Raw genomic sequence first — 57671 nt, 5'->3', positions numbered from 1 at the left:
CTACAAAGCTTCGGCAAGCCCAGCACAAACGGCCTAATACTTCATGGGGACCGGATCAAGAACGAGATTGAGGGAGCTTCAACCGTGTAGACAGCTGAAGCTCTTTCATCTTATTGCATATTATTTGGAGCCGATCCCAGTAGGCTGGTCGCACGTCAGGCGATGATGCTGCAGGCCAAGTAGAGCATGGCAAGATCGTTATCGCCCGTTGTTCCCAATGGATCAAATTACGGCTGAACAGATTATTAATCAGGCCCGTAAATACCCTCCTGGTATTTCGGGCCGCCGCCCAGGCCCGGTACACGCCCGGCCTGGGCTCACGCGGCTTGTCGCCGCGCCGGGGCATCCCTGCCCCGGATTAACCCGGCCAATATTTATAGGCCGGGTTAATAAGCCGGCTATGGGCGCGCCTCCCGACCCACCGTTCCGCTCCCACAACTCATCCGGAATTCCCGCCAGCCATCATCCTTTATTACCAGCCTCACTGATTCCTCTTCACCAACTTTTTGGCATGAGAGGTCACTCGTCAGGCTGCTCTTCCCACCGAGACACGCTCCTTACTGACCCGTTTTGGCGCCGTTCTTACATGTGTGGAATACAAAGTCAGTCCGGTGAACGCGAGCCCGCCAACCAGATTTCCCACAACGGTCGGAATCTCATTCCAGATAAGGTAATCCATGATCGAAAACTTTCCGCCCATGATCAGACCTGACGGAAACAAAAACATATTGACGATCGAATGCTCGAAGGTCATTGCAAAGAAGAGCATGATCGGCATCCACATGGCGATCACCTTACCGCTCACCGACGTGGAAATCATCGCGCCGACAACGCCGGTAGAGACCATCCAGTTGCAAAGCATGCCTCTGATAAAGAGCGTCAGCATGCCTGCCGCTCCATACTTTGCATAACCTAGCGTACGCGCTTCCCCGATACCGGCAATTTTTTGACCTACTTCATTGGGTTCTGTCGAGAAACCGAAGGTGAAAACGATCGACATCATCACCGCCACGGTAAACGCCCCCATGAAATTGCCGATAAAGACCAACGCCCAGTTCCTTAAGATACCGCCAATTGTCACCCCCGGGCGTTTATCGAGCCATGCAAGCGGCGTCAAAACAAATACCCCGGTCAGTAGATCGAAGCCCAACAAATACAGCATGGAAAAACCGACGGGGAACAACATGGCGCCAATGAGCGGAGAGCCCGTCTGTACGGTCATCGCAACCGCAAACACCGCAGCCAATGCCAGGATGGCGCCGGCCATATACGCTCTGATCACCGTATCCCTGGTTGACATGAATACTTTCGATTCACCTGCATCCACCATCTTGGTGACAAATTCTGACGGGACTAAATAAGACATAATTTTCTCCTTTAGCTCGATTATTGGTATCGGTCATGCAATGAAGAACCAGTGAGGCAAAAAAAAAGCGCCATAACCCTAAAGGGGTTAAAGCGCCGTTGCTTAATAAACCTCAGCTCGATATAAGCGTATTTTGTGCCAAGTTTCGTTAATCTTGATAAGTTATTGATAACTAATGGCAATTACGTAGTTTTGTGCGGCTTTGAATGGAATAAAAGATATCGCTTGAACTAACATGGTGCACAGCGGAACAGGGGTGCATACGGGGTCTGCTCTCAGGAATTTTGCCTGACCATCCTCGACAGCCTTGTTTTTTCGAGGCTCACCGCTTGAACGCGGGTGCATATAGGGTCTGTTCCACATGCCAACATGCCCTGGAGCCGAATGGGAGCTTGCGGCTGCTGGCCTCGGTTATATAAGGAGGTGGCCTACGCGGCAGCCGGCGGGGTCGGGAAGGGAAAGGGAAAGGGAAAGGGAAGCGGCTCGCTGATCCGCCGCTTTCCTTTTGCGCGGGTCCTCAACCTCCGGCTTTTCCGTTCCCATCCATCTGGGAACGAGCCAAAAGGCCATTCGGCAACGACATCGCGTTGCGCTCCGTGCGGACTACTCACCGCCCTCGCAGCGTCCGGCGTGGCGGTTCCTCAGCGTGACCCATTTCATCAACTGTGATCGCACTCCGCCAGGAAGGTGAGCAACTGCTCGCGCAATTCGTAGTAGTTCGGGTGTTCGAGCAGCATGGTGCGGGTACGGGGGCGGGGCAGGTCGATCTCGAGGATCTTGCCGACTTTCGCGTTCGGCCCGTTGGTCATCATCACCACGCGGTCGGCGAGCAGAATGGCCTCGTCCACGTCGTGAGTCACCATGATGGCGGTCAGTTTGGTGCGGGTCCACACCTCCATCAGAACTTCCTGCAAGTCCCATCGGGTGAGTGAATCGAGCATGCCGAACGGCTCGTCCAGCAGCAGCAGCTTGGGGGATAGCGCGAATGCCCGGGCGATGCCCACCCGCTGTTTCATGCCGTTGGACAGCTCGCTGGCTTTCTTGTCCCTGGCGTCGGTCAGGCCGACCCGGCTGAGATAGTGCTCGACGATGGCTATGCGCTCTTTCTTACTGGCGTGGGGATAGACCTGTTCCACCCCCAGACAGACGTTCTCGTACGCCGTGAGCCAGGGCACCAGGCTGGGCGCCTGGAATACGATGCCGCGGTCCGGGCCGGCGGTGACCACTTCCCGGCCGTCGAGGACGATGCCGCCCTCGCTGATGTCGTTGAGACCCGCCACCATGGACAGCACCGTCGATTTGCCGCAGCCGGAGTGGCCGATGATGGAAATGAATTCGCCCTTGCGGATCTTGAGATCGAAGCCGTCGACGACCTTGATGGGACCCTTGCGGCTCGGATAGATCTTGGAGACGCGGGAGAATTCCACGTAGCGCTCCAAACCGGCTTTTGCCGGAACCGGCTTGATGTCGGGAGCCTGGTGTTCGCGTGCGGTGTTGGGAAGGACCGTCGGCAAGCTGATGATGTTGTCGGAAGTCGCAACTTCCCGCTCATGGCTGATTTGCATGAGATATTGAGTTACCTCGCGCCGGATGCGCTTGAACTCCGGGGAATGGTTGATGGCCTGGCGGTCGCGCGGACGGGGCAGGGCGACCTCGAATTCCGGTCCCAGGGTTGCGTTCGGGCCGGGCTTCAGCGGAATGATGCGGTCCGCCATGATGATGCCCTCGTCCACGTCGTTGGTGATGAGCACGACGGTCTTCTTTTCCTGGCGCCAGATGCGGATGATTTCGTCCTGGAGCTTGGAACGAGTCAACGCATCCAGAGCGCTCAGGGGTTCGTCGAGCAGCAGGATGTCGGGCGAAGCCGCCAGCGCGCGCGCCACCGAAACCCGCTGTCTCATGCCGCCGGAAAGTTCGGCGGGACGCTTGTCCATGGCGGGGGTGAGATTCACCATGGCAATGTATTTCTCGACCCACGCTGCTCTCTCCGCCTTGGGCGCATCCTTGAACACCTGGTCGACCGCCAGCGCCACGTTCTGGCGCACGGTCATCCAGGGCATCAGCGAATAGTTCTGGAACACCACGCCCCGGTCGGGTCCCGGACCCTCGATGGTCTTGCCATTGCACAGCAGTTCGCCGGCGTCGGCCTCGATGAGACCCGCCATGAGGGAGATGAGGGTGGTCTTGCCACTGCCGGAGAAACCGACGATGGCGACGAACTCCCCCTCCACGATACGGAGGTTGATGTCGTTCAGCACCTCGGTCCGCCGGGCGCCGGTGCCGTAGCCTTTGCCGACGCCTTTCAGTTCCAGCGCCACGGTCCGCGGCGCCGGCTCTTCGGGCGGCTGGCTGTCGAAATCGTCGGTGTAGATGCGTTGTAGGCTTAACATATTGGACTCCTTAGCTTGAACGCTCGCCGAAGCTGACCAGTTGCTGCAAGGTCTGCATGATGCGGTCCAGCAGAAAGCCGACGAAGCCGATGGTGAATACGGCCACCATGATGCGCCCTAGCGACTGCGAACTGCCGTTCTGGAATTCGTCCCACACGAATTTTCCGAGGCCGGGGTTCTGGGCCAGCATCTCCGCCGCGATCAGCACCATCCAGCCCACACCCAGGGACAGGCGGAGCCCCGTGAAGATGAGCTTGAGCGAGGACGGAATGACGATCTTCATCACCTTGGTGCGGGTGGAAAGCCGCAGCACCTTGGACACGTTGATGAGGTCCTTGTCGATGGAGGCAACCCCGACGGCCGTATTGATCAGGGTCGGCCAGAGCGAGCACAGGGTCACGGTGATAGCCGAGATGATGAAGGATTTCTCGAACATGGGCGTGCCGCTCGTCACGTATACCGCACTCACCACCAGGGTGACGATGGGCAGCCAGGCCAGAGGCGACACCGGCCGAAAGATCTGGATCAGCGGATTGATCGCGTTCTGGAAGGATTTGCTCAGGCCGCACAGGATTCCCAGCGGCACGGCGACCAAGGTCGCCATGGTGAATCCGGCGAACACCGTGTAAAGACTGGTAAAGATCTGGTCCAGGTAGGTCGGCTTGCCGGTGTACGGCAGCGGGGTGAATTCCTTGCCCGGATTTTCCGCCAAGAACCGCTCCTTGCGCTTTTCCTGACGTTCGTAGAACGCGGCCTCGCGTTCCCGTTCCGCGATGTGTTCCTGGTACAGGTTCTGGGTTTGTTCCCACACCGCCGCAGGACCCGGCAGTTCCCCGAGCGAGGTTTTGACTCCGGCGGCTCCCACGTGCCAGAGCACCAGAAAGAGGGCGATGCCGAATAGGGGCGGCCAGTTGCTGTGGAAGATGGCCGCCAGTTTCGAATCTCCGTTGGCGTTGGCCTGTGTCAGAGTGCCCAATCGTTGCAATAATGTTTGTGCCGTCATGTTGATCCTCCCTGTCGGAGAGCCCGCGCAGCGCAAGGGCCTTCGACGTGACTGAATGAAGATGGTTTCACTGGTTACCCAAAGCGTTTTCCGGTTTGGCGTAGCTCCCGAAGTAGGTCGGCAATCCATTCCCGATCGCAAACGGTCGCTTTAGTCGCGACCCTTCCGACACACGCCGTCGGCAAGGGACTCGGTTGGCAAAGGATTGCCGACCTGCGCATTTCCGATGCTCAGCCAAACCGCGGTAAAAAAACGCGCTACAAAAGGCAGCGGGCTTTTCTCGTGCATCGAAGCGGTCAACTGCCGTTTCCAGGGTTACGGCTTTTCGTTGCCCTTGAGGCCGATCTTGAACTGCTTCAGGTAATCGTTGGGTTTACGCCCGTCGTAGACGGTGCCGTCGATGAAACCTTTTTGCGGGCCCTTGAATCCGGTCTCCTTGTCGAAATCGGGGAAGTCCTGAGCGCTAAGCTTGCCTTCGGCAATCAACTCTTTGGCCGCGGCGGCGTAAATGTCCGGACGATAGACTTTCTTCGCCGTCTCCATGTACCAGGAATCGGGCTTGGCCTCGGGAATCTGGCCCCAGCGGCGCATCTGGGTGAGGTACCAGATGGCATCGGAGTAGTAGGGGTAGGTGGCGTGATAACGGAAGAACACGTTGAAATCGGGTGCCTCGCGCTTGTCGCCCTTTTCGTATTCGAAGGTGCCGGTCATGCTGTTCGCGATCACCGCTTCGTCCGCACCCACGTAGTTCGGTTTCGAGATGATTTTCACAGCCTCGGCGCGGTTCTTGTTGTTCTCTGCATCCAGCCAGTACCCGGCGCGGATCAGCGCCTTCACCACGCGGATATGGGTGTTGGGATTGGCGTCCGCCCAGGCTTTGGTGACGCCGAACACCTTCTCCGGATTGTTCACCTGGACCTCGTAGTCGGTGGCCACCGGCACGCCGATCCCCTTGAACACGGCCTGCTGGTTCCAGGGCTCGCCTACGCAATAGCCGTCGATGGTGCCCGCTTCCATGGTGGCCGGCATCTGCGGCGGCGGCGTCACCGATATCAGCACATCGGCCTTGAGCGTGCCGCTGATGTCGCCCTTGGTGGGCGCGTAATAGCCCGGATTCATGCCGCCTGCCGCCAGCCAGTAACGCAATTCATAATTGTGGGTGGATACCGGGAACACCACGCCCATGTTGAAGGGCTTGCCCTTTTTCTTGTAACCGTCGACGACCGTCTTGAGGTATTTGGGGTCGATGGGATGCACCGGCTTGCCGTCCTTCATCGGCAGCTTCTTCTTCAATTCCTCCCAAACGGCGTTGGAAACGGTGATGCCGTTGCCGTTGAGGTCCATGCTGAAGGCGGTGATGACGTCGGCCTGGGTGCCGAAGCCGATCGTTGCTCCTATGGGTTGCCCGGCCAGCATGTGGGCGCCGTCGAGTTCGCCCGAGATCACCCGATCGAGCAGCACTTTCCAGTTGGCCTGGGCTTCCAGCGTGACGGACAGCCCCTCGTCCTCGAAATAGCCGTTCTCGTAGGCGATCGCCAGCGGCACCATATCGGTCAGCTTGATGAAGCCGAACTTGAGCGAAACTTTTTCCGGTGGCCCCACCTCCGCTTGCGCCTCGTGGGGACCCGCCGCCATCATCGCGCAAAGCGCAACCGCCATGGCCATGCCGGCCGCCTGCCGCATGAACCGGCGCCGACCGACGCCGGCCCTTTGGACCCCCGCTCCCCGTACAGCCTTTTCGTCTCCCATTTTTGTGCTCCAGTGTTTATCGTCGGGCAAAAAAAAGCGCCTGGCTGCCATCATCGATGGCAGCGAGACGCCGTTGTCGATTTTTCGCGCGCCGCCTTTGGCGCGCAGCTTGTTCAATGAGTCATAGAAGCAGAAGGTATGCCAGGCGCCGGAAAGTCACGGAGCTATGGATATTCGAGCCTTTGCGATCCGCTTATTGGCAGAACTCGTCGACCTTTCGTGCACCAATGCAGGGATGCCGCACGAATATGAAACACGCAATGCATTCGGAAGGGCTGCGCGCGTAGGCAAGGACCGGAAATTCGTAGGTCGGCAATCCGTTGCCGACGCACTGGAGCGGCTGTCGGATTGGTTTACGGCTCGTGGGAGCAGGCTTTAGAGCATTTTCATACCTACTGTACGGGCACTCGCGCGTAGGTCGGGAATCCCTTCCCAATCGCAAACGGGCCTTTAATCGGCCCCTTCCAATCGCAAACGGCGTCTTCGGGAAGGGCGTGGCCGGCGCTCCCGGCCAAGCCGTTTGCGATTGGAAGGGTCATCCCAGCGCTCCTGGGATGGCCGTTTGCGATTGGAGCGCCGAAGCCCCCCTTCCCGACGCCATGCCCCGGCCGAGCGTCTTTGTCGGCAAGGGATTGCCGACCTACCTTGGACGCTACGCCAAACCGGAAAACGCTCTAGCCGTTCCGAAGCAGATCCGCTGCCTTCTCGGCGATCATGATCGTCGGCGCATTGGTGTTGCCGCTCACGATGGTCGGCATGATCGAAGCATCGACCACCCGCAGTCCCTCGATTGCGTGCACCTTCAAGCGGGAATCGACGACGCCATGGCGTCGTGGCCCATCTCGCAGGTGCCGGCCGGGTGCCAGGTGGTGGAGGCCGTACGCCTCACGAAGGATTCGAGATCCGCGTCGCTTCGGAGGTGTGCTCCCGGTGCGACCTCGTCGGAATGGCTCAGGTAGTTGGGGTCGATGACCGGCCGGTCGAGCGGATCGCCGAGGCCAGCGTGACCTCTCCGCGGCTCAGGGGCCGATTGATGTAGGCGGTGAACGTGATGCCGTGCCGGTTGGTGGCTCCCGCTTCGGGATAATCGGGCGGCAGGGTCATCAGGAAGAACAGCTGTAGCCCGGGAATCGTCTCTTCCGGACGGCTTTTGACGAAGGCCCCCGCCTCGAGGAAATTCGAAGCCAGCGCGCCGCTTCGGCTCGCTTCGTATTCCCGCAGCGCAGCGGCCTTTTGCGCTTCCGGAAGCGGGGCGAAGGTCAACGCTTGTGTGATCTCGCAGCGCACCCTCGTGTGGAGATGGTCCTGGAGGTTCTTGCCGACTCCCGGAAGATCATGGCGAATGCCGATGCCAACCGCTGAAGTTCCCGCGCCGCCAGCGCATGCCCCAATGCGCCTAGAGCACAGGCGGATGGGGTAGGGATGGCGACCCTGAGCCGCAGGTCCTCGCAGACCGCCTATATACCATGATCCATCGAAGCTCTGTCGGGATCGCCGGTGAACATGGTCTCGGCTTGCAGCATGCGGGTGATGCGGTAGTTGCCGTCGATACGCTCGGGCGCGTCGCCCCAGAAGACGGCGGTATAGCCCAGACCGCAATAGGCGGCGGCCGCCGCCGTCGCGGTCGTCGCGAAGTCCGATCAGCGAGCACGCTCTGTTTCGGGGGCATTGGGACCACTACGGAAAATGAGCCTGCGGGCGCCGGCTCAAGTGCTCAGCTGTTCCCGCAAGGCCTCCAGTTCTTCCCAGCGCATATACGCCGCCTCCACCGTCTGCTGCAATTCCGCCAGCCGGGCCTGGGTTCCGGTAATGGTGTCTTTCGTCTGCTGATAGAACTCGGGGCGGGAGATCGCTTCATTCAATGAGGCTATTTCGGTTTCGAGCGCCTCGATCTGCTGGGGCAAAGCCTCGAGTTCGCGCTGTTCCTTGAAGCTCAACTTTCTCAGCTTTTCCTTGACCGGCTTGGGCGGAATCGGTTTTTCAACGGCCGGCTTTGCCGGGGCGGGCTGAGGTGCCGGGCGTTGCCGCACCCAGTCGTCGTAGCCGCCCACGTAATCGTTGACAATGCCGTCGCCTTCGAACGCCAGCACGCTGGTGACGAGGTTGTTCAGGAACGCCCGGTCGTGGCTCACCAGCAATACGGTGCCGTCGTAATCGGTCAACAGTTCTTCCAGCAGTTCCAGCGTGTCCGCGTCCAGATCGTTGGTGGGTTCGTCGAGCACCAGGAGATTCGCGGGCTGAGTGAACAGCCGCGCGAGCAGGAGGCGGTTGCGCTCGCCCCCCGAAAGCGACTTCACCGGCTGACGTGCCCGTTCGGGAGTGAAGAGGAAATCCTTGAGGTAGCCGATGGCGTGAACGTTGCGCCCGTTGACGCTCACCCGGTCGCTGCCTTGGGCGACATTGTCGATCACCGATTTTTCTTCCTCGAGCTGTGCCCGGTACTGGTCGAAATAGGCGATTTGCAGGTTGGTTCCAAGACGGATGCGGCCCGACGTCGGTTGCAGTTCGCCCAGCATCAGGCGAAGCAGGGTGGTCTTGCCGCAGCCGTTGGGCCCGATGATGCCGACCTTGTCGCCCCGCAGGATCGTGGTGGAAAAATCGCGCACGATCGGTTGACCGCCGTAATCGAACCGAACGTTCTCGGCTTCCACCACCAGTCGTCCGGACTTTTCCGCCTGCTGCAGCAGCATGCTGACCTGGCCGGTACGGCCCCGCCGTTCCGCGCGTTCCTGGCGCATGTCGAGCAGACGCCGTACCCGGCCCATGTTGCGGGTGCGGCGCGCCTTGATGCCTTCGCGAATCCAGGCTTCTTCCTGCGCGAGCCTTTTATCGAATTCCGATTGAGCCTTGGCTTCGGCGTTCAGTTGTTCTTCCTTGCGCTTCAGATAGGTGGCGTAATCGCCGGGCCAGTCGAACAGCTTGCCCCGGTCGAGCTCGATAATCCGGGTTGCCAGCCTTTGCAGGAACATCCGGTCGTGGGTGATGAAGATCAAAGTTCCCGGCCAACCGAGCAGAAATTCCTCCAGCCAAAGAATCGCCGCGAGATCGAGGTGGTTGGTGGGCTCGTCGAGCAATAATACGTCGGGCTCTGAGACTAGGGCTCGGGCCAGCAACACCCGGCGTTTCAGGCCGCCCGACAGAGACTCGACATCGGTATCCACCGGCAGGTCGAGCTTAGACAGCAGGGATTCGACTTTCCGGTGGAGATCCCAGCCGCCGATGGCATCGATCGCGTGCTGGCATTGCTCCAATTCCGCCAAGGACTTCGAGTCGGAATGGCTCGCAACGCGATGGGATACGTCATGAAACCGGCGGATCAACTCGCCCGTATCGCCCAACCCGCCTGCAACGACGTCGAACACGCTGCCGGTGGCGTCCAGCGGGACTTCCTGATCGAGCCGGGCGATGCGCAAGCCCTCTTGATCGATGATTTCCCCTTCATCCGGAATCAAATCGCCTGTCAAAAGTTTGAGCAACGTGGATTTCCCCGCTCCGTTGCGTCCGACGAGGCACACCCGCTCGCCTTTTTCCAGGGAAAAGCCGATGCCGTCCAGCAGAGGCTGACCGAAGCTGACGTGTATATTGCGGAAGGTGATTAAAGCCATCGGAGTGTGGGACAGGAAAAAACGGGAATTTTACGCGCAGAAGTAGTTTGTCGCACCGAATCCGGAGCAATCGAGACCGCTGGACGATCGTTGCGGGGCACTCAGGGAGCGCAGCGTTCGGTCGGAGCGACAATGCGCAGATATCGTTGGGGTCGCCGCTCTTCGAACAGCTTCACCCGGTTCACGACATCCTCGGCACTGGTCTTGCCGATGGGGCCGGCTACGCTCCGCCCGGTCGCGGTAGCGAGCAAGTGTACATAGGTTTGATGAGGGCCGGAGGCAAGCTTCGAGTGTACCAAGGCACCGCCGACATCCCAGGGAGATTCTCTCTCCGGTACGCTGCTGCCCGGATTGCACATGCCGAGCACGATCAAGCCGTTCGGCTTGACGAGAGAACGCAAACTTTGGACGAAGTTTCGAAACCGCTCCGGGCTAAGCTCTTCGAATGAGCGCAAAACGAAGAGCGGAACTCTGCATATGGATTCGCAGGCTGCGCGCTTGAGATCCCGATCGGTATCGTTCGGAATGGAGGCCAGCATCGCGGCCGAACATTGGCGCTGCAGGCAAGCGGTATCCAAGGGTTGGAGTCTGCGCTCTTTGCTTATCAGAATATTTCTGATTTCCGTAGAATCTTTTCGGGAAAGTTCTTTCCAACGGCCGTCCATGAAGCTGCTGAATTCCCGATTCTGGCGGATGTCATAGGTAACGGTGAAAATCTCCGCAACTCCGGGCTGCGCCTCGACGATCCGGGTCGCTTTAGCGTGATCTCCCTCGATGGTGAGCGCGTTCTGAATGATATGACCGTTCAGAATCGGTCCGTCATATCCGCCGTGTCCGATAAGAATCACTCGGTCGAAAGGCGCCGAGCGCTGCGCCAACATATCGGCCTTGCGGTAGTAGTCCTCCCATTTGCGGACATCCCGCAACCAAGTGACTTGTGCGGAGAAGCTGGTTCGATAAAAAGCCTCGATTTCCGCCGCCGGGCGTTCTGGCCAGCGTTCGTTTTCCGCGGAATCCGGATCTTTTCTTAAGAGGGGAATAAGCAATACCCGAGTCGGCGAACGAACGGGAGTCGATGCGGCCGCTGGGGCCGATTCAGGTTTGCACAGGCTTTCTTCGGCGGCTGACGCGGAAAGAAAGGACAGGACGAGAAAGTGGGAAGCAAGCCAGGCAATGACGTGCGATTTTCGATTCAAGACGGCGATACGATAACCCTTGTATCAAATTTGACTCAATAAACGGCATCGGGTTGCCCCAAGGCGATCGAAAGAAGCCGGAAGTCCGAAGCGGTAAACGTCAGCGGCCGCTTTGCCGGTGGGCGATGCGTTCGGAAGCGGTCAATGGCGGGCAAGCGCCGATGCTACGCGCCCGGTTCGGATGTCCCCGTCGGACCGGGAGCAAAGCATAATTCGAAGACGGATTCTACCTGTCGTTCATGGGTTTATAGGCCCGTTGCCGTTCGCCGATGTATATCTGGCGGGGCCGTGCGATTCTCATGCCGGGTTCCTCGATCATTTCCTTCCAGTGAGCAATCCAGCCAGGCAGTCTTCCCAAAGCGAACATTACGGTAAACATGTTCGTCGGAATCCGCATGGCACGGTAGAGGATTCCCGAATAGAAATCGACATTGGGGTAAAGCTTGCGCTCGATGAAGTAGGGATCGGTGAGCGCCACTTCCTCTAGGCCCTTGGCGATTTCGAGAATCGGGTCGTGAATGCCCAGCTTTCCGAGTACTTCGTCGCAGTGCTTTTTGATGATCTGCGCCCTGGGGTCGTAATTCTTGTAGATTCGGTGTCCGAACCCCATCAGTCGAAATGGATCGTTTTTATCCTTGGCCTTGTCGATGAATTTCTTGTAGTTTCCGCCGTCGGCCGCGATCGCCTCCAGCATTTCGATCACAGCCTGGTTGGCGCCGCCGTGCAGCGGACCCCACAAGGCGCAGATGCCGGCCGAAATGGATGCAAAAAGGTTGGCCTTGGAAGATCCCACCATGCGAACGGTCGAGGTGGAGCAATTCTGCTCGTGGTCGGCATGCAGGATGAACAATACGTCCAGCGCCTTGCGCGTCACCTCGTCCGGCTCGTACAGTTTGACCGGCGTCGTGAACATCATGTGCAGGAAGTTGGAGAGGTAGTCCAGTTCCGGACGGCTGTAGACAAAAGCTTCACCCACCGATCGCTTGTAGGCGAAGGCGGCCAGCACACGCACTTTGGACAGGAGCCGGGTAATGGTTTGGTCCCGCTCGTGCGGCGACTGATCCGGTTTCAACAGTTCCGGATGATAAACCGAGAGGGAACACACCATTGCCGAAAGAATGGCCATGGGATGGGCATGGCCGGGGTACGAGGTGAAGAAGCTCTTCATGTCCTCGTGAATCAGCGAGTGGAAAAGGACCTTGTCCTTGAATTTCGTAAATTGCTCGGCGTTCGGCAACTCGCCGTAAATGAGCAAATAGCAGACTTCCATGAACGTCGACTTCTCGCAGAGCTCGGCAATGTCGATCCCGCGGTAGCGGAGAATTCCTTTGTCGCCGTCTATGTAGGTGATGGCGGATGTGCAGGAGCCTGTATTGGCGTAACCGGGATCGACGGTGATGTAACCGGTCGATGCCTGGAGCCGGGTGATATCCAGCCCTTTTTCGTTCTCGGTACCGACGACGACGGGAATATCGAACCGTTTGCCGTCCAGTTCGAGCTTTGCTGTGTCTGCCATAATGCTAAGAAACCCTAAATACGGACTTTGTTCTCGTTTCTGTTTCAGTGTAACGACAACCGGTCATTTAACGCTAGCCTGCCTAAAGAGTGCTCAGTCGTTTTTCGATGCTTTTCAGTAGGCCCGTTTCGGCCGCGATTGTTTCAAGATGGTAACATTGGACTGATAGCGGAACGTTCTTTCCTGTTATCTTGTTAAACAAATAATTTCTAAAACGATGCGTATCGCCTTGGGTATCGAGTATGACGGTCAAGCCTTCTCCGGTTGGCAATGGCAAAAGGGGAAGCTTACCGTCCAGGGCGCGGTCGAAGACGCTCTAAGCCGCGTTGCGGCCGAGTCGATTCGCGTCATCTGTGCTGGCCGGACGGATGCGGGCGTGCATGCCTTGGAGCAAGTCGTCCATTTCGATACCAAGGTGTACCGTAAGCCGTATTCCTGGCTGATGGGGACTAATACGGCGCTTCCCGAAGACGTGCGTATCCTCTGGGTTCAAGAGACTCCGGAGGACTTCCATGCGCGCTACAGCGCCATCGCTCGATTCTATCGGTATGTCATCCTGAATCGCCCGATGAAGTCCGCGCTCTTCAGACGACAACTCACCTGGCATTTTCATCCGCTCAATGAGAAAGCCATGCAGGAGGCGGCAAACAATCTGATCGGGGAACATGATTTTTCCTCGTTCCGAGCCCAGGACTGCCAATCCAAGAGTCCCATGCGCCGGATGCATTTCATCCACGTGCGGCGGGAGAATGACAGGGTTATCATCGAGCTGTGCGCCAATGCTTTCCTGCATCATATGGTTCGGAATATGGTAGGCGTCTTGATGGAGGTTGGATCGGGCAAGCAGCGCCCGGATTGGGCGGCCGAGGTTCTCGGGGCCCGAGACCGAAAGTGCGCCGGTGTTACGGCGCCGGCCGACGGGTTATACTTAGGCGGTGTTTATTACCCTCCCCATTTCGGTTTACCCCGTCATCCGATATTCGATTATCTGCCGGAAGACGCCAGTCGTTATACTCCTTCGGAAAGCGAGTGAAATTTCCGTATCCCTTCCGTAGAACTCGCGTTAAAATCTGCGGCTTCACCCGCCCGGACGACGCCTTGATAGCTGTTCAACTGGGCGCCGACGCCGTCGGTTTGGTTTTTTATCCGCCAAGTCCACGAAATCTCGACGTCGAGACGGCGCAAAGCATCGTGTCTGCTTTGCCGCCATTCGCCACGGTGGTCGGGTTGTTCGTCGATGAAGACGAGGTTGTGGTCCGCGAGATTTTGCAACAGGTACGTATCGATCTGATTCAGTTTCACGGTGATGAAAGCCCGGATTACTGCCGCCGTTTCGGAAAACCCTATATCAAGGCCGTAAGGATGCGGTCGGAAACAGATCTGACGACAATTGTGGATACTTATCCGGATGCGGCAGGTTTTCTGTTGGACGCATGGCATTCGGATGCCAAGGGGGGGACCGGTCATCGCTTCGACTGGGACTTGATTCCGAAGGAACTCCGCCGATCGGTGATCTTGGCCGGAGGGCTTGCTCCTGATAACGTCGTGGAAGCCTTGCGGACGGTGCAGCCTTATGCCGTCGACGTATCCAGCGGTGTAGAAGCAGGCAAGGGCATCAAGGATGCCGATAAAATGGCGGCGTTTCTAGAACAGGTACACGAATATGACCATAGAGTACACATCGACTGAATCGTACAACCTGCCCGACGAGCGGGGCCACTTCGGGCCCTATGGCGGCGTATTCGTTGCCGAAACCTTGATGTATCCGATTCAGGAGTTGAGGGACGCGTATTATCGCTACATGAAAGATCCCGAGTTCCTTGCGGAATTAGATTACGATCTCAAGCATTACGTGGGGCGCCCTTCGCCGATCTATTACGCGGAGCGCCTTAGTTCAATGCTGGGTGGCGCGCAAGTTTTCTTCAAACGCGAGGATCTCAATCACACCGGTGCCCATAAGGTCAACAATACCGTAGGACAAGCTTTGCTCGCTAAACGTATGGGCAAACAGCGCGTTATAGCCGAGACCGGCGCCGGACAGCACGGCGTGGCTACCGCTACAGTCGCCGCCCGCTTGGGAATGGAGTGCGTGGTTTATATGGGGGCTGTCGACGTCGAGCGCCAGGCCCTCAATGTGTTCCGCATGAAGTTGCTCGGCGCGACCGTGGTGCCGGTGGAATCCGGTTCGAAAACCCTAAAGGACGCGCTCAACGAGGCCATGCGCGATTGGGTTACGAATGTGGACAATACCTTTTATATCATCGGCACAGTGGCCGGTCCTCATCCTTATCCGGCCATGGTTCGCGATTTTCAGGCGGTCATAGGCCGCGAAGCCAGACAGCAGATGAAGGAACTCACCGGTAGCTTGCCGGACGCGCTGGTAGCTTGCGTCGGAGGCGGTTCGAACGCCATAGGCCTGTTCTATCCCTTCATAGACGAACACGGCGTATCGATGTACGGTGTCGAGGCGGCGGGCGAGGGCATTGCGACCGGTCGCCACTCGGCTCCTCTGAGCGCCGGCAAACCAGGCGTTCTGCACGGCAATCGCACCTATCTCATGGAGGACGAGGATGGCGAGATCATCGAAACCCATTCGATTTCAGCCGGCCTCGATTACCCCGGCGTGGGTCCGGAGCATTCCTGGTTAAAGGACAGCGGTCGGGCCGCATACGTCAGCATCACCGATGACGAGGCGATGGAGGCCTTTCACACGCTGACCCGGATCGAAGGCATCATTCCGGCGCTGGAGTCCAGCCACGCCGTGGCTTACGCCATGAAGCTCGCGCCCACCATGAGCAAGGATCAAAAAATCCTGGTCAACCTATCGGGACGCGGGGACAAAGACATCAACACCATTGCAAGGCGCGAAGGAATTACCCTGTGAGCCGTTTGACCGCCAAGTTCCAGACTTTAAAACAAGCCAACCGGAAAGCTCTCATTCCTTTCATCACGGCGGGCGATCCCCATCCGGATTTCACGGTTCCGGCGATGCACGCGATGGTGGAGGCCGGGGCCGACATCATCGAACTGGGCGTGCCTTTCTCCGATCCGATGGCGGATGGTCCGGTCATCCAAAAGGCCAGCGAGCGAGCTCTTCTGCACAAGATGAGCCTTCGCCGCGTGCTGGACATGGTAGAAAAGTTCCGTTCGAACGATAGCGAGACTCCTGTCGTTCTCATGGGGTATCTCAACCCGGTCGAGTGCATGGGGTACCGCGCGTTCGTCGACAGGGCCAGGAGCGCTGGCGTCGACGGCGTTCTTACCGTGGACATGCCTCCCGAAGAATCGTCCGACCTGTTGTCGCTTTTGGAGCAAGCCGGTATCGATCCGATCTTTTTGCTCGCCCCCAACAGTACCGATGAGCGGATACGCAAGATGGGCCAGTTGGGGCGGGGCTATTTGTATTACGTCTCTCTGAAAGGTGTCACCGGCGCCTCGCATTTGGATTTGAGCGATGTCGAGCGTAAGCTTTCCGAAATTCGCGCGCTAACGGATCTGCCGCTGGGCGTCGGGTTCGGCGTCAAGAACGCCGAGATCGCGGCCACGATCTCCAAATTTGCCGACGCGGTGGTAGTGGGCAGTGCGCTGGTCGAGAAAATCGAGGTTGCACGGGGCGACTCCGGGCGAGCGCTCAACGATATCGTCGATCTGTTGAAATCCATGCGTACCGCGATGGACGCATCTTTTTAGCGAGAGTCATCACCTTGAGCTGGTTTCACAAATTAGTACCTTCGAAAATCCGCACGGAAGCGTCTACGAAAAGCGCGATCCCCGAAGGCTTGTGGAGCAAATGTCCGGCCTGCAACGCAATTCTGTACCGGTCGGAAGTCGAACGGAATCTGGAGGTTTGCCCGAAGTGCGGCCATCACATGCGCATCAGCGGGCGCAAGCGCCTGCATCTGTTTCTCGACCCCGGCAATCGCCTGGAAATCGGCGAAGGACTTACGCCCGTCGATCCGCTTAAGTTCAAAGACAGCAAGAAGTACAAGGATCGCTTGGTTCAGGCGCAAAAAGCCACCGGCGAAAAGGACGCGCTGATCGTCGTCGCCGGTCAGCTCCAAGGCCGGCCATTAGTCGCTGCCGCATTCAATTTCGAATTCATGGGCGGTTCCATGGGGTCGGTCGTGGGAGAGCGCTTCGTGCGGGGCGTCAATCACTGCCTGGAGCAGGGAATTCCATTGGTCGTCTTCAGCGCCAGCGGCGGCGCCCGTATGCAGGAATCCTTGTTGTCCCTGTTTCAAATGGCGAAAACCAGCGCTGCCTTGGCGCGGTTGGCCGATGCGGGCATTCCTTTCATTTCCGTGATGACCGATCCGACGATGGGAGGCGTATCAGCCAGTTTGGCCATGCTGGGCGACATCAACATCGGTGAGCCGGGCGCTCTGATCGGGTTTGCGGGACCGCGCGTGATCGAACAGACGGTCCGCGAAAAACTGCCGGAAGGATTTCAGAGAAGCGAGTTTTTGCTCAATCACGGCGCTCTGGACATGATCGTCGATCGTCGGGAGATGCGCGAAAAAATCGCGTCCCTGTTGTCGATACTGGCCTTTGAAAAGCCGGCTGCCGCCAGTATCGAGGCGGTCGTCGTCGAAAAGCGCGTCGAAAGACCCGAAATGCTTGCCGCGGCTTATACCTCTCTTTCTGCCGAAGAACTTACGGGCAACGAATAGTTCATGCGTTTCAAAACGCTGGCTGATTGGCTGGCCTGGCAGGAGACCCTGCACCCGAAGTCTATCGACCTCGGCTTGTCCCGCGTCAAAATGGTCCATGGACGGCTTGGTCGTCGCGAAAAGCCGCCTTTCACCATCACCGTCGGCGGCACAAACGGAAAAGGCTCATGTGTAGCGATGTTGGACGCGATTTTACGCCAGGAGGGCTACCGGGTCGGCACATATACGTCGCCGCATCTTCTACGCTATAACGAGCGAATCCGTATTGACGGGGAACCCGTCAGCGACGACCGGATTTGCGACGCGTTCGAGCGTATTGAACGGGTGCGCGACGAGACGACTCTCAGTTTCTTCGAGTTCGGCACCTTAGCGGCGCTCGATATCTTCGCTACCGCCGATCTGGACGTACAAGTGCTCGAAGTCGGTTTGGGCGGTCGTCTGGACGCCGTCAATATCATCGACGCGGATGCGGCCCTGATTGCCAGCATCGACCTCGATCACCAGGATTGGTTGGGTGAAACCCGCACGGCCATAGGGCTGGAGAAAGCCGGTATTTTTCGACCCGGCAGACCCGCGGTCATCGGAGACAGCGATGTGCCGGAGGCCGTGGTCCGATATGCCGAGGAGGGTGGCGTGCCGCTTTCGTATGCGGGGCGGCATTTTATGTATGAGGTGTCCGGCGACGGATGGAACTGGCTGGGGCGAAACACCCAGCTGGCCGATTTGCCGTTTCCGGCGCTCCAAGGTAGTCACCAATTGATCAATGCGTCGGCTGTGTTGGAAGTCTTGCAGAGGATCGAAACCCACATGCCCGTATCAGCGGCGGCCGTTCGGAATGGGTTGAGAAATGTCACTTTGGCCGGACGGTTTCAGTACATCCCTGGAAGTGTTCCTGTATTATTGGACGTGGCGCACAATCCTCAGGCGGTGAGGGTATTGGCGGAATATCTGGGCTCCCGGTTTGGAGGGAAAACCATACATGCAGTCTTCGCCGTTATGCGCGACAAGGACGTTCTCGGGATTATCACTAACATAAAAGACCTGGTCGAGCATTGGTATTTGGCTCCCCTCAAAATGCCCCGGGCAGCGACTGCCGATCAACTTTTAGCTATTTTCGACAGTCTTGGCGTTTCAGCAGTCCGGTCTGGGTTCGCCGATGCTGCAGCGGCATTCGGTGCCGCCAAACAGGACGCGGAAAACGATCACCTCGTGCTCGTGTTTGGCTCATTCTTTCTAGTTTCCGAGTATTTGGCTCAAATGAGCTGAGTCCGAGGTATTCATGGATCAGCAACTGAAACAACGTCTCATCGGCGCTATCATCATTGTTTCTCTGGTAGTTATTTTCGTGCCCATGCTGTTCGAGGAACGGCAGGACGATCTAAGCGCTGCCGGCTCCGGCGAGATTCCGGCACTTCCCAAAGAGGTTGAAGCCAAGGCCATCGAGCTGCCGAACTCGGCAGCCGATGTTGCTCCGTCGGAGGAGAGCGAAAGCACTAGTACGGGTTATCGGATAATCCCCTTGACCGATGGCGATTCGACCGCCGCGGAAAGCGAGCAGTCCGCTTCTGCCGAGTCCGGCGAAAAGCCCGAAAATCGGGCGGCTTCTATAGCGGATAGTGAACCGACGGTTGCCGATGAGGATGTTTTGAAAGCCACGGGCGATGCGCAAACTAGTCGCGCAGCCGATCCCGCTGAATCGGACAAAGCGCAAGTGGCTAAAACCGATGAACCGGCAAAAGCCGCCGGAGTTAGCAAATCAAAACAGGCTCTCGCCAGAAAAAGCAAACTCGAGCCGACAACCCTGACGGTCAATTCGGAAGAGGGCGCCGTTGATACGATGCCGCCGGACCAGCCCGCCGCACTGCCTAAGGCGAAACCAAAAGCCCCGCCCGCGAAACCGATCGAAAAAGGATCGAAGAAGTCCGAGACGACAAGAGCTGCCGAATCGGCTAAATCTGCGTCGTCTCCGGTGAGTCCCCAAAAACCGGCGCAGATCAAGCCTTCATTGGATAATTCGAAGGCGGCACCGTCCGAAGCGGTTTCAAAAGCTCCTGAAATCCCATCGAAACCAGCCGTTGGAGGTGGGGGAGCGAAGCTTCCTGAGCCGCCAATTCCTGCACCGGAGGCATCCGATGACTTGGCGGCATGGGTAGTCCAAACCGGTAGTTTTACCACCGAGGGCAATGCGCGGTCACTGGCCGATAAGCTGCGAAAATCGAACTTTCCCGCATTTGTGGAGGTCGTTAACAACGCCGGAACCTCAGTCTACCGCGTTCAGGTAGGTCCCGAGTTGAACCGGACACGGGCAGAGCAGATACAGAAGCAGATTGAGAATACTATCGGTATCAAGGGTATCGTGGTTCCGCATCCGTGATCGCTGGCATTCCCGGATACCGGATTTCTGACCAGACGATTATCAATACGACAGTGCTATCGTCGGCGAGAGTACGACATGTCTAATCTGGTTTGGGTCGATTATTGTATTGCCGGAATCATTGGTTTATCAGCCTTCATCGGGCTGTTGCGCGGTCTTATTCGCGAAGTGTTTTCACTCTGTGCATGGGTTGCGGCAGCGTGGATCGGGTTGCAATTCAGCCGTGATTTTTCGGTTTATCTCGATTCCGTCATTTCCCTTCCCTCCGCCCGGATGGCTGCATCGTTTGGGATACTCTTTTTAGCCAGTTTGATATTGGCCAGCCTGGTTACTTTTTTGCTGCACATGCTGGTGAAAAGTACCGGGTTGACGGGGACCGATCGTCTTGCCGGAATGGTATTCGGTATCGGCCGCGGAGTCGTCATCGTTTCAGTGCTGGTTCTTTTGGCCGGAGCGACACCTCTTCCGGCAGACCCTTGGTGGAAAGAATCTGCCTTGATTCCGCCATTTCAGTCGTTAGCTTTATGGCTTCGCGACCAACTTCCGTCGGACTTCGGCAGTTATGTCAAATTTCGATGATTTTTTATTGTTAAGTGAGTTGACCTATGTGTGGTATTGCCGGCATCGTTTCCAGTGACGAAGTCAATCAGGAGCTGTATGAAGCCCTGACCGTATTGCAGCATCGGGGACAGGATGCCGCGGGTATCGTCACCTGCGAACACGATCGCTTTAACTTGCGCAAGGACAGCGGTTTGGTACGGGACGTATTTCATACTCGCCACATGGTGAACCTCAGGGGAAAGATGGGCATCGCCCACGTCCGTTATCCCACCGCCGGTTGCACGAGCTCGGCCGAAGCCCAGCCGTTTTACGTCAATTCTCCTTACGGCATCAGTCTGGCGCATAACGGTAATCTGACCAATGCCGAGGTGCTGAAGGAAGATCTGTTCGCCCAAGATCAACGACACATCAACACCGATTCCGACTCCGAGGTTCTCCTTAACGTCTTTGCTCATGAACTCCAGGAACTGGGGAAGCTTCGGGTCGGCCCCGAAGATGTGTTCCGTGCCGTGGCGGCCGTACACCAGCGCTGCCGGGGCGCTTACTCGGTGGTGGCGATGATCACCGGTTTCGGTATCATCGGTTTCCGGGACCCTTACGGCATTCGCCCCTTGGTGTTCGGCGAACGCAAGACCGCCAAGGGCACCGACTACATGATCGCATCGGAGAGCGTCGCCCTGGACGTGTTGGGATTCAAGCTGATTAGGGATGTGCAGCCTGGCGAGGCCGTGATCATCGAAAAGAACGGTACGCTACATACGCGTCGATGCGCCGAAAAAGTGCTTTATTCGCCGTGCATATTCGAATTCGTTTACTTCGCGCGTCCCGACTCCATCATCGACAATATCTCGGTCTACAAGGCCCGGCTTCGCATGGGCGATAAACTGGCCGAGAAAATTATGCGGCTGCGCCCGGATCACGACATCGATGTCGTGATCCCCATTCCGGATACGAGCCGGACTGCGGCGTTGCAGCTCGCCAACCGGCTGGGCGTGAAATACCGGGAGGGCTTTATCAAGAATCGCTACATCGGACGTACGTTCATCATGCCCGGACAACAGCTTCGCAAGAAGTCGGTCAGACAGAAACTGAACGCGATCGACCTCGAATTCAAGGACAAGAACGTTTTGCTGGTCGACGATTCAATCGTCCGAGGCACTACGTCCATGCAAATCATTCAAATGGCGCGGGATGCCGGAGCGCGCAAAGTTTACTTCGCGTCCGCGTCTCCGCCGGTACGCTATCCTAATGTATACGGCATCGACATGCCTGCGGCGCATGAATTGATCGCCCATGGGCGCAGCGAACAGGAGGTGCAGGATGAGCTTGGCGCGGATTGGTTGATTTATCAGGACTTGAGCGATTTGATCGAGGCCGTGCAGAGAGGAAATCCTTCCATCGGGCGGTTTGACACATCGTGTTTCAACGATGACTATGTCACCGGGGATATCAATCAGGAATACCTCGATCGGCTCAGCAAGCACCGTAACGATCAGTCCAAGGCCAGACGCTCGGCCGATGGTTCGATCATCGAGTTGCACAACGCGGGCTAGTATCACGGACGCTTTTTGCGAGGTAGACCACATGACCGATTGGGAATGGCAGCAGTATGCCATCGAAACTCAGGCGATACGCGCCGGGCAGCGACGGACGTCCGAACAGGAACATTCCGATCCGATCTTTGCGACGTCCAGTTACGTGTTCGACAGCGCCGAGGATGCCGCCGCGAGGTTTTCCGGTAAGATTCCCGGCAATATCTATTCGCGCTTCACCAATCCCACCGTTCGAGCTTTCGAGGAACGGCTCGCCGCCCTGGAAAGCGGAGAACGCTGCATTGCGGTGGCTTCGGGAATGGCCGCTATCGCTACGACGGCCTTCGGATTGTTAAAGGCCGGAGACCATGTCGTGTGCTCCCGGAGCGTGTTCGGCAACACAGTTCTGCTGTTCCAGAATTACCTGAGCAAATTCGGCGTCACGACCACTTTCGTGGATCTGACCGATTATGCGGCCTGGGAAACAGCCGTCAGGCCCGAAACGCGCTTTCTTTTTCTCGAGACTCCCTCAAATCCGCTGACCGAAATTGCGGATATTCATCGCATTGCAACGATAGCCAGGCAAAATGGGAGCCTTCTGGTGGTCGATAACTGTTTCTGTACGCCCGCTTTGCAGAAGCCTCTGGATTTGGGAGCGGATATCGTCGTTCATTCGGCAACCAAGTACCTGGACGGGCAGGGGAGATGCGTCGGAGGCGCGATCGTTGGCCGGCAGGAGTTATTGGATAAGGAAATCTATCCCTTTCTAAGGACGGGTGGCCCTTCCATGAGTCCGTTCAATGCCTGGGTATTTCTCAAGGGGCTGGAAACCTTGGCGATACGCATGCGCGCGCATAGCGAGAATGCCCTGAATCTTGCGGAGTGGCTGGAAGCCCAGTCTTGGGTCAAGCGCGTGTATTATCCGGGACTGCCGTCCCACCCCCAACATGAGTTAGCCGTGCGGCAACAATTTGCGGGCGGCGGCATCGTGAGTTTCGAGGTCGAAGGGGGCCGGGAAGGGGCCTGGAACCTGATCGACTCGACCCGCCTGCTATCCATCACTGCGAATCTAGGGGATGTCAAAACGACCATCACCCATCCCGCAACCACGACTCATGGCAGGCTGAGCGAGAACGAACGTGCCGCTGCCGGTATCAGCGAGGGTTTGGTCCGTATCGCCGTGGGGCTTGAAAATATCGATGACATCAGGCGCGATTTGCTTCGCGCCTTTGCATAAGATCGGATTGGTCGTATCGACCTCCGCGTGCAGAATCTCATTCGTAACAAAAAGGAACAGTCATGAAAGTCACCGTCTTTGGTTCGGGTTATGTCGGCCTCGTTACCGGAGCCTGTCTGGCCGAGGTAGGCAATGAGGTGGTATGCGTAGATATCGACGAGGGCAAGATTGCCCGGCTCAATCAAGGCGAGGTTCCGATTTACGAGCCTGGTCTGGATAGCATCATCGAACGCAACATGGCCGCGAAACGTCTGCATTTCACCACCGATGTGGACCTGGCGGTTCAGCATGGTTTATTCCAGTTCATCGCAGTCGGCACGCCTCCCGACGAGGATGGGTCGGCCGACCTGCAATATGTGTTGGCCGTCGCGCGCAGCATTGGCGAACGCATGGAGGATTATCGCGTTGTAGTCAACAAGTCGACCGTGCCCGTCGGCACGGCGGATAAAGTCCGCCAGGCGATAAATACGGTGCTCAACGACCGGCAGAAGCCATGTGAATTCGATGTGGTTTCAAATCCGGAATTCCTGAAAGAGGGGGCAGCCATCGAGGATTTCATGAAGCCGGATCGTATCGTGGTGGGCACCGACAATCCCCGCACTACCGAACTTCTACGGGCCTTGTACGCGCCATTCAATCGCAATCACGACCGCCTGGTCTGCATGGATATTCGCTCGGCCGAACTGACCAAGTACGCGGCCAATGCCATGCTGGCGACGAAAATCAGCTTCATGAACGAATTGGCGAATCTCGCCGAATGTCTGGGCGCGGATATCGAGAAGGTGAGGGTGGGCATCGGGTCCGATCCGCGGATCGGTTACCACTTCATTTATCCCGGCTGCGGATACGGCGGTTCGTGCTTCCCGAAAGACGTTAAAGCACTCGAGCGCACCGCGCGGGACGTCGGATATCAGGCCCAGTTGCTGCGGGCGGTCGAGGATGTCAATGACCGGCAGAAACTGAGACTTTACGAAAAAGTTAAGGATTATTTTAAGGACGATCTAAAAGGAAAGACACTCGCTCTCTGGGGGTTGGCATTCAAGCCGAATACGGACGACATGCGCGAAGCTTCCAGCCGGGTGATCATCGAAGCCCTTTGGGAGGCGGGCGCCAAGGTACAAGCGTTCGATCCGGTCGCGACGCACGAAGCCGGGCGATTATATGGGCATAGGTCCGATCTCGCGCTTTGCGACAGCCCCGAAGCTACCTTGAAAGGTGCTGACGGCTTGATTATCGTCACTGAATGGAATGTATTCCGCAGCCCCGACTTTGATACGATCAAGGCCGAACTGTCGCATCCCGTCATCTTCGACGGTCGGAATCTTTATGATCCGGCCCGGATGAAAATGATGGGATTTGATTATTTCGGCATTGGGCGGGGCGCGTCCTTAGCCTGATTCGAATAGCGGGGGCGCTCGGCGCCCCCTCTTTTCCAGCCATCAGCTCTTCATCAGCGCACGTACATGCGCGGCCACACTCTTTCCTAAAGCCTCCAGGTTGTATCCACCTTCCAAAACGGATACCAGTCGGCCTCGTGCGTGTTCTTTCGCCAATTTCACCAGTTCCGAAGTTACCCAAGCATAATCGTCCTCGACCAAATTCAGATCGGCCAGGGGATCGTCCCGATGGGCATCGAAGCCGGCGGAAATCAAGACAAGCTCCGGCGTAAAACGATTGATAGCGGGCAGAATCTTGTCCGCCACGGCCAAGCGAAATTCATGGGACCCGCTGCCGGCTGCCAGAGGCACATTGATCATATTGCCCGCACCGGTTTCGCCGGACCTCCCGGTCCCGGGATACCAAGGGAACTGGTGAGTCGATGCATATAAGACGTCCTTATTCGTTTCGAATGCTCGTTGGGTACCGTTTCCATGGTGCACATCGAAATCCATGATGGCGACCCGTTCGATTCCATGGTGTTTGCGGGCATATTCGGCGGCAATGGCGATATTGTTGAACAAGCAGAACCCCATGGCCGCGTCGGGTTCGGCATGATGTCCCGGCGGCCGGACAGCGCAGAAAGCGTTCGTGGACTCCTTGGCAAAAACGGCATCCACCGCGGCACATGCGGCACCTACGGCATGCAAAGCCGCTTCGCCCGAACCGGGCGACACGACCGTATCGCCGTCGAGGTAAGCAAAACCCAGTTTGGGCACGGCTCCCAAGACGTAATCGATGTGCCGATCGGTGTGGATTAAACGAATCTGTTCGCGGGTACCGCGCGGCGCTTCCCGTCGATCGAGACCGGAAAAATCGGGTCGACTAAGTGCGCGCTCGATCGAACGCAAGCGCTCCGCGTTTTCCGGATGCCCAAGGCCGGTGTCGTGTTCCAAGAAACTCCGATGACTGAAGCAAATCGTAGTCATGACGAGCATCCGGCGTGATAAACGTATGAGTGATCCATATAATACCCGAGTATTGCCGTTGGAATAGAACCGATACGGTTTGATGATTGATCGTTCCCCGGTATTTGGACCAATGATCGATGACTCGTTCTCGGGAATGGAAAACGGCGGTCGTTTTATACGACAAATGAAACCGTTTCGAATCGTGCGTGGGGCTCGAGTCGAACAGAATTGCAAACTTTAGGGGAAACCATGCTGGAAGAATATCGCAGACACGTTGCCGAGCGAGCGGCACAAGGGCTTGTGCCGAAACCTCTGAGCGCGGAAATGACCACGGCTCTGATATCGCTCATCAAAAATCCGCCTCGAGGCGAGGAAGAATTCTTGCTCGACCTGTTGACCAACCGCGTGCCGGCAGGCGTGGATGAAGCGGCCTACGTCAAGGCAGGTTTTCTGGCAGCTGTCGCGAAAGGTGAAACCGTCTCGCCGATATTGGATCCGCGCCTTGCGACCGAGCTTCTCGGCACTATGCTGGGCGGCTACAACGTAGCCCCGCTGATCGAACTGCTCGACCATCCGGCGTTGGGAACGCTGGCCGCAAAGGGCTTGTCGCATACCTTGCTGATGTTCGATGCGTTCCACGATGTTTGCGAGAAGGCCGAAGCCGGCAATGCGAACGCACAGGCGGTCATGCGGGCTTGGGCCGAAGCCGAATGGTTCACGAGCCGGCCGAAGGTGCCTGACGTCATTACGGTGACCGTATTCAAGGTGCCGGGTGAGATCAACACCGACGATTTGTCGCCCGCCCAGGATGCTTGGTCGCGGCCCGATATTCCGCTGCACGCCAAAGCCATGCTGAAAGTGCCGCGCGAAGGCGTCACCGATGCCGAGGCGCAGATAGCGGAACTCAAGACAAAAGGCTGGCCGGTCGCATTCGTGGGCGACGTCGTAGGTACGGGTTCTTCTCGGAAATCCGCGACCAACTCGGTGCTGTGGTATATCGGCGAGAATATTCCATGTGTTCCGAACAAACGGGCGGGAGGCATGTGCATCGGAGGAAAGATCGCTCCCATCTTCTTCAACACCATGGAAGATTCCGGTGCCCTGCCTATCGAGTGCGATGTCTCGAACTTGCATACCGGCGACGTTATCGACGTCTACCCTTACAAAGGCGAGATCAAGCGCCACGATACCGGCGAGCTGCTTTGCACTTTCGCCTTGAAGAACGATATTCTGCTGGACGAGGTGCAGGCCGGGGGGAGGATCTCGCTCATCATCGGACGCGGCCTTACCGATCGTGCCCGCAAGGCACTGGGTCTCGACATCTCGCCGGTATTCCGACGTCCGGAATCTAAACTGGACAGCGGCAAGGGATATACTCTCGCCCAAAAGATGGTCGGAAAAGCCTGCGGGGTAAAGGGTGTACGTCCCGGCACCTACTGCGAGCCTCATATGACGACGGTAGGATCTCAAGACACTACGGGCCCGATGACGCGCGACGAGCTCAAGGATTTAGCTTGCTTGGGGTTTTCTGCAGATTTGGTGATGCAGTCCTTCTGTCACACGGCGGCCTATCCCAAGCCCGTAGACATCGATGTCCACCACACTTTGCCCGATTTCATCATGAATCGCGGCGGCGTTTCGCTTCGTCCCGGCGACGGCATCATCCATTCATGGCTCAACCGCATGCTGATTCCGGATACCGTCGGAACCGGCGGCGATTCGCATACCCGCTTCCCTATCGGGATATCGTTTCCCGCGGGTTCCGGCCTGGTCGCTTTCGCTGCCGCCACCGGTGTGATGCCTTTGGACATGCCGGAATCGGTACTGGTCAGGTTCAAGGGCGAAATGCAGCCGGGCATCACGCTCAGGGACCTGGTGCATGCCATTCCTTATGCGGCGATGCAGCGCGGGCTTTTGACTCTCGAGAAAAAGGGCAAGAAGAACGTTTTTTCAGGACGCATCTTGGAAATCGAAGGACTGCCGACTCTAAAGGTAGAGCAGGCATTCGAGCTGGCGGATGCTTCCGCCGAGCGGTCCGCCGCCGCCTGTACCGTACGCCTGAACAAAGAGCCGATTGAGGAATATTTGCGGTCCAATATCGTTTTGCTCAAATGGATGATCGAGCAAGGTTATGGCGACGTACGAACCTTAATCCGGCGAATCGCGGCCATGGAGGATTGGCTGGCTGATCCCATGCTCCTGGAGCCCGATGCCGATGCCGAATATCACGAAGTGATCGAGATCGACCTGAGCGAGATTAAAGAGCCGCTCTTGTGTTGCCCGAACGATCCTGACGACGTAAAACCCTTGTCTGCCCTTGCCGGCACCCAGATCGACGAGGTCTTTCTCGGTTCCTGCATGACGAACATCGGCCATTTCCGTGCGGCCGGAAAAATCCTGGAGCACTTCGGGACGCAAGTTCCAGGGCGTTTATGGATCGCTCCGCCGACCCGTATGGATCAGTTGGAATTGACCGAGGAAGGGTATTACGGCATCTACGGCAAAGTGGGCGCTCGGACCGAAATGCCCGGATGTTCATTGTGCATGGGCAATCAGGCACGGGTGGCGGACCATGCCACCGTGGTATCGACCTCGACGCGAAACTTTCCCAATCGGATGGGAGCGGGTGCCAATGTGTTTCTGGCCTCGGCAGAACTCGCGGCCGTATGTTCGAGTTTAGGGCGCATCCCGTCGTACGAAGAATACATGGCTTTCGTTCAGTCTCTGGAAAAGGACGCAACGGATACCTATCGATATCTGAATTTCGATCAGATTCCCGACTACGTCAGAAAGGCGGAACAAGTCGCTTTAGACGCCACGGCTTGACATGCCAAGTGCGACAGCGCCGCTTGCCGCACCCGACGAGGCATCGGCAAGTGGCGGCCTGTTGTTCTTATTCCGAAACGATTACGAAACTCATGTCGTCCAATTTATTCGAGATTGCGGAATCGTGCCTATACACGCCATCCGTGGAAGCCAAACTGGAAGCGACCGAGCGGGCTGCGCTGGCCTTCCGGGGAGAAGGCTTTTCCCTGGATGATCGCTTGCCGCCCAAGCCGGCATCGGAAGTCCGCTTCCCGGAGCGTCCGGAGCTGGTGGACCCGAGGCATTTGCCGCGGCGGAAACTCACGACCCGTGCCGGGAAGATCGCGTTTCTGCATGCGGTTGCCCACATCGAACTCACCGCGATTCAGCTCGCCTGGGATATGGTTTACCGGTTCCGCGGAATGCCACGGGCCTTCTATAACGATTGGCTGGAAGTAGCCATCGAGGAGGCCTATCACTTTTCTCTGGTTCGAGGAAGGCTAAAAGACTTTGATGCCGACTACGGCCAGTTTCCCGCACATAGAGGATTATGGGAATTAGCCGAGGACACGGCGCACGACGTGAAAGCCCGCCTGGCGTTGGTTCCGCGCGTGATGGAAGCGAGGGGATTGGACGTCACCCCGGCAATGATTGACAAGCTCGATGCCTTAGGCGATGACGCAACCGCGAATATCCTCAGGATTATCCTGAGGGACGAGGTTGGCCATGTGGCGCGAGGTACTCGTTGGTTTCAATACGTGTGCAACGAACAGGGAATCGATCCCGTAACGGAATATTTCGATCTTGTCGAACGCTATCTTCGGGGGGCTGTCCGCGGTCCGTTCAATATCGAATTGCGCCGAGCGGCGGGATTTAGCGATCTGGAGTTGCAGCGTTTGAAGGGGATGGCTAGCGAAAGTCCGGCCCGCCCGGACTGAGGAGCCGCGGGCCGGGGAGCTTTCGATTCCTTACTCGGCGATGGTTTGATGTTCCTGATTCGGGCCGTAGTGGGACACGATATAACGCTCGACCAATTCCTGAAAGTCTTCGGCGATACGATCACCCTTCAGCGTTACGGTCTTTACGCCATCCTCGAAGACCGGGGCGACCGGTTGCTCACCCGTGCCGGGCAAGCTGATTCCGATATTGGCGTTCTTGCTCTCGCCGGGGCCGTTGACCACACAGCCCATTACGGCCACGTGCATGTCCTCGACACCCGAATATTTCTTGCGCCATTCCGGCATCTTGTGACGGAGATGGCTCTGAATCTGCTGAGCCAGCTTCTGAAAATAGTCGCTGGTCGTACGGCCGCAACCGGGGCAGGAGATCACCATCGGCGTGAACGAGCGGATGCCCATGGTTTGGAGAATCTCCTGGGCGACGATGACTTCGTGAGTGCGATCGGCGCCCGGCTCGGGGGTCAAGGAAATACGGATGGTATCGCCGATGCCTTGCTGCAGCAGTACCGCCAATGCGGCCGTAGACGCCACGATGCCCTTGGATCCCATGCCGGCTTCGGTAAGCCCCAAGTGCAGAGCGTAATCACAGCGTTCGGCGAGCGCTTGATAAACGGCGATCAGCTCCTGAACGCCGCTCATCTTGCACGACAGTACGATACGGTTTTTGGGCAATCCTAATGACACGGCACGCTCGGCGCTTTCCAAAGCCGAGGTGATGACCGCCTCGCGCATCACTTCGGCGAGTGGTCTTGGGTCACTAAGCTGCGCGTTCTCATCAAGCAGGCGTGCCAGCACGGATTGATCGAGGCTCCCCCAATTGACGCCGATCCGCACGGGTTTTTCGTAGCGGCAGGCAAATTCGATCATCTGGGCGAATTGGGGATCGCGCTTGGATCCTCGGCCCACGTTGCCGGGGTTGATACGGTATTTCGCCAGTGCTTCGGCACAACCGGGAAACTTGTCCAGCAGCTTATGACCGTTGAAATGGAAGTCGCCGATCAGAGGAACGAAGCAGCCATTCCTGTCCAATTCTTCGCGTATCTGAGATACGGCCTGTGCTGATTCTTCATTGTTTACGGTAATGCGGACCAATTCGGAACCGGCCTTGGCCAGATCCATCACCTGTCTGACGGTGCTTTTTACATCCGCGGTATCGGTGTTGGTCATGGATTGGACGACCACCGGCGCATTGCCGCCGATCTGGATCTCACCGACTTTTACACCGACCGAATCTCTTCTATTCATCATGCTTAAAAACCTACTGGGATACTTCGCGAGTCCGCTATTTTATCAATGACACAGCTCAAGCCTATCGTAGGCTTGCGGTAATTTCCGAGTTCTTTACTTGGGTGTCAAGTTATAATTATGGAAGTTACAGCGTGTGCCGGAATAATAAGCCCTCGAAGGACGCTCCGGCCAAGGATCACATTACACCGTGCGTATTCAGTATTTTTCGGACATACATCTCGAATTCGGATCTTTGGAGACGACGGCGGCCGATGCGGACGTTGTCGTCGCAGCCGGAGATATCGGTGTTGGCCTGCAAGCTTTGGACTGGCTTAAATCATTTGGAAAGCCTGTCATATATGTAGCGGGTAACCACGAGTTTTACGGCCAAGAATATCTCTCGACCCTGGCAAACCTAACTAGTGCCGCTAGCGGAACCAATGTGCAGTTCCTGGAACAACGCGCGTGGGTGTATGACGGAGTGAGATTTTTGGGTTGTTCCCTGTGGAGCGATCTCGGGGGCGACGATAACGATCAGCTGGAGGAACTGGTTTCTATCGTCAATGATTTCCGAAAGATTCGATACCGCACAGATGCTTTGAATGCGAAAAGCTATCGCCAATTGCATTGGGAATCCCGCGAATGGCTCTTTGCCGAGCTCGCAAAACCGTTTCCCGGGAAAACCGTGGTGGTCACCCATCACGCTCCGACGCCTTGGAGCTGGCGGGACAGCCCCAGTCAGATCAAACGCCATGCCTACTGCAATGACCTGAGAGAAGTCCTGCACAGTTTCGAAATCGCAGCCTGGTTCCATGGCCATACCCATGCCGTCTCCGACTATCGGTGCTCTGGCACGCGAATTCTCTGCAATCCCCGAGGCTATTTCCCAAATCAGCTCGTAAGCGAATTCGACCCAAGAAAAATCTTGGAAATTTAGGCGCTCTCCGAGGTCAAGCGAAAATGTCAGCGGCCGCCCTGTTCGAATCGCGCCTGCGTCCTTCAGGCCATTGTCTTCGCGATTTCGAAAATTTCTTCGGCATCCAGAATTTGATCGTTACTCTCGAAAAGCTTAGCGATACAGGCACGGTGCAGTGCCAGTTTCAGCGTACCGAAGCCAATGGCTCCCCAAACGATTTTTCCGTTTCGGTCTGTTCCACGGTCCATCATATCGGTCCCGCCGATACCGATTGGAGGAGTCGCGTTGGCATCCGCCACCAGCTCGATCGACGGATTATCCTGCCAATGACGTTCTTCCAACAGTTCTACACCGGCTGCGCCGGCCGCAAACACTATATGCGCTTGCTCTATGGATTTCCCGCGCGCGTCGTTATCATGAGCCTCAATAGGGGTCAGTTCGACGCCGAACCGCTGTTTCATGTCTTGGCAAGCTTTCTCGGCGCGAGCCATCTGGCGTGATGTGATCGAGACCCGAGCGCCTTCTTTGGCCAGCATTACCGCCGCCCGCTGGCCCACAGGCCCGGTACCTGCAAGAACGACAGCCCGTTTTCCGGCAATTGCTCCGCTCGCTGCGAGTTTGGCGACGCCCGCTGCGGCCGTGGTATTGCTGCCGTTGCTATCCAGCATTACGGAGACTCGGAAACCTCCGAAAAACTTTTTCTTCACCGCCTTCAATAGCTCTTGTCCGGCCATCAAATCGCTGCCCCCGATGAAGATTGCCGTATTTTTTTTATCCTTGGGCGCTCTTGTAAAAATTGTGCCGTCCACCAATGCCCCAACGTTCTCCGGCGTCAGGCCACCGTGGCCGATTACATGATCCGCGCCGCCATCATAGGCGACAACGGTGTCGAACACAGATGGGTAAAAATCGGTATCGAATTGGAACAAAAGCTTCTTCATTCTTTTTCCTTGGAATGGCACTTAACCTTGAGCGGGTTTGGCGGATTTTTCCGATTCGTCATCGAACCGGCGAGATATCGCCAATCCGAAAAAACGGAAAATTTTAACCCGTAACGCCTTGTGTTTTATACTTTCCGGCCATTTTTCATACTATGAACCTGATGGAGCGAATGGCATGATCAAAGACAAAACAATCCATCAATTTTTGGATGACTTGGCCAGCAAGTCGGCAACTCCCGGTGGCGGCAGCGCAGCGGCCATTATGGGAGCTATGGGCGCCGCTTTGGTGAGCATGGTTTGTAATCTCACCATAGGAAAAAAAAATTATGAGGCCGTCGAACCAGAGATGAAAGAGCTGCTGACGAAAGCGGAAAGCTTGCGTGCGCAGCTGATGGACATGGTTAGAGCCGATGTCGAAGTATTTGATAAGGTCATGGGCGCCTACGGTTTACCAAAAGAAACGCAAGAACAGAAGACCGCCAGAAGCCAGCAGATACAATCGGCTTTGCAGGAGGCGACCGATGTACCGATCGCGTGCGCGAAAGCCTGTGCCGAAGTGATCAGGTTGAGCAAAATCGTAGCGGAAAAAGGGAATCGAAACGTAGTCAGTGATGCCGGCGTTGCCGTCGTGGCAGGTTACGCTGCGCTGAAAAGCGCCGCGCTAAATGTTTATGTGAACGCCGGTGCTATAAAGGATGAAAAATTCGTATCTTCCCGCTTAGCCGAATTGAACGGGATTTTGAGCGGAATGGATCTCCTGAATGAGGAAATTTTCCAGACCGTCAAGAGCAAGCTGTAAAGCAAGCGCTTGTTATCATTGACGACAGAGGTATGCAGCATACCGATTGACGATCTGTAACGACATGGGTATTATTGTGAGTCTTGATGGTTAGCCGAACGGCTTCTCGTTAAAGAAGGTCGTCCGGGGTATAGCGCAGTCTGGTAGCGCGTCTGCTTTGGGAGCAGAATGTCGGGGGTTCGAATCCCTCTACCCCGACCAAGCGCTTGTAGCTCAGCCGGATAGAGCATCGGCCTTCTAAGCCGAGGGTCGCAGGTTCGAGTCCTGCCAAGCGCGCCATCTATTTGTAATTTTCCGACGGTGGCCGTAGCTCAGTTGGTAGAGCCCCGGATTGTGATTCCGGTTGTCGTGGGTTCGAGCCCCATCGGTCACCCCACTTCTAGCTCGTCGAGCACTCCATATCGGGCCATTAGCTCAGCTGGTAGAGCAGCGGACTCTTAATCCGTTTGTCGTAGGTTCGATCCCTACATGGCCCACCAATTAAAACAAAGGCTTGCAGTAATGCAGGCCTTTTTGTTTTCGGGTTTTCAAAAATTCCCAAAACTCATCTCTTGTCGGAATTTAACCGGGCCTCATTTTTGAAACCTCTCCGCCGTGTCCTACCGGTAATTTGGAGCATCTCCAGCTTTAGGAGCAAGGTTTTCCTGATCTATCCCAATCCAGGCATTGTTCGAAATTGCCGAGAGTCACATTCGAATTTCGATAGTACGAACTGTTGTAGGCATGCTGAATCTCCGCTAATCTCACGCTGTTAAGGTAACGGAGTTTATAGCTATGGCCCCCATGAAATGTCCCGCGTGCGACTCGGAGATTCCCGATCAAGCCAATGCTTGTCCACATTGCGGGCGGGCTTTAAAAGCAGCTCCAATACGCAGCTTGAGCGGAAAATTGCAGGCGATCGGCACCATTCTGGTTGCAGTCAGCATTCTTGCGATGATGGCCGGTACCTGGTGGGGAGCCGCGTTGCTGTTTCCTGGCGCGGCTTTTTTCATAATCGGTCGGGTGTTGTAGTCCATTCCTTTTCGACGCTCCCTTGACACACGATCGCTACGCGTCAGCCTCCATGAATAGGCGTCCAGGAACCGGTGAGTGGTCGTGAATTTTCTCAGTGGTCGGTCGAGAGCGGCGGCATGAGAGTAATCGCTCCGAGCCATAAGCTGAGGAGCCTAAGCTCTCCAATTTACGCACACGCTTAGCTACCGCTCTCGTACGGTGATGATGACAAATTGCGCTTGACGAGCGGCATGCTCCGGAAATGCGGGCTCCGATGGTGTAATTTCAGTCGGACTATCTAAAACCCAAAACCCATCATTCAACACCTGCTTCTTCGGCCATAGCCTGACAGGCGTCAGCACAGCTTCGGCAAGTTTGCGCGCATGCCTGCATTTGGGGGTCATTCTCGAATTGCTCACAACTGTCCCCGCACTGTTCGCATGTTTCTGCGCAGACTTCGCAGGTTAACGTGTGAAGCTCTGAACCGCGGAGCATGAAGTTCGCACTGGTTTGGCAAATTTCGGCACAATCCAGGAGGAGTCGAATATGATCGGCTTCCGCATGCGGCCCTCCTTTTTCCAGACAGTGGGTTACCGTTTCCAGGCATATAGAATGGCAATCCAGACACTGCTCGATACATGCTTGCATGGAGCCAGTTGAAGATGCTTCTTGAGTCAGCATATCGGCACCTCTCAAACTTCGAGTTAACGGTGTAGTTCAAAATAGGATGCTGCCATGAGATTCACTTTTGAATAGGTAAGAGTACGCAAGCTGCCGTCTCGGTCTTCAAATGGTCAAAAGACACGCCTTAAAGCCTGAACTAGCGATTTTTCGAAGGCTCTAATTGACAACATAAGCTTTTCTCGGACTAGCAGTGCGAAATGAAAAATACCGCGCTGCCGCCTTTCAGAGAGGCAATATTTTATGTCCGAGGATAAGTAAGGTAGCGAGTGTTTTATCCTGATATTGAAGGAGATGTGTCATGGTTCAGACTTTCGCGAAAGTGTTTGGCATTGTGTACCTGATAATCGGTATTCTTGGCTTTATCCCGGGCCTTGTACAGCCGATAGTAGGAGGTCCTCCATTGGCTATAGAAGCTGGCTACGGCAGATTGTTTGGCCTCTTTCCGGTTAATCTGATTCACAACTTGGTACATATCGGCGTTGGAGTCTGGGGTATTCTTGCCGCCCGGAGTATTCCTAGGGCCGTGACCTTCGCGCGAGCCAATGCGATCCTCTTCGGTGTGTTATTCCTGTTGGGGATTATTCCGGCAACGAACACACTGTTCGGGTTGGCTCCAATATACGGTATCGACGCCTGGTTGCACCTATTGAGCGCAGCGGTAGCCGCGTATTTTGGATTTGCCGGTGCAGCACGGGTACATGCTTGGCATACGTGAAGCTTGGATAGTGAATCGTAACGGGCAATCACTGAACGAGCGGTCGCGAAATGGAATCGCGACCGCTCGTAATTTGCATCTTTATACTACCGGCATAGCCGCGATTCAAACCAGGACGACGGGGCAAGCGACGATCTCCGAAATGGCTTTGCTGAAATCGCCGTTTTGACGTTTGACTACCAATAAGCGGCAGCCAGTGCGCTGCATCGAACGCAGTAAATTTGGAGCATCAAGCGGGCGGACGGAAACAAACTGCGCGGCTGCGCTTTGAACACAGCTTTCCAACGCCAACCTTTTTAATGCCTCGGATTCGGCCTCAGTCTCTGCCGGAAGGGCAACATTAAGTCGGCTTGATTCGAGCTCGGCCAACTCGACAGCCATCCGTAAGGCGCGCTTAGCTTCCATAGATCCGTCGAATACAACCCAGATAGGGAATGTAGAGATCTTCTTCTTAACGCCGCTTTTATACGGCTCGGTTCTCTTGGGAAGGAAAACGACGTCAACCTGCTCGATCTGTGACATGACGGCGGAAACGAGATGTCCGCGCACTGTCCGGAAACTTACGTCAATTCGCAGGCGTTGATTCAGCCGGTACAACGTTTGCTGAATTTGTTCGGTGCTGGAGCGCAGGGTGCGCATCAGGCGTGGCAAATCGACTTTACGCTCGGCCGCGCAGATGCGATCAATCTCTATCGCGAACGGAAGCTCGGCCAAATTGATTAAGTTCGTCTCTTCCACATAAACTGCAATCAACTGCGCCTGCTTTCGTGCGGCGAGATGCGCCGCCAATTCGAGAATACCGATATCATGGCGCAGCACGTTCAAAGCAACCACGACTCGTTCGGAGATGGGAGCGTCTTCAGCCATAGCTTTGATTCTCTCCGGCTCTTTCCTGACTCCTGAACTCCTTCTGGATATCGATCCACTCCCTGAGGCGTTGTTCGATACGCCCGTTAATGCTATCTGGCGGGAACGCGCCTGTCACGTCACGTTCGCCGGCCGGCTTATCCATGAGCAGCTCTAAAGCCTGATCTACCGTGTCCACCGCGTAGACGTGAAATTTGCCCGATTCCGCGGCTTTGACTACATCCTGCCGCAGCATGAGGTGTTTGACGTTGGCACGGGGAATGATCACTCCCTGTTTTCCGCTTAGGCCAATCGAGGCGCAAATGTCAAAAAAGCCTTCGATCTTTTCGTTGACCCCGCCAATAGGTTGAACTTGTCCATTTTGATTGACCGAACCGGTTACCGCCAGCGACTGGCGAATCGGTAAATCGGCCAGTGACGATAAAATCGCACTGAGTTCCGCCAAGGACGCACTGTCGCCCTCGACCTGGCCGTAGGATTGTTCGAAGACGAGGCTGGCGGTCACTGAAAACGGCCGGGTCTTAGCATAACGATGTGCTAGGAAACCGGACAAAATCATCACACCTTTGCTGTGAATGGCGCCGCCCAGTTCGCTTTCCCGCTCGATGTCAAGAATTTTGCCGCTGCCCAACCGAGTGGTGGCGGTAATGCGGGACGGCTGGCCGAATGAAAAATCACCCAAGCTGATTACGGACAAGCCGTTGACCTGGCCAACCACCGCGCCTTCAGTGTCGATGAAAATCGTTCCGCGTCGAATGTTTTCATAAACTCGCTCGCGGAGCCGGTCAGCCCTACGGATCTGGTGATCGATGGCGGCCTGCACGTCGTCCCGAGTGATGATCGCGCGCTGTACCTGTGCCGCCCAGTGGTCGGCTTCCTTGAGAAGATCGTCCAGGCTGCGCAAATGGGTGGATAATTTCTCCGAATCTTCCACCAAGCGAGCCGCATGTTCCACTACCCGGATTACCGCTTCCTTGTCCAGCGGGCGCAACTGGTTTCTCCGCGCCAGGCTGGCGATAAGCCGAGCGTATAGTGCATTGCCGTCGGCATCTCGATCGATCGTTTCTTCGAAATCCGCCGAAACTTTGAAAAGCTCGCGAAATTCAGGATCGTAAACATTGAGCAAATAATAAAGAACGCGATCCCCGATCAAAATGATCTTGATATCCAGCGGAATCGGTTCCGGCTCCAGGCTCGAGGTACTGATTACGCTTAGCGCACGCTCCAAAGATTCGATACGGATTTCGCGCGACTGAAGAATGCGTTTCAGGCTGTCCCAAGCGAACGGCTGCATCAGCACTTTGCGAGCGTCCAGGATCAAATAGCCGCCGTTGGCGATATGCAAGGCGCCTGGTTTGATCATTGTGAAATCGGTGACCAAAGCGCCCATGTAGGCTTGGTATTCAACCCGTCCCACCAGATTGTTGTGACTCGGCAAGCTCTCGAAGACGACTGGGGCATATTTGCACTCGCTATTGTCGACCAATAGGTTCACCTTATAGCGCAGAAAAGGACTTGGCCGCGGCGCATGCCCGATCAACGTCGCTATGCCACCTTCCTGCTTCGGGAAAAAATCTTCCGCGTGATCGATGATTTCCCGTTGAGCTTCATTCAGATACTGAACGACTCCGGGAATGGCTTCGTAACGGGCTTTCAAATCGTCCATCAAATGGTTGACGGCAAACTCGGCAATTTCTCGATTCAACGTTTTCAGCTTTTCCTTTGCTTCCTTGCGCCACACCGGAAATTGCTTCAACAGCTTTTGCAACTGCTGACGCAAATCCGTTACCGCCTCCTGAATCTGTTCCTGCTGATGCTCCGAAAGCTTTTGAAATTGCTCGGGTCCGAGCACTTCGCCTTTTTCGTCCACCGGAGCAAACGCAAATCCGGTAGGCGTTTCGATTAAAGCGATGCCGTGCTGCAAAGATTTTCGGCGTAACTCATTTAGAGCATTGATCTCGCGCTCCTTCGCTTCCTCCTCGATTTCTTCTGCGCGACCGCGGTATTCTTCACCCTCGAACGTCGCCGGAATGACGGTACTGAGTTCCTCGATGACTTGCTCCATGTCCCGGGCGAAGCGGCGCCCCTGACCGGCCGGCAATCTCAAGGCCTTGGGTTTCGAGGCTTCGCCGAAGTTGTTGACGTAGCACCAGTCGTCGGGTACCGGCCGGTTTTCAGCTTCGCGGCCGACGATTTCCTTAACCGCCGCCAGCTTCCCGGATCCGCTCGGACCTAGAGCGAAAATGTTGTAGCCCTTCTGGACGATGGAAATGCCGAACTGAATTGCATCCAGCGCTCGCTCTTGGCCTATCACGACACCGATATCGGCCAACTCGTCGGTGGTGGAGAAGTCGAATTCCTGTGGATCGCACGCTTTGTAGAGAACGCTCGCTAGAAGAGACTGTCGGTAGTAGCCCATAGAATTACTCAACTCTTCAAAAGGATGGTCGAAAAAATAGTCGGATATTTCAATAAGGCCGGCAATCACTCATGGCTCAGCATGAATCCGAGATGATTTAAATGCCGATTTTTCCAACTGATTCCGGAAAGCTAGAATTCTCGAACAAAGATCAGCATGGAACTCACAAAATAGTTAGGACTGGATGGCGTCAATTAATTCCCGAATTTGACAAGCCGATTCCGAGGACATTTTCATCAATCATAATGTAGTGCGACGAATGATAATGAAGATTCTGACATCCAATGACAGGCCTGATCTTCCGCTCTACATGTAGCGAATATACTTTAGGTCGAGTTTTCAGACTGATTTAAATGGCGATTAAACGGTATTGATGACAAAAAACGCGCCAATCGCCATAATTCGCCCCTTTTGGTTGCCGCTTCCGAATTATGTGGTTTAAGAACTTATCTTTATTACGTTTTACAGAACCTTTCGATCTTGACGTCGCAGAGTTCGAGCAAAAGCTCGATCAACGCCGCTTTCGTCCTTGCGGGAGTCTAGAGCCCGTCAGTTACGGCTGGTGCGCACCGCTCGGCAAGGATACTTTTCCCCTGGTCCACGTCACCAACGGATTTGCGATGGTGTGTGTTCAAAAGGAGGAAAAAATCGTTCCTGCCTCGGTAGTTAACGAAATCCTCTCGGAGCGGGTAGCCGAAGTCGAAGACCGGCAAGGCCGGCCGATGCGACGGAAAGAGCGGGACGCGCTACGCGATGAGGTGATGCAGGATTTACTGCCTCGCGCCTTTAGCCACAGCCGGCGCACCTATGCCTACATTGACCCGAAGGGCGGCTGGCTTGTTGCAGATAGCGCCAGCGCTAAGAAAACCGAGGAAATTGCTTCGCTGCTGCGTCAGTGTCTTGGTTCTTTGCCAGTGGTTCCTCCTGCGACCCGTGAGCGGCCCAGTGCTATCATGACCCACTGGGTTATGGATGCCGACTTGCCGTCGGATATCACTCTGGAAAGCGAATGCGAGTTGCGATCTCCGGAAGAAGACGGCGGTATCGTGCGCTGCCGCCGCCACGATCTGAGCGCACCGGAGATTCAAAATCACATTGAGGCCGGTAAAGAGGTCATCAAATTGGCTATCACTTGGAATGACCGTCTAAGCTTTGTTCTCGACGAGGCGTTTGGCATCAAGAAACTCCGTTTTCTGGACCTGGTACAGGAAGAGGCGGCGGATATCGAAACGTCCGATCCGGTAGAACGCTTCGACGCGGATTTTGCAATCATGAGCCTCGAGTTAGCGACATTCTTGCCACGCTTCATCGAGCTCTTTGGCGGCGAAAACCTTCAAACGAAACAACCTGTGGTGTAGGAAAAACGCAATGTTGCTGAAAACAATCGAATTGGCGCGCATCAAGAGACGGGGGGCGGCCTGGCTAGCGATCGCGCTCATGCTTGCTGCCCCGCTCAATTCTACAGCGGAGGTGTTCGCACTTCCGACGGGCGGTAGCGATCTAATCGGCGAGATTCGGTATACGAAGGCGAAGCATGAAGATACGCTCATCGATATTGCGCGGGAGTTCAGCGTCGGTCAGGACGAAATCGTCATGGCCAATCCGACCGTCGACCGCTGGTTGCCTGGTGACGGTAAGGATGTATTGATCCCACGCCAATTTATCCTTCCCGATGCGCCACGTTCCGGCGTTGTCATCAATATTCCGGAAATGCGCCTTTACTACTATCCGGCTCAGCGGAAAGCGAAAGCGACACAAGTCGTTAGCTATCCGGTGAGCATCGGCCGAATGGATTGGCGCACTCCCTTGGGCGCCACCAAAATCGCGCAGAAAGTAAAGGACCCGGTTTGGGTACCTCCGGAAACCATCAAGCAAGAACACGCCCGGGACGGGGATATTTTACCGGACGTGGTCCCAGCGGGACCTCTGAATCCGCTCGGCCGCTTCGCCATGCGGCTTGGCGTTCCGGGCTACCTTATCCACGGCACCGGCACTGACAAGGCCTACGGCATCGGAATGCGAGTCACTCACGGATGCATTCGAATGTATCCAGAAGATATCGAGCGGCTTTTTCCGCTCGTCAATGTCGGTACCCCGGTCCATCTGGTCAACCAGCCGGTCAAGCTGGGCTGGTCGGCAGGGATTTTATATATGGAAGTCCATCAGCCGTTGGACGAAGACCGCATGACTTACGAACAGTTGCTCGACTCGGCTATGGATTTGATTGAGAAGAAAACGAAGGGCCGCGAGATCATTCTCGATGGCGCAGCGCTAAAGCAAGCGCTGCAGCAGCCAACTGGTATTCCGGTCGCTATCTCCAAACCGTCTGAGCCGATTCCGGAGCCGATTCAGACTTTGGGCGGCACGTAGCCTTCAGGCATCTGAGCTCCGCCGCCGAATAGAAATTTCTCGCGCTCCTTCGCCAGGAATCGTCGTGCTTCGGGCTCGAATGGTGTGAGCCGGTGCTCATTGATCAGCATGGTCTGGAGTTTGAGCCAATCCTGCCATGCCTGAGCGGAGATATGGTCGAAAATCCGCTGCCCTTCTACTCCAGGGAAGGGCGGTTTCTCCAAGCCTTCGGCCTCGACTCCCAAACGTGCACATTTAACTCGTCGCGTCATCAGTTACCTCGTAATGATCAGCACTATAGAAACCCAATTCGACTCGTTCCGCACCATCCGCGCCCATTGAATTCGCTTGAATTCGCAGCTATCGATCCTGGCCGGCAATCTCGTTTACCAGTTTCAGTACCGGCGCCGGGAGCCCGATCGTTTTATCCGGTGTAAGCCATCGATAGAGCGATGGTTCGCTGATTCCGTAGTACTCGGAATGTGTGCGAGCCACCAGCGGAACAAAATCAAGGTGATAATGGGAAAAAGTATGCCGGCGCTGCGGGAGACGCTCAAGCTCAAAACAATCGATATGCTGTTTCGTGCACCAAGCATATACGTCCTCTTCGCTATCGAACTCCGGCAAGCTCCAAAGACCTCCCCAAATGCCGGTATTCGGGCGCTTTTCCAGGTAAAGCTCGCCACAGGCGTTTCTTAACACCAACATAAAACATTGTCGGACAGGTAGGGTTTGTTTTGGTTTCGGCGCTGGGATGGCGTCGACTCGCCCCGACTGAAGTGCCACGCAGTTCGCGCTGATCGGACAGGCGGAACAAACCGGTTTCCGTTTGGTGCACACGGTTGCTCCCAGATCCATCATGGCTTGGTTGTAGTCGGCGATACGGAGCGAAGGCGTCAATTCTTCGCTGAGTTGCCATAATCTCGCGAGAATCTGGGTGTCTCCAGGCCAGCCTTCGATACCCTGATATCGGCATAAAACCCGTTTGACGTTGCCATCCAGGATGGGTGCACGAATACCCGATCCGAGACTCAGGATCGCTCCAGCCGTAGAGCGTCCGATGCCGGGCAGAGCGCTCAATTCCTCGAGAGTGACGGGCAACTGTGCGTCGTGCTGTTCCACGATTATCCGCGCCGCCCGGTGTAGGTTACGAGCGCGCGCATAGTAGCCGAGCCCGGCCCAAAGTGCGATAACCTCGTCCAAGGATGCCTGGGCGAGCGCGTCGACAACAGGAAAATGGCCTACAAAACGCTCGAAGTACGGGATGACCGTTACGACTTGGGTCTGTTGGAGCATGATTTCCGAGATCCAAACCCGATAAGGTGTTCGGTCGACTTGCCAGGGCAGTTGCTTGCGCCCGTATCGATCGAACCAGGCAAGTACGGTCGCCCGGAATAGTTCATTTTGCATACGCGTGTAAGACGAGTGATTGAACGGCTGGTTTCAAATTTCAGGCGTCCGCAGATTTTTCCGGAACGGACGCTTGAAGCTTCGGTCAGTCTTCCTTTGCATAAACGATATAAGGCGGTCCGTGCATTGGGCCGCCCCCATTTTTCCATTAGAATAAGCAAGATTATTGTCGACAAGACGCAGCAAACCGAAAAATCATGTCTCTTTCGTTTCGAACACTCCTCCCGCTGATTTTTTTCAGTCTCGTCCTCTCCGCTTGCGGCCAGAAAGGACCACTTTACCTACCCAGCGAAGATCCTGCTTCGAAAGAAGAACAGCGCTGATGGATTATTTCAATTATCACGACGGTACGTTGTACGCCGAGGATGTGTCCCTGCCTGCCATCGCAGAGCGTTACGGGACCCCCTGCTACGTCTATTCGCGTGCCACGATCGAACGCCACTGGCGGGCTTTCGACGACGCTTTCGCCGGTGAGCCACATTTGGTCTGCTATGCGGTGAAAGCCAATTCCAATCTGGCGGTGCTGAACGTCTTAGCGCGCCTGGGCTCGGGTTTCGATATCGTATCCGTCGGCGAATTGGAGCGGGTACTGGCGGCGGGCGGCGAGCCGGCGAAGATCGTTTTTTCCGGAGTGGGCAAGCGCGAAGATGAACTACGCCGCGCTCTGGAAGTCGGTATCCGTTGCTTCAACGTTGAAGTTCCGGGCGAACTGGATCGGTTAAATCGAATCGCCGGAGAACTCGGTGTAAAAGCTCCGATCTCGCTGCGCGTGAATCCGGACGTGGACGCTCTTACGCATCCGTACATTTCTACCGGGCTTCGGGAAAACAAATTCGGCATCGACGTCAGCGAAGCACTGCATCAATATCGGCGTGCAGCCGATATGCCGCATCTCGAAATTACCGGCATCGACTGCCACATTGGTTCTCAGCTGACGTCTGTCAGGCCCTTCCTCGATGCTCTCGATCGAGTTCTGGCGCTTGTCGATACCTTGAAAGAGCAGGGGATCAACCTCCATCACTTGGATTTAGGGGGAGGTCTAGGCATACGCTACCGCGATGAGCAGCCGCCCGAGCCTCGCGAATACGCGTCTGCGCTGTTGGGACGGCTCGCGCAAACGGATTACGAGATTCTCATCGAACCCGGCCGCGCGATTATCGGCAATGCCGGCGTTTTGCTGACCCGCGTGGAATACCTGAAATCCAATCAGGAGAAAAACTTCGCCATCGTCGATGCCGCTATGAATGACCTCATTAGACCAGCGCTCTACGATTCGTGGCAGGAAGTCGTGCCGGTCCGAACGGCAAGCAGCGTGGACAAAAAACGCTACGATATCGTCGGACCCGTTTGCGAAACCGGCGATTTTCTCGGCAAAGAGCGCGAGCTTTCGATCGCCGAGGGCGATCTGCTGGCAGTCCGTTCCGCAGGCGCGTACGGATTCAGCATGAGTTCAAATTACAATTCCCGCCCCCGGCCCGCCGAAGTCATGGTGGATGGAGGCCGGACTCACCTGATCCGAGAGCGGGAGACCACCGCGCAACTTTTTCAGGGCGAGCACGTAGTAGACTGATGGCACTGAAATTCACCAAAATGCATGGGCTAGGCAACGACTTCGTTGTTATCGATGGCGTGCGGCAGAGCGTTTCATTGACGCCGGAAAAGGTCCGTCATATTGCAGACCGACACTTTGGAATCGGCTGCGATCAGGTGTTGGTCGTTGAAGCCCCGATCAATTCAAACGCCGATTTTCGCTATCGAATCTTCAATGCGGATGGCTCCGAAGTAGCGCAATGCGGAAACGGTGCCCGCTGCTTTGCACAATTCGTTCACGATCACGGCATGTGCGACAAAAGCGAAATCGTAGTCGATACGGACGCCGGTCAATTGTGCTTGCTCCTTCGAGATAATGGACTCGTGACCGTTAACATGGGAGTTCCCAGGCATGCTCCTGCCGAAATCCCGCTGGACATTCCGGATGAGGCCGTTCTTTATGAGGTGATGGTGGGTGGAAACCCGCGGCTGTTCGGCGCTGTATCGATGGGCAATCCGCACGCCGTGCTCAAGGTCGGTGATGTAGATCGTGCGCCGGTCGAAACCGTAGGACCGCTATTGGAAAACCATCCGATTTTTCCGCAACGCGCAAACATCGGCTTTGTCCAGATCATCAACCGACATCACATTAGGCTCCGAGTTTTTGAGCGCGGTTCCGGAGAAACCTTGGCTTGCGGCAGTGGAGCTTGCGCCGCAACAGTTGTTGGCATAGAGCAGGGAGATTTGAGCAGTCCGGTGCAAGTTGATCTCCCTGGCGGGTCCCTTAATATAACTTGGGAAGGACGGGGGAGGCCGGTGTTCATGACTGGACCGGCCGTTCGCGTGTTCGAGGGCGAAATCGAATTATGAGCTTGATTACTCCAAAGGCGCCAAAGCGTCATAAAGAAACGACTATCTCCGCTGACGAAGTGGAGGCCTATTTGCGCCAACATCCCGATTTTTTTTACGATCAATTGGATTTGCTGGAAATGCTGAAGGTGCCGCATCCCTGCGGGGAGGCAGTTTCCCTGGTGGCGCGCCAAATTTCGCTATTGCGGGACAGCAATCGGCAACTTCAATCACAGTTGAACGATATCTTGCAAATCGCCCGCGATAACGATGCCTTGCATCAGCGGATTCATCAATTGACGCTGACGTTACTCGATGCTGCGACTCTAGACGACACTTTAGGCAGTCTGACGTGGTGCCTGCACGAGTATTTTCAAGCCGACTTCGTCACGGTAAAAATTGTGCAGCCATCCATCGAAAGCCCAATCGCCGGCCTTTACGTGCCCTCCGACGACGTTGGGCTAGTTCTTTTCGCATCGGTCTTGGAGACTGGAAAACCCTACTGCGGAAAGCCGGACCCGGTTCATGCCAAATACATGTTCGGCAACAACGCCTCCGGCGTGCTCTCATACGCACTGATACCCCTGCAACATGCAGGACTTAAGGGATTGCTCGCTATCGGCAGCCGTGACGCAAGCCGATTCCAAACCGGTATGGGACTACATTTTCTCGGGCAGTTGGGGGAGGTCGTTTCCGCCCGACTGGCATCTTTGCTTAGCGAAGCGACGTAATCTTGATGCAAAAAGACGCGGAACAGCAGGTTACCGATTTTCTCGATGTTCTGCGATTTCAGCAGCGGGTATCCCCACATACTTTGGCCAATTATTCACGCGACCTAGTGCAGCTAAAGCGATACTGCGACGTTCATGGCATACCGTGCTGGGACGCTTTAATCCCTCGGCATGTTCGGGACCATATCGCTTCCCGTCATATCGAGGGGCTGAGCAGCCGGAGCCTTCAACGAGAACTGTCGGCGATCCGCAGCTTCCTCAATTTTTTGGTGAAACGACGCCAAGTTCCGGACAACGTCGCACGCGGAATACGTCCTCCCAAATCGCCGCGGAAACTGCCGGCGCTATTGGATGCCGATCAAATGACGGGGCTCTTGGAAGGTGAGCAAGATGACGAACTGGAGATTCGCGATGTGGCCATGTGGGAGCTTTTCTACTCCTCGGGCCTACGATTGAGCGAACTGGTTTCGCTCGAAATTCAAGATCTGGATTTGAACGCTGGATCCATGCTGGTTAGGCACGGTAAGGGACAGAAGTCTCGCATCCTACCGGTCGGTCAATGCGCTTGCCAAGCCATCGAGCGCTGGCTGGTCTTGCGATCTCGCTACGCGCACGCCGGAGAGAAGGCGTTGTTCGTCAGCAAGAGAGGGAACCGAATCGCCGGTCGAACGGTTCAGTTGCGCCTTGAACGCTGGCAACGCAAGCTGGGCTTGCCTGAACACGTGCATCCGCACATGCTCAGACATTCGTTCGCGAGCCACATACTGGAGTCCAGCGGAGACTTGCGGGCCGTGCAGGAATTACTTGGACATGCCAATCTCAGTACCACGCAGATATACACCCATCTCGATTTTCAGCATTTGGCGGCCGTATACGATCAGTCACATCCTCGTGCGAAAAGGCGGCGTCCGGGTTCTTCTGTGACTTAAGCAGAACCTTTACGCTATAATGGTTTGATTCGGGGAACCGCTAAAGGGCTTTATTCATGTCAGTGCCAGAACAAACCGAAAGTCGGCCGGAATCACTCGGTTCGCGAATTAAGGGAGTATTCACCCCCAAAACGACGACCGAAAAAGGGCTCATTTGGGTAATCGGTGCGTTAGCGGTTGTGGTCGTGCTGATTTTCGTCGCCGTTTCATGGTACTGGAGTAAAGAACCCAGTAAGTTCGACGTACTCGAAATAGCCGCAAGGCACGGGAATGTCAAGAATCCAAAAGAATTGCCTCTCGGATACACGTATGCCTCCGCTCTTGTGCAAATCGGGGACACGTTGCTAAGGAAACCGGGCGGTCTTTTGGTTAACGACGTCTTTCCACCCGGGGTTTTGTTGGACAACATTCCTTCCTGGGAGTACGGCGCTCTTACGGCGTTGCGCGACGCGACCACGGCACTCCGTAACCATATCGCACGGGCTCAAACCCAGTCACGAGAAGATCCGGATCTGGCAAGAGCCGAGCCTTTTTTCTATTTCGATCACAAATCGTGGCAGCTGCCTTCATCCGAGTCGGAATACGAAAAAGGAATCGAGGCACTTGAAAGTTACCGCTTGCGTTTGATGAAACGTGACGCGAACTTTTATTCCCGTGCCGACAATCTGCGCCAATATTTAGAGGTGTTGGAAAAACGGTTGGGTAGCCTTTCCAACCGTTTAAGTGCCAGTGCGGGCGACACCAGGCAAGTCAGTGCCGATGAGCGTCGTACCGTCGTCACCAGGACGCCTTGGCTGATTATCGACGACGTTTTCTTCGAAGCACGCGGCTATACTTGGGCGGCGATGCATATTCTCAAAGCCATCGAGTTCGATTTCAGGGACATTCTCGGCAATAAAACCGCTTCGGTGACGCTGCAGCAAATTACTCATGAACTCGAGGATGGCCAAGCCACATATTTGAGCCCGGTCATTCTAAACGGTGGCGGTTTTGGCTTATTCGCCAATTATTCACTCACTTTGGCTAACTACATTGCTAGAGCCAACGCCGCGACTATCGACTTGCGCAGTCTCCTCCAGCAAGGATAATTGTCGTTTTGGACTCGGTCACGCTTCCACGCGGCACAGTAAAGGCCTTGCGGCTAATCGATCGACGATACCCCTCAAAAAATGCCTGAACATCCGAACGCGTAAGAGCCCCAAGTTACAGGCAGTTTTCGACTTCCGCTATGGTCTTTGCGATGGCGGAAGCTTTTCAATGAGCTTTAGATAGCGCTCATAGCGAGCATAGGGCAGGGCGCCGGTCTCCGCTGCTTCCCGCACGGCGCAGCCTTTATCATTGATATGCCTGCAATCGTTGAACCGGCAACGGGGTATCCACGGACGAAACTCCCGAAAGCCCGATGCCAGGTCACGAATGCTCATTTCAGCCAGACCGAAGACCGAGACTCCCGGACTATCGATGAGGTCTCCCCCATCTGGAAGATGGTAAAGGGTTGCCGTGGTCGTCGTGTGCCGACCCAAACTCGTCTTTTCCGAAAGCGTTCGTGTCTGGAGTTGCCTATCCGGTAATAGCGCATTCGTGAGCGATGATTTGCCTACGCCCGATTGTCCGACCAGCATGCTGCATTGTCCGATAAGCTCTTTTCGCAACTCGGAGAGCCTTTCGCCGGTCCTGACGCTGACTAGAAAGGAGTCATAGCCGATTCCGTGATAATCAGCCAATAAGCCTTCCCCCACCGCCTGGCTCGGGAGTAGGTCGACTTTATTGAAGATAATTGCTGCGCGGAGATCTCGGCGCTCGCAAGCGGCCAGATATTGATCGACCAATAACCAATCGGGTTCCGGTTCGGCGGCAACGACCACGAAAACCCGATCGAGATTGGCGGCCACCGGACGTATGGTTTCGTTATGGCCAGGGCGGGTCAGTACGTTTCGGCGGGGTAGAATTTCCACAACCCGCCCTAGATTCCCTTCGCTCGGCTCCCACAACACACGATCTCCCACTGTGGCGAAGCCCAAGCGCCTCCGGGTGTGGCAAAGGATTATGTCACCCGGTGATCCTTCGACGGCCAAGCCTTGGCCTAGGTGAGCGATCACGAGCCCCTCACGGAACGGAGAGCCCGGAGCAGCAGATTTTGACGTAACGGTTCTGCTATTCCGCCCTCTATTCATCTGCAGTCTTATGAAGACTTGGCCGACAAGTTAGCGATACGAATCGACGCGGGGGGATGGCTGTAATGGAAGGCAGAATACAAGGGGTCCGGCGTCAAGGTACTGGCGTTGTCGCGATAGAGCTTGACGAGGGCATTGATGAGATAGATCGGCCTGGTGTAATAAGCCGCGAAGTCGTCTGCTTCGAACTCATGGCGTCGTTGAAAATAAGCGATGATCGGTTGCAAAAACGTGGCGAATACCGGTGCGATCAGCATAAATAGAAGAAGCGCAAGAGCATTCGATTGGCTGCTTACCCCAAGGCCACTGTAAAACCAGTCCTGTCCACTTAGCCACCCCAGCAGGGCGAAGCCGGTAAGTGTAATCAGCGCGCTCGCAACAAGCATTTTCAATACGTGCTTACGCCGAAAATGGCCTAACTCGTGAGCCAATACCGCCTCCAACTCATCATGATTTAGAGAATTGATCAGGGTGTCGAAGAAAACGATACGCTTGCTGTCTCCAATTCCAGTGAAATAGGCGTTTCCATGCCCGGACCGACGTGAGCCGTCCATTACAAAGATACCCTTGCTTTGAAAGCCGCACCGGTCCAGCAAAGTTTCGATGCGCTTTTTCAGCGTCTCATCTTCGAGCGGCGTGAACTTGTTAAACAAAGGTGCGATGAAAGTAGGAAAGGCCCAACTCATCAGAATGGAAAACCCCATCACGATCGACCACGCCAAGAGCCACCAATAATTTCCCACGCTCTGCATGATCCACAGTATCAAAGCGAGCAAAGGTCCGCCGATAGCCAAACTTAACCCGGTTTGGAGCAATAGATCGGTGATGAACTGTTTGGGCGTATTGCGGTTAAAGCCGTAGCGCTCCTCGATCACGAAAGTTTGATAGAGGCTTATGGGCAGCTCGAACAGGTTGATCAAAAGCATCGTTGAGAGAATCACGGCGATCCCCGTAACGAGGGGGGACAACTCGAAGCCTGCCCAAAATCGATTCACGACGTCGATGCCGCCACCGACTGTAAACAGCAACAAGATCACCAAGCCGACTATTCGATCGACGTTTGCCAAGCGCGCTTTATCTATCGTGTAATCTGCCGCTTTCCGATGCGCCTCTAGCGAAATGGTGTCTTTGAACGCGTTGGGAACCGCATCCCTATGAGTGCGGACGTAAGCCAACTGCCGATGCGACAGCCACCACTCGATAGCAAAGGCAAGGGCGAGCGTCACGAGAAATAGGACAGTGAACATGTTCATCGGATTAGGGGCTTGGTTTCTCTATATCGGCTTTACAGCTTAGCCTTTGGTAAAATCCCTGACAAGATTTCTCGGTTAATGACTCCCTTAGCTCGCCGTTTTCATGCGAAGCTTAGAGCATAACTGCGATGAGCCCCATCATCATCATTCCCTCCATAATAAAGGAACGTTCATGGCGCAAGATTCACAAAACCTCATCTGGGTAGACTTGGAGATGACCGGCCTCGACACTCAAACTGACCATATTATCGAGATTGCGACGGTGGTGACCGACAAAGATTTGAATGTTTTGGCTGAGGGGCCGGTATTGGCGATTTTTCAAAGCGATGGAGCGCTTGCTCGCATGGACGATTGGAACAAGAAACACCATGGGGAATCCGGATTAATCGATCGGGTCCGGGAGAGCCGCACGGCCGAATCGGATGCCGAAAAGCTTACGCTCTCATTTCTGCAACAGTGGGTACCCGCCGGAGCATCGCCGATGTGCGGCAACAGTATCTGTCAGGACCGGCGGTTCCTCGCACGATGGATGCCGGAATTGGAAGCTTATTTCCATTATCGTAATCTCGATGTATCGACTCTGAAGGAGTTGGCGGGGCGCTGGGCACCACATCTCAAAGAAGGATTTAGAAAAAAGAATTCGCATCGGGCTCTCGACGATATTTTGGAATCGATTGCAGAACTCCAATACTACCGGAAATACCTCTTTAAGCTTTGAGGCATATTCCCCGCCGTTGGATTTACAAATGCTTGTGCCGAGAAAAATCTCTTCACGAATTATTCAATGCACCTACGAGACCCATTTTCTTTGAGAGAAACGCTCCGATCTCGCATTCCATTGCCCGGAGATACTCGCGAAGGGTGTCACGCGACGGTGATGCCACCAGAGCGGTTTCTAATTCGCTAGCTGCCTTTCTGATGCCAAACAAACCACAGAAGCTCGCTGATCCGTTGATCTTGTGGGTAATTTCTCTGGCTTGACGGTAATTATCATCACAGAGTGCTTTTTCCACGTCGGCTAGCTGTTCAGGCAGTTCTTGAGCCAGTCTAAGCATTAGTTTTTCGGCTAGTGCCCGGTTACCACCGGTTTTTTCGATGATCGCATCGAGATAAAGATCATACGAATCGGCAGAGGGTAGGGTGGTGCGAGGTGATGGGCCTGCACTGACGCCCAGCCAGGTGTCGATGACTTTCAAAAGCTGGTCTTCCAAGATGGGTTTGATCAGACAGTCGCAAAATCCAGCTTCGAGAATCTCCTTTCGCTGTTGAGGAAGCGCATGGGCGGTAACTGCGATTATCGGCGTATTTCGATTAAAAAACTCAGCGTCCATCCGAATGGCTTGTATTACGTCGAAGCCACTTACTCCCGGCATGCGCAGATCGAGAAAAATCAAGTCGAAATAGTGTGTCCGGATTTTCTCGACTGCCTTGATGCCGCTGCCTGCTTCGATGACATGCGCGCCCAAATCGGAAAGCTGCGTTGTCAGGAGAATGCGGTTGATCTCATTATCATCGACAACCAGGAAGTTCTTTTGGCGGAACACCCCAAGGCCCTTCGCGTAGATTTATGACAGGATAATCAAAGCAGGGTTCAAGAATAAGTTAGCCGGTCGAATGAGTTCTGGCAGACGGATCGAAAATCGATGTATTGAATTAAAAGCGCCGAGATAATCTGGCGAAATTATTTTCGCGGCTTACCGAACACCTACAAACCGAGAATGATCGCGACCATAAGGAGGGTCATGAAAACGCCTATAGTCGTGAGAATCGCCCCTTGAACCTTCTTCGCCTCATCCATCAGGCCCATTATCCCAAAGACGAGGCCAACCGGAGGCACAAACAAGGTGGCAACAATCAAACCGCTCATCATCAAGAGATTCCAAGGCTCGCCTGCCACGGTTTTGCCTTCGACGTCTCCGACGCTGTCGACCGGATGGCCACACCCCGTACAAACCACTGCTTTGTCTTTAATCTCTTTTCCGCAATGTTGACAATACATACATGCCCCAGAACTTGTCTTTATGTCTACCTGTCAGAAAGCGCCTTTAACTTCTTTAAGGCGTCTGCTTTATCGAGAATTATGGAATCGAGAGAATAGCTCAATGCTCAGTTGCTGACCATATCATTCCGGCCACAGTTCCCTTTATTACTTCGAGATTTTCATCAGCAACTGAGAAACGTGATGGCCAATTGGCACCGTCAGCTTAGGAAAAAGGCGGCGGTTCAGGGCTGATAGAGTGCACAATTTTCGCTTATTGTGTGAGAATAACGGACTTAACAAAGTCTGACACGGAGATATCGTCCCGGCACGTGCCGTCCTGGAGAATGACCTGCCGCTTTGTTGAATCCTGATGTCTAACAGTTTGGCGCGCGTGGCGCTCGACAATTCGAAATCGATTGAGAGGAATAAGAGGCAATGAGCAAAAGAGTATTAAAAACCGTAATGGGAGCCGCTGTCGTAACATCCTTGTCCGCTGTCGCTAATGCGTCCGAAAACCCATTTGGAATTAAAGACTTGGATAGTGGCTATCTGCAGGTGGCAGAGGCCGGCAAGGAGCAAAAAGAAATGGTATGCGGCGAGGGGAAATGCGGCGGGCAAATGATGAAATCCCAGGAAATGAATTGCGGCGCCATGAAAAAACAAAGCCAGGAGCAGGAGAAAAAAGCAATGGAAGGCAAATGTGCAGGTATGAAAACGGATCAAGCGCAGCCTCCCAGCACGGAAACGAAACCACAATAAGCGACTTCGTGTTGCCACCCTCCGGGGAACATGAAGAATTTCGCCATCCAAGGCGCCGGGCTCGGTCTTAGGCGGGCCTTCATTGGCCCGCTTACCGAGCATCCGCCGGAATCGGTCGATTTTTACGAAATCGCACCGGAAAATTGGATGAGAATAGGGGGGAAGCTCGGAAAACAGCTACGAACCTTAACCGAGCGGTTTCCCTTCGTCTGTCACGGATTATCCCTGTCGCTGGGTGGTCCTGCGCCGCTTGACGAAGAATTTCTCACCGAGCTCAAGACTTTCCTCGACCGGCATCATATTCGCCTGTACAGCGAACATCTGAGTTACTGTGGAGATGACGGCCATCTGTACGACCTCATGCCGATTCCATTTACGGAAGAAGCGGTCAAATACACAGCTGAGCGCATCATCAGAACTCAAGAGATTCTCGAGCGGCGGATAGCGATCGAAAACATTTCCTATTACGCCGCACCGGGCAAAGAGCTCGAAGAAATCGATTTCCTCAACGCGGTGCTTGAAGAAGCTGACTGCGACCTGCTGCTCGACATCAATAATATTTATGTCAACAGCGTTAACCACGGCTACGATGCGGAAGCGTTTTTGAGCGCGATACCGGCGCATCGTATCGCCTATGCCCATGTAGCGGGGCACTACGTCGAGGCGGTTGATTTTCTGGTCGACACCCACGGCGCGACCGTTATAGACCCGGTTTGGCGATTGCTGAGCATGGCTTATGAGAAATTCGGCGTGTTTCCGACTCTTTTAGAGCGGGATTTCAACATTCCTGCTTTATCCGAACTTCTTTCTGAAGTTCAACGGATTCGAGCGCTTCAGACGGCTGCATCGTCGCAACCTGTTCGGCGTTATGGCTAACGAGATCGCTCCATTCCAACAGATACAATATGCGTTTGCCGCATATATTCGTGAACCACATCAAAATCCACCTCCGTGCGGACCCGCGCCGGAACGGATGAAGGTTTACCGAGAACTGTTCTTCAACAACATCGAGAACTTTCTCGCAACTGGTTTTCCGGTGCTCAAGAGTATCTTGAGCAAGACTGATTGGCTTGCTTTAGTTCAGGCGTTCTATGCAAGGCATCGAAGTAAAACGCCATACTTTGCCGAAATAGCCGAAGAATTTCTGGATTATCTCCAGAATGAATACATAAGCCGCCCTAGCGATCCGCCATATTTGCTGGAACTCGCGCATTACGAGTGGACCGAGTTGGCTTTAGTCATCGCTGAAGGCGAGGTGCCACAAGGAAATATCGACTCGGCTGATGACCCGCTGGAGCAAACGTTCCACCTGTCGGAACTTGCCTGGCCTTTGGTTTACCAATTCCCCGTACACAAAATCGGCCCGGGGCAGCAGCCGAGCGAACCTCCGGACCAGCCCACTTGTCTTGTCGTGTATCGCGACCGTGCCGATACGGTGAAATTCTTGGAAATTAGCCCCGTAACGTGCCGGCTCCTGCAGATTCTTCAACAAGAAGAAGAGATGCGGGGGATCGATTGCCTCTTCAAGTTGGCAGCGGAAATCGGGCATTCAGATCCTCAAGCTTTAGCCTGCCATGGCGCTGAGATCCTGCGATCGCTTTCGGAGCGTGGCGTCATCGGGATTTGCCGATAACGAACGCCCACTCGATTTGCGGGGGAGTTCCGCGCTTCGAGCATCCAAGCTGTCCCTCTCACTAAAAAACGTTTTAACCGGCGCCTCCTCCGCTCCCGATCGGATTTTTCCTGGCATTGGAGTTTCTCCGATTTTCTTGCTGTCACAACAAGGCTTCACGCTCCGAGTTCTACTGCTCGGGCTGGATATCGGCGCATTTCGTCTCTTCCTGTCCGACGTCGCAACTGCGGTAAACGATAGGTGTTACGTAATGAAAAATATTTGAAATTAGTTGTTACGTAACTATAATAGAACTGCCTTCGCTAAATACCGTTAGTAACGAGAAATGAAAGACCAGACTGATAAGCAGCCCGTTAAAAGTGCCCCCTTGCAACGTCGACGGGGGCGTCCTGCAACTGGTCAAGCAAAAACCAATGCGCGGCGACAGGCGGAATGGCGAGCCAAGAGGCAGGCCGAATTACAGGCGTTACGTGACGAAAAAGGGAAGGGGACTGGTGGGCATGAAGTTGAGCGGATGAAAGCCGAGCTTGAATCGGTGCAGCGGGAACTGATCCAGGTTCAAAGCGAGTTGGCGGATGTAATTAAGCTGTTGAATGATGCGCGACTTGAGATTTCCAACCTGAAGTCGAATCGTTACGTAACTGAAAATTAACGGCCGATCGTTGGTTATGACGAACTTCCGTTGGCGACCAAGAATTTACTCCATGACGGGATCGATTGGCGCGCTTGGTCAGTTTCCTCTGTCGGCTCAGTTTATTCCGTATGAATCTGGTGGTAAATCATATTTTTTTATCGGGGTTTTAGTTGGAAGAGATTTGCCCCCAACGGCCCTAGCGATGCCTTCGAGATAGGGGCCGAGGAAAGCGCTGCGCACTTTCCTCGGCCCTTTAAGGGCGCACATTGAAGGTGTAGGAAAACGCTAAACTCAAAATGAACAATCAATGAGCTACAGACCCTAAAATTCGCGAAAGCAGAGTTTTTCTACAGTCTCGTTGAAGACGTTGAATAATCGAATTATCAGGAATGACATGACGAGCGAAAGCCTGCAAGTAAGAAGAAAAAAAGCCATTGCTGAATGCATTGGTCAGGTGACGTTGCAGTGGGCCCACCTCGAATTTCTTATTGACGCGTTAGTTGCTTATTTCCACACCTTTTTTCATGGAAAGATCATAGAAAAGTACAGGCCTCGCGCATTTGGACGGAAAGCAGCATACCTGCGCGCGAGTTTCACGCGACTAGAAACTATGCAGTGGGCCTCCCCGTATCTCCCTGTCCTAGAGCAGTTAGAATCTGCCGCGAAATTTCGTAATTGGTTCATTCACGGTCATTTAACGGAGGCCAATGACGATCAAACAATTAAGTTTGTCCGTCACTCATTCGACGGTTCTCCATTTGGGCTGGAGACCAAGACCTTCAAGTATGACGAAATTTACGACTTGGCCAAAAATGTTCACCATCTCGCGATTGGAATGAAAGGCCTACTGGAAATGGTTATGGATTTCATAGACAAACATATCGATAAGGATCTAGCAGTCAACACAGACACAGACTCATCAGATGTAACGGTTCAACTCGTGGGCGTCTCCGCCAAGGCTGAGGTTGGTCGTGTCGCCGCAAAAGGGGTTTCGCGCATTGGGAAGAGAGGGCGAGGCAAATATGATCACGAGGCACTTCGTGGCCAGGAATTTAGCGAAGCAGGACATCTAATGGAAAAGGAACGAATTATTGACCGCAAGAATGATTATTACAAAGAGCTGGTAATTAATACCGATACGGGCGAGGTTGTTCTAGCTGTTGAGCAACCATTATCTGAACATATAGGCCATGGTTCCGCAAAACATAAGAAGCAAACCTAACACGGCGTTTGTTCGGTAACTTGAGGATGTAAGCCTCAGCTGCTTTGGTCCGAGTTTGGGAAGTTCGGGTCAGTAGTAATAACCCGGACTTAGTGCTATGGGTGGCACTCTTGGCCTAAATTGGGCGTTTCGGTGTTGGAAACCAGTTCCCGGCCTTCGTTGAGCCAACGCCGCCAGCGCTGGCGACGGTTCCAACGATCTAAATCGGTGGCTCGGCGTCCTTCCAGTTCGCTTTCGAGGTACGGATAGGCCCGGTCATGCCGGGCGTGATGAAGGCCCGTCCTGGGCCGATGATGCGGTCCTCCGCGATGTAACAGCCTTCCCAATCCTTACCGATTCAGCCGAGATCCTGGGCTATCAGCCGAAACAGTTTGATGATCGCGACGGGTGCGCCGGATCGTTCCCAGTTCTTCACGGTCCAGACCGACACCCCCAGGAACGCGGCGGCCTTCTTGGGGCACTGGAAACCCGTCTTAGCGCGCACACAATAAAACTCGTTCATGTTGTCCTCTCGTTGTTATTGTTTGAAGGACGAATGACCGTAACCAGCGGAACCGCCGGTGTAAGTGACGGATTACCATTAAGCTAATTACGCATAATGTATATTATGTTAAATCAGAAGCCACGGGCTAAATACATAGTGTTGAAAGCGGCTCCCATTTCTGAACCGCTTCCAACAAACAGATCGATCGACACTGCTATCGCGTGCCTCGATGACTAATGCCGTTTACTAAATTAAGACTCAAACGTTGAAGCGGAAATGAACTACATCACCATCGTGCATGACGTAGTCCTTTCCCTCGAGGCGCCACTTTCCAGCATCTTTGGCGCCTTGTTCGCCTCGATGGCCGATGAAGTCATCGTATGCAATGACTTCGGCGCGAATGAAGCCGCGTTCGAAATCCGTGTGAATTACACCCGCAGCTTGGGGAGCCGTCGCTCCGATCGGGATGGTCCAAGCCCGTACCTCCTTAACTCCGGCCGTAAAGTAAGTCGCCAGGTTGAGCAGTCGATACGCGGCTCTAATGACACGGTTCAAGCCCGGTTCTTCCAATCCCATTTCCTTTAAAAAGTCTCCTTTCTCATCATCTTCCAGTTGCGCTATTTCAGCTTCGAAAGCTGCACAAACCGGCACGACCACAGCCCCCTCCTTTTCTGCGAAGGCGCGTACTTGGTCTAAGTAGGGATTATTTTCGAATCCATCCTCGCGTACATTGGCGATGTACATCGTCGGCTTCATCGTAAGAAGATGCAGGTCGCGAACAAACGCTCTGGCCTCTTCCTCCATCGGCAGAGTTCGTGCCGGTTGACCGGAATCGAGATGTTCCAGCAATTTCTCAATCAG

At 55.2% G+C, this 57671-nt stretch carries 53 protein-coding genes, 4 tRNA genes and 1 pseudogene (1 of these 58 only partly in view); 34 read left to right on the top strand and 24 right to left on the bottom strand.

Features of this window, described 5'->3' with window-relative positions:
* Positions 1-526: 526 nt before the first annotated feature.
* The 9 genes from JOD69_RS11425 to JOD69_RS11385 form a co-directional block, all read right to left on the bottom strand.
* Positions 527-1366, bottom strand: a complete 840-nt coding sequence (locus tag JOD69_RS11425; RefSeq protein ID WP_077729537.1) for a formate/nitrite transporter family protein — start codon at positions 1364-1366, stop codon at positions 527-529.
* A 659-nt stretch (positions 1367-2025) separates the two neighbouring features.
* Positions 2026-3756 (bottom strand): ABC transporter ATP-binding protein, encoded by a 1731-nt coding sequence (locus tag JOD69_RS11420; RefSeq protein WP_086134785.1) that lies wholly within the window; start codon positions 3754-3756, stop codon positions 2026-2028.
* A gap of 10 nt (positions 3757-3766) precedes the next feature.
* Complete coding sequence (locus JOD69_RS11415) at positions 3767-4759, bottom strand: ABC transporter permease (RefSeq protein WP_077729535.1); 993 nt, start codon at positions 4757-4759, stop codon at positions 3767-3769.
* A 315-nt stretch (positions 4760-5074) separates the two neighbouring features.
* Positions 5075-6397 (bottom strand): CmpA/NrtA family ABC transporter substrate-binding protein, encoded by a 1323-nt coding sequence (locus JOD69_RS11410; protein WP_240507076.1) that lies wholly within the window; start codon positions 6395-6397, stop codon positions 5075-5077.
* A gap of 785 nt (positions 6398-7182) precedes the next feature.
* The gene (locus JOD69_RS11405) at positions 7183-7404 is read right to left on the bottom strand and encodes a GMC oxidoreductase (protein ID WP_139841116.1); all 222 of its coding nucleotides are present in this window, start codon (positions 7402-7404) and stop codon (positions 7183-7185) included.
* A gap of 55 nt (positions 7405-7459) precedes the next feature.
* A complete protein-coding gene (locus JOD69_RS11400) occupies positions 7460-7795 on the bottom strand; it encodes a hypothetical protein (protein WP_205781106.1) in 336 nt (111 codons plus the stop codon).
* A 419-nt stretch (positions 7796-8214) separates the two neighbouring features.
* A complete protein-coding gene (locus JOD69_RS11395) occupies positions 8215-10113 on the bottom strand; it encodes an ATP-binding cassette domain-containing protein (protein WP_086134783.1) in 1899 nt (632 codons plus the stop codon).
* A gap of 101 nt (positions 10114-10214) precedes the next feature.
* Complete coding sequence (locus tag JOD69_RS11390; protein ID WP_086134782.1) at positions 10215-11309, bottom strand: hypothetical protein; 1095 nt, start codon at positions 11307-11309, stop codon at positions 10215-10217.
* A 226-nt stretch (positions 11310-11535) separates the two neighbouring features.
* Positions 11536-12825, bottom strand: a complete 1290-nt coding sequence (locus tag JOD69_RS11385; protein WP_086134781.1) for a citrate synthase — start codon at positions 12823-12825, stop codon at positions 11536-11538.
* A 217-nt stretch (positions 12826-13042) separates the two neighbouring features.
* Between JOD69_RS11385 and truA the strand changes: the two genes are divergently transcribed.
* The 11 genes and pseudogenes from truA to JOD69_RS11330 all read left to right on the top strand — a co-directional run bounded on the left by truA (position 13043) and on the right by JOD69_RS11330 (position 24596).
* Positions 13043-13858, top strand: a complete 816-nt coding sequence (gene truA, locus JOD69_RS11380) for a tRNA pseudouridine(38-40) synthase TruA (RefSeq protein ID WP_086134780.1) — start codon at positions 13043-13045, stop codon at positions 13856-13858.
* Positions 13855-14514 (top strand): phosphoribosylanthranilate isomerase, encoded by a 660-nt coding sequence (locus tag JOD69_RS11375; protein WP_077729529.1) that lies wholly within the window; start codon positions 13855-13857, stop codon positions 14512-14514. Before truA ends, JOD69_RS11375 begins: the two co-directional genes overlap by 4 nt.
* Positions 14489-15709: a tryptophan synthase subunit beta gene (gene trpB, locus JOD69_RS11370; protein WP_086134779.1), complete on the top strand. Its 1221-nt coding sequence runs from the start codon at positions 14489-14491 to the stop codon at positions 15707-15709. Before JOD69_RS11375 ends, trpB begins: the two co-directional genes overlap by 26 nt.
* Entirely contained in the window at positions 15706-16515 is an 810-nt protein-coding gene (gene trpA, locus JOD69_RS11365; RefSeq protein WP_086134778.1) for a tryptophan synthase subunit alpha, read from the top strand. Before trpB ends, trpA begins: the two co-directional genes overlap by 4 nt.
* Positions 16516-16523: 8 nt before the next feature.
* Positions 16524-17369: pseudogene (gene accD / locus JOD69_RS11360) on the top strand (acetyl-CoA carboxylase, carboxyltransferase subunit beta); the annotation flags it as partial.
* 129 nt (positions 17370-17498) lie between these two features.
* Positions 17499-18761, top strand: coding sequence for a bifunctional tetrahydrofolate synthase/dihydrofolate synthase (gene folC, locus JOD69_RS11355; RefSeq protein WP_077729525.1), 1263 nt, complete (start codon positions 17499-17501; stop codon positions 18759-18761).
* Positions 18762-18774: 13 nt separating this feature from the next.
* Complete coding sequence (locus JOD69_RS11350) at positions 18775-19869, top strand: SPOR domain-containing protein (protein WP_077729524.1); 1095 nt, start codon at positions 18775-18777, stop codon at positions 19867-19869.
* Positions 19870-19947: 78 nt separating this feature from the next.
* Positions 19948-20448, top strand: coding sequence for a CvpA family protein (locus JOD69_RS11345; RefSeq protein ID WP_086134776.1), 501 nt, complete (start codon positions 19948-19950; stop codon positions 20446-20448).
* 26 nt (positions 20449-20474) lie between these two features.
* Positions 20475-21983 (top strand): amidophosphoribosyltransferase, encoded by a 1509-nt coding sequence (gene purF, locus JOD69_RS11340; protein ID WP_077729522.1) that lies wholly within the window; start codon positions 20475-20477, stop codon positions 21981-21983.
* Positions 21984-22014: 31 nt separating this feature from the next.
* The gene (locus JOD69_RS11335; protein WP_077729521.1) at positions 22015-23199 is read left to right on the top strand and encodes an O-succinylhomoserine sulfhydrylase; all 1185 of its coding nucleotides are present in this window, start codon (positions 22015-22017) and stop codon (positions 23197-23199) included.
* A gap of 62 nt (positions 23200-23261) precedes the next feature.
* On the top strand, positions 23262-24596 hold the full coding sequence (locus JOD69_RS11330; protein WP_077729520.1) for a UDP-glucose/GDP-mannose dehydrogenase family protein: 1335 nt from the start codon (positions 23262-23264) through the stop codon (positions 24594-24596).
* A gap of 42 nt (positions 24597-24638) precedes the next feature.
* Here the strand turns inward: JOD69_RS11330 and JOD69_RS11325 are convergent, their stop codons facing one another.
* Positions 24639-25565 (bottom strand): histone deacetylase family protein, encoded by a 927-nt coding sequence (locus JOD69_RS11325; RefSeq protein ID WP_086134821.1) that lies wholly within the window; start codon positions 25563-25565, stop codon positions 24639-24641.
* Between the two features lie 231 nt (positions 25566-25796).
* On the opposite strand from JOD69_RS11325, the gene acnB reads away from it, so the two are divergent.
* Together acnB and JOD69_RS11315 are read left to right on the top strand one after the other, a co-directional pair.
* Positions 25797-28373, top strand: coding sequence for a bifunctional aconitate hydratase 2/2-methylisocitrate dehydratase (gene acnB / locus JOD69_RS11320; protein WP_086134775.1), 2577 nt, complete (start codon positions 25797-25799; stop codon positions 28371-28373).
* Positions 28374-28465: 92 nt separating this feature from the next.
* A complete protein-coding gene (locus JOD69_RS11315; protein ID WP_086134774.1) occupies positions 28466-29290 on the top strand; it encodes a ferritin-like domain-containing protein in 825 nt (274 codons plus the stop codon).
* A gap of 30 nt (positions 29291-29320) precedes the next feature.
* Here JOD69_RS11315 and ispG read toward each other — a convergent pair whose 3' ends face one another.
* Entirely contained in the window at positions 29321-30559 is a 1239-nt protein-coding gene (gene ispG / locus JOD69_RS11310; protein ID WP_077729517.1) for a flavodoxin-dependent (E)-4-hydroxy-3-methylbut-2-enyl-diphosphate synthase, read from the bottom strand.
* 187 nt (positions 30560-30746) lie between these two features.
* Between ispG and JOD69_RS11305 the strand changes: the two genes are divergently transcribed.
* On the top strand, positions 30747-31475 hold the full coding sequence (locus JOD69_RS11305) for a metallophosphoesterase (protein WP_077729516.1): 729 nt from the start codon (positions 30747-30749) through the stop codon (positions 31473-31475).
* A 62-nt stretch (positions 31476-31537) separates the two neighbouring features.
* Here the strand turns inward: JOD69_RS11305 and JOD69_RS11300 are convergent, their stop codons facing one another.
* Entirely contained in the window at positions 31538-32395 is an 858-nt protein-coding gene (locus tag JOD69_RS11300) for an NADP-dependent methylenetetrahydromethanopterin/methylenetetrahydrofolate dehydrogenase (RefSeq protein ID WP_077729515.1), read from the bottom strand.
* A 175-nt stretch (positions 32396-32570) separates the two neighbouring features.
* Here JOD69_RS11300 and fchA point away from each other — a divergent pair, with 175 nt between their 5' ends.
* The 5 genes from fchA (at position 32571) to JOD69_RS11275 (ending at position 33673) form a co-directional block, all read left to right on the top strand.
* On the top strand, positions 32571-33194 hold the full coding sequence (gene fchA / locus JOD69_RS11295) for a methenyltetrahydrofolate cyclohydrolase (protein ID WP_077729636.1): 624 nt from the start codon (positions 32571-32573) through the stop codon (positions 33192-33194).
* Positions 33195-33318: 124 nt separating this feature from the next.
* Positions 33319-33395 (top strand) — tRNA-Pro (locus JOD69_RS11290).
* Between the two features lies 1 nt (position 33396).
* Positions 33397-33473, top strand: a tRNA-Arg gene (locus JOD69_RS11285).
* A gap of 21 nt (positions 33474-33494) precedes the next feature.
* Positions 33495-33570: transfer RNA gene (locus JOD69_RS11280), tRNA-His, on the top strand.
* A 27-nt stretch (positions 33571-33597) separates the two neighbouring features.
* Positions 33598-33673, top strand: a tRNA-Lys gene (locus JOD69_RS11275).
* 339 nt (positions 33674-34012) lie between these two features.
* On the opposite strand, the gene JOD69_RS24660 is transcribed toward JOD69_RS11275, so the two are convergent.
* Positions 34013-34210 (bottom strand): hypothetical protein, encoded by a 198-nt coding sequence (locus JOD69_RS24660; RefSeq protein ID WP_240502448.1) that lies wholly within the window; start codon positions 34208-34210, stop codon positions 34013-34015.
* A gap of 292 nt (positions 34211-34502) precedes the next feature.
* Positions 34503-34868, bottom strand: coding sequence for a four-helix bundle copper-binding protein (locus JOD69_RS11265; protein ID WP_077729496.1), 366 nt, complete (start codon positions 34866-34868; stop codon positions 34503-34505).
* 301 nt (positions 34869-35169) lie between these two features.
* Between JOD69_RS11265 and JOD69_RS11260 the strand changes: the two genes are divergently transcribed.
* Positions 35170-35586, top strand: coding sequence for a DUF4383 domain-containing protein (locus JOD69_RS11260; protein WP_077729495.1), 417 nt, complete (start codon positions 35170-35172; stop codon positions 35584-35586).
* A gap of 105 nt (positions 35587-35691) precedes the next feature.
* Here JOD69_RS11260 and JOD69_RS11255 read toward each other — a convergent pair whose 3' ends face one another.
* Complete coding sequence (locus JOD69_RS11255) at positions 35692-36453, bottom strand: universal stress protein (protein WP_086134773.1); 762 nt, start codon at positions 36451-36453, stop codon at positions 35692-35694.
* Positions 36446-38872, bottom strand: a complete 2427-nt coding sequence (locus JOD69_RS11250) for an ATP-binding protein (RefSeq protein ID WP_086134772.1) — start codon at positions 38870-38872, stop codon at positions 36446-36448. Before JOD69_RS11250 ends, JOD69_RS11255 begins: the two co-directional genes overlap by 8 nt.
* A gap of 431 nt (positions 38873-39303) precedes the next feature.
* Between JOD69_RS11250 and rdgC the strand changes: the two genes are divergently transcribed.
* Entirely contained in the window at positions 39304-40230 is a 927-nt protein-coding gene (gene rdgC / locus JOD69_RS11245) for a recombination-associated protein RdgC (protein WP_086134771.1), read from the top strand.
* Between the two features lie 10 nt (positions 40231-40240).
* Positions 40241-41242, top strand: coding sequence for a L,D-transpeptidase family protein (locus JOD69_RS11240; RefSeq protein WP_240507073.1), 1002 nt, complete (start codon positions 40241-40243; stop codon positions 41240-41242).
* Here the strand turns inward: JOD69_RS11240 and JOD69_RS11235 are convergent.
* Together JOD69_RS11235 and mutY are read right to left on the bottom strand one after the other, a co-directional pair.
* A complete protein-coding gene (locus tag JOD69_RS11235) occupies positions 41221-41493 on the bottom strand; it encodes an oxidative damage protection protein (protein ID WP_077732573.1) in 273 nt (90 codons plus the stop codon). The genes JOD69_RS11240 and JOD69_RS11235 overlap by 22 nt on opposite strands.
* An 88-nt stretch (positions 41494-41581) precedes the next feature.
* A complete protein-coding gene (mutY, locus tag JOD69_RS11230) occupies positions 41582-42631 on the bottom strand; it encodes an A/G-specific adenine glycosylase (protein WP_086134770.1) in 1050 nt (349 codons plus the stop codon).
* A gap of 197 nt (positions 42632-42828) precedes the next feature.
* Between mutY and JOD69_RS11225 the strand changes: the two genes are divergently transcribed.
* The 6 genes from JOD69_RS11225 (at position 42829) to JOD69_RS11200 (ending at position 47758) form a co-directional block, all read left to right on the top strand.
* Positions 42829-42954, top strand: coding sequence for a lipoprotein (locus JOD69_RS11225; RefSeq protein ID WP_086134769.1), 126 nt, complete (start codon positions 42829-42831; stop codon positions 42952-42954).
* Positions 42954-44201 (top strand): diaminopimelate decarboxylase, encoded by a 1248-nt coding sequence (gene lysA, locus JOD69_RS11220; protein WP_077732570.1) that lies wholly within the window; start codon positions 42954-42956, stop codon positions 44199-44201. Before JOD69_RS11225 ends, lysA begins: the two co-directional genes overlap by 1 nt.
* A complete protein-coding gene (dapF, locus tag JOD69_RS11215; protein ID WP_086134768.1) occupies positions 44201-45031 on the top strand; it encodes a diaminopimelate epimerase in 831 nt (276 codons plus the stop codon). The genes lysA and dapF overlap by 1 nt, the downstream gene beginning before the upstream one ends.
* A complete protein-coding gene (locus JOD69_RS11210) occupies positions 45028-45741 on the top strand; it encodes a DUF484 family protein (protein ID WP_077732568.1) in 714 nt (237 codons plus the stop codon). Before dapF ends, JOD69_RS11210 begins: the two co-directional genes overlap by 4 nt.
* 5 nt (positions 45742-45746) lie before the next feature.
* Positions 45747-46670, top strand: coding sequence for a tyrosine recombinase XerC (xerC, locus tag JOD69_RS11205; protein ID WP_086134767.1), 924 nt, complete (start codon positions 45747-45749; stop codon positions 46668-46670).
* Between the two features lie 107 nt (positions 46671-46777).
* Entirely contained in the window at positions 46778-47758 is a 981-nt protein-coding gene (locus JOD69_RS11200; RefSeq protein ID WP_348529957.1) for a DUF2333 family protein, read from the top strand.
* A gap of 138 nt (positions 47759-47896) precedes the next feature.
* On the opposite strand, the gene rsgA is transcribed toward JOD69_RS11200, so the two are convergent.
* Together rsgA and JOD69_RS11190 are read right to left on the bottom strand one after the other, a co-directional pair.
* A complete protein-coding gene (rsgA, locus tag JOD69_RS11195; RefSeq protein ID WP_086134766.1) occupies positions 47897-48844 on the bottom strand; it encodes a ribosome small subunit-dependent GTPase A in 948 nt (315 codons plus the stop codon).
* A gap of 8 nt (positions 48845-48852) precedes the next feature.
* On the bottom strand, positions 48853-50070 hold the full coding sequence (locus JOD69_RS11190) for a M48 family metallopeptidase (RefSeq protein WP_348529955.1): 1218 nt from the start codon (positions 50068-50070) through the stop codon (positions 48853-48855).
* Between the two features lie 199 nt (positions 50071-50269).
* On the opposite strand from JOD69_RS11190, the gene orn reads away from it, so the two are divergent.
* Positions 50270-50815 (top strand): oligoribonuclease, encoded by a 546-nt coding sequence (orn, locus tag JOD69_RS11185; protein ID WP_086134764.1) that lies wholly within the window; start codon positions 50270-50272, stop codon positions 50813-50815.
* Between the two features lie 52 nt (positions 50816-50867).
* Here orn and JOD69_RS11180 read toward each other — a convergent pair whose 3' ends face one another.
* Positions 50868-51641 (bottom strand): response regulator, encoded by a 774-nt coding sequence (locus JOD69_RS11180; RefSeq protein ID WP_086134763.1) that lies wholly within the window; start codon positions 51639-51641, stop codon positions 50868-50870.
* Positions 51642-51802: 161 nt separating this feature from the next.
* Positions 51803-52096, bottom strand: a complete 294-nt coding sequence (locus JOD69_RS11175) for a zinc ribbon domain-containing protein (protein WP_077732561.1) — start codon at positions 52094-52096, stop codon at positions 51803-51805.
* A gap of 417 nt (positions 52097-52513) precedes the next feature.
* Between JOD69_RS11175 and JOD69_RS11170 the strand changes: the two genes are divergently transcribed.
* The 5 genes from JOD69_RS11170 to JOD69_RS11150 all read left to right on the top strand — a co-directional run bounded on the left by JOD69_RS11170 (position 52514) and on the right by JOD69_RS11150 (position 56326).
* Positions 52514-52837, top strand: coding sequence for a hypothetical protein (locus JOD69_RS11170; RefSeq protein ID WP_077732560.1), 324 nt, complete (start codon positions 52514-52516; stop codon positions 52835-52837).
* A 30-nt stretch (positions 52838-52867) separates the two neighbouring features.
* Entirely contained in the window at positions 52868-53713 is an 846-nt protein-coding gene (locus tag JOD69_RS11165; RefSeq protein ID WP_086134762.1) for a DUF692 domain-containing protein, read from the top strand.
* Positions 53706-54470 carry a putative DNA-binding domain-containing protein gene (locus JOD69_RS11160; protein WP_086134761.1) on the top strand — a complete coding sequence of 255 codons (765 nt, stop codon included), beginning with the start codon at positions 53706-53708 and terminating at the stop codon, positions 54468-54470. The genes JOD69_RS11165 and JOD69_RS11160 overlap by 8 nt, the downstream gene beginning before the upstream one ends.
* A 325-nt stretch (positions 54471-54795) precedes the next feature.
* A complete protein-coding gene (locus JOD69_RS11155) occupies positions 54796-55122 on the top strand; it encodes a hypothetical protein (RefSeq protein WP_086134760.1) in 327 nt (108 codons plus the stop codon).
* A 376-nt stretch (positions 55123-55498) separates the two neighbouring features.
* Entirely contained in the window at positions 55499-56326 is an 828-nt protein-coding gene (locus JOD69_RS11150; protein WP_139841114.1) for a hypothetical protein, read from the top strand.
* Between the two features lie 337 nt (positions 56327-56663).
* Here JOD69_RS11150 and JOD69_RS11145 read toward each other — a convergent pair whose 3' ends face one another.
* The gene (locus JOD69_RS11145) at positions 56664-56828 is read right to left on the bottom strand and encodes a hypothetical protein (protein WP_156881191.1); all 165 of its coding nucleotides are present in this window, start codon (positions 56826-56828) and stop codon (positions 56664-56666) included.
* A 240-nt stretch (positions 56829-57068) separates the two neighbouring features.
* On the bottom strand, positions 57069-57671 hold the 3' portion of the coding sequence (gene ychF / locus JOD69_RS11140; protein WP_077732554.1) for a redox-regulated ATPase YchF. The gene runs 489 nt beyond the window's last position; the window shows 603 of its 1092 coding nt (coding positions 490-1092); its start codon lies off the right edge, out of view — the gene reads right to left on this strand; its stop codon occupies positions 57069-57071.

Source organism: Methylocaldum sp. RMAD-M, from assembly GCF_017832375.1.
Taxonomy (GTDB): domain Bacteria; phylum Pseudomonadota; class Gammaproteobacteria; order Methylococcales; family Methylococcaceae; genus Methylocaldum.
Note: the sequence above shows the minus strand (reverse complement) of the source record. Positions and strands in the feature narration are given on the sequence as shown.

Coding starts and splice junctions, on each gene's coding strand:
- JOD69_RS11425 (WP_077729537.1), bottom strand. CDS start 1,366: ATGTCTTATTTAGTCCCGTCAGAATTTGTCACCAAGATGGTGGATGCA.
- JOD69_RS11420 (WP_086134785.1), bottom strand. CDS start 3,756: ATGTTAAGCCTACAACGCATCTACACCGACGATTTCGACAGCCAGCCG.
- JOD69_RS11415 (WP_077729535.1), bottom strand. CDS start 4,759: ATGACGGCACAAACATTATTGCAACGATTGGGCACTCTGACACAGGCC.
- JOD69_RS11410 (WP_240507076.1), bottom strand. CDS start 6,397: ATGATGGCGGCGGGTCCCCACGAGGCGCAAGCGGAGGTGGGGCCACCG.
- JOD69_RS11395 (WP_086134783.1), bottom strand. CDS start 10,113: ATGGCTTTAATCACCTTCCGCAATATACACGTCAGCTTCGGTCAGCCT.
- JOD69_RS11385 (WP_086134781.1), bottom strand. CDS start 12,825: ATGGCAGACACAGCAAAGCTCGAACTGGACGGCAAACGGTTCGATATT.
- truA (WP_086134780.1), top strand. CDS start 13,043: ATGCGTATCGCCTTGGGTATCGAGTATGACGGTCAAGCCTTCTCCGGT.
- trpB (WP_086134779.1), top strand. CDS start 14,489: ATGACCATAGAGTACACATCGACTGAATCGTACAACCTGCCCGACGAG.
- folC (WP_077729525.1), top strand. CDS start 17,499: ATGCGTTTCAAAACGCTGGCTGATTGGCTGGCCTGGCAGGAGACCCTG.
- JOD69_RS11350 (WP_077729524.1), top strand. CDS start 18,775: ATGGATCAGCAACTGAAACAACGTCTCATCGGCGCTATCATCATTGTT.
- JOD69_RS11345 (WP_086134776.1), top strand. CDS start 19,948: ATGTCTAATCTGGTTTGGGTCGATTATTGTATTGCCGGAATCATTGGT.
- purF (WP_077729522.1), top strand. CDS start 20,475: ATGTGTGGTATTGCCGGCATCGTTTCCAGTGACGAAGTCAATCAGGAG.
- JOD69_RS11335 (WP_077729521.1), top strand. CDS start 22,015: ATGACCGATTGGGAATGGCAGCAGTATGCCATCGAAACTCAGGCGATA.
- JOD69_RS11330 (WP_077729520.1), top strand. CDS start 23,262: ATGAAAGTCACCGTCTTTGGTTCGGGTTATGTCGGCCTCGTTACCGGA.
- JOD69_RS11325 (WP_086134821.1), bottom strand. CDS start 25,565: ATGACTACGATTTGCTTCAGTCATCGGAGTTTCTTGGAACACGACACC.
- acnB (WP_086134775.1), top strand. CDS start 25,797: ATGCTGGAAGAATATCGCAGACACGTTGCCGAGCGAGCGGCACAAGGG.
- JOD69_RS11315 (WP_086134774.1), top strand. CDS start 28,466: ATGTCGTCCAATTTATTCGAGATTGCGGAATCGTGCCTATACACGCCA.
- ispG (WP_077729517.1), bottom strand. CDS start 30,559: ATGATGAATAGAAGAGATTCGGTCGGTGTAAAAGTCGGTGAGATCCAG.
- JOD69_RS11300 (WP_077729515.1), bottom strand. CDS start 32,395: ATGAAGAAGCTTTTGTTCCAATTCGATACCGATTTTTACCCATCTGTG.
- fchA (WP_077729636.1), top strand. CDS start 32,571: ATGATCAAAGACAAAACAATCCATCAATTTTTGGATGACTTGGCCAGC.
- JOD69_RS24660 (WP_240502448.1), bottom strand. CDS start 34,210: ATGGACTACAACACCCGACCGATTATGAAAAAAGCCGCGCCAGGAAAC.
- JOD69_RS11265 (WP_077729496.1), bottom strand. CDS start 34,868: ATGCTGACTCAAGAAGCATCTTCAACTGGCTCCATGCAAGCATGTATC.
- JOD69_RS11260 (WP_077729495.1), top strand. CDS start 35,170: ATGGTTCAGACTTTCGCGAAAGTGTTTGGCATTGTGTACCTGATAATC.
- JOD69_RS11255 (WP_086134773.1), bottom strand. CDS start 36,453: ATGGCTGAAGACGCTCCCATCTCCGAACGAGTCGTGGTTGCTTTGAAC.
- JOD69_RS11250 (WP_086134772.1), bottom strand. CDS start 38,872: ATGGGCTACTACCGACAGTCTCTTCTAGCGAGCGTTCTCTACAAAGCG.
- rdgC (WP_086134771.1), top strand. CDS start 39,304: ATGTGGTTTAAGAACTTATCTTTATTACGTTTTACAGAACCTTTCGAT.
- JOD69_RS11240 (WP_240507073.1), top strand. CDS start 40,241: ATGTTGCTGAAAACAATCGAATTGGCGCGCATCAAGAGACGGGGGGCG.
- JOD69_RS11235 (WP_077732573.1), bottom strand. CDS start 41,493: ATGACGCGACGAGTTAAATGTGCACGTTTGGGAGTCGAGGCCGAAGGC.
- mutY (WP_086134770.1), bottom strand. CDS start 42,631: ATGCAAAATGAACTATTCCGGGCGACCGTACTTGCCTGGTTCGATCGA.
- JOD69_RS11225 (WP_086134769.1), top strand. CDS start 42,829: ATGTCTCTTTCGTTTCGAACACTCCTCCCGCTGATTTTTTTCAGTCTC.
- lysA (WP_077732570.1), top strand. CDS start 42,954: ATGGATTATTTCAATTATCACGACGGTACGTTGTACGCCGAGGATGTG.
- dapF (WP_086134768.1), top strand. CDS start 44,201: ATGGCACTGAAATTCACCAAAATGCATGGGCTAGGCAACGACTTCGTT.
- JOD69_RS11210 (WP_077732568.1), top strand. CDS start 45,028: ATGAGCTTGATTACTCCAAAGGCGCCAAAGCGTCATAAAGAAACGACT.
- xerC (WP_086134767.1), top strand. CDS start 45,747: ATGCAAAAAGACGCGGAACAGCAGGTTACCGATTTTCTCGATGTTCTG.
- rsgA (WP_086134766.1), bottom strand. CDS start 48,844: ATGAATAGAGGGCGGAATAGCAGAACCGTTACGTCAAAATCTGCTGCT.
- orn (WP_086134764.1), top strand. CDS start 50,270: ATGGCGCAAGATTCACAAAACCTCATCTGGGTAGACTTGGAGATGACC.
- JOD69_RS11175 (WP_077732561.1), bottom strand. CDS start 52,096: ATGTATTGTCAACATTGCGGAAAAGAGATTAAAGACAAAGCAGTGGTT.
- JOD69_RS11170 (WP_077732560.1), top strand. CDS start 52,514: ATGAGCAAAAGAGTATTAAAAACCGTAATGGGAGCCGCTGTCGTAACA.
- JOD69_RS11165 (WP_086134762.1), top strand. CDS start 52,868: ATGAAGAATTTCGCCATCCAAGGCGCCGGGCTCGGTCTTAGGCGGGCC.
- JOD69_RS11160 (WP_086134761.1), top strand. CDS start 53,706: ATGGCTAACGAGATCGCTCCATTCCAACAGATACAATATGCGTTTGCC.
- JOD69_RS11155 (WP_086134760.1), top strand. CDS start 54,796: ATGAAAGACCAGACTGATAAGCAGCCCGTTAAAAGTGCCCCCTTGCAA.
- JOD69_RS11150 (WP_139841114.1), top strand. CDS start 55,499: ATGACGAGCGAAAGCCTGCAAGTAAGAAGAAAAAAAGCCATTGCTGAA.
- JOD69_RS11145 (WP_156881191.1), bottom strand. CDS start 56,828: ATGAACGAGTTTTATTGTGTGCGCGCTAAGACGGGTTTCCAGTGCCCC.